48 protein-coding genes are annotated in these 57,671 nt (G+C 72.5%); 15 read left to right on the plus strand and 33 right to left on the minus strand.

The genetic code is table 11. The features are described 5' to 3' along the window. Nucleotides 1-242: 242 nt before the first annotated feature. The 8 genes from ACIRVH_RS30020 to rsmI all read right to left on the minus strand — a co-directional run bounded on the left by ACIRVH_RS30020 (nt 243) and on the right by rsmI (nt 10,021). On the minus strand, nt 243-2,030 hold the full coding sequence (locus ACIRVH_RS30020; RefSeq protein WP_403959456.1) for a PQQ-binding-like beta-propeller repeat protein: 1,788 nt from the start codon (nt 2,028-2,030) through the stop codon (nt 243-245). Between the two features lie 235 nt (nt 2,031-2,265). Beyond that, nucleotides 2,266-4,074 carry an ABC-F family ATP-binding cassette domain-containing protein gene (locus ACIRVH_RS30025; RefSeq protein ID WP_403959459.1) on the minus strand — a complete coding sequence of 603 codons (1,809 nt, stop codon included), beginning with the start codon at nt 4,072-4,074 and terminating at the stop codon, nt 2,266-2,268. Nucleotides 4,075-4,155: 81 nt separating this feature from the next. Then, on the minus strand, nt 4,156-5,055 hold the full coding sequence (locus ACIRVH_RS30030; RefSeq protein ID WP_403959462.1) for a 4-(cytidine 5'-diphospho)-2-C-methyl-D-erythritol kinase: 900 nt from the start codon (nt 5,053-5,055) through the stop codon (nt 4,156-4,158). Beyond that, nucleotides 5,052-5,921, minus strand: coding sequence for a 16S rRNA (adenine(1518)-N(6)/adenine(1519)-N(6))-dimethyltransferase RsmA (rsmA, locus tag ACIRVH_RS30035; protein ID WP_403959465.1), 870 nt, complete (start codon nt 5,919-5,921; stop codon nt 5,052-5,054). Before rsmA ends, ACIRVH_RS30030 begins: the two co-directional genes overlap by 4 nt. Nucleotides 5,922-5,989: 68 nt before the next feature. Beyond that, the gene (locus ACIRVH_RS30040; RefSeq protein ID WP_403959468.1) at nt 5,990-7,354 is read right to left on the minus strand and encodes a ubiquitin-like domain-containing protein; all 1,365 of its coding nucleotides are present in this window, start codon (nt 7,352-7,354) and stop codon (nt 5,990-5,992) included. A 114-nt stretch (nt 7,355-7,468) separates the two neighbouring features. Continuing rightward, nucleotides 7,469-8,347 carry a TatD family hydrolase gene (locus tag ACIRVH_RS30045; protein WP_403959471.1) on the minus strand — a complete coding sequence of 293 codons (879 nt, stop codon included), beginning with the start codon at nt 8,345-8,347 and terminating at the stop codon, nt 7,469-7,471. Between the two features lie 47 nt (nt 8,348-8,394). After that, nucleotides 8,395-8,808, minus strand: coding sequence for a hypothetical protein (locus ACIRVH_RS30050; RefSeq protein ID WP_403959474.1), 414 nt, complete (start codon nt 8,806-8,808; stop codon nt 8,395-8,397). Between the two features lie 364 nt (nt 8,809-9,172). After that, nucleotides 9,173-10,021 (minus strand): 16S rRNA (cytidine(1402)-2'-O)-methyltransferase, encoded by an 849-nt coding sequence (gene rsmI / locus ACIRVH_RS30055; RefSeq protein ID WP_403959477.1) that lies wholly within the window; start codon nt 10,019-10,021, stop codon nt 9,173-9,175. Nucleotides 10,022-10,126: 105 nt separating this feature from the next. On the opposite strand from rsmI, the gene ACIRVH_RS30060 reads away from it, so the two are divergent. Then, nucleotides 10,127-11,875: a dolichyl-phosphate-mannose--protein mannosyltransferase gene (locus ACIRVH_RS30060; protein WP_403959480.1), complete on the plus strand. Its 1,749-nt coding sequence runs from the start codon at nt 10,127-10,129 to the stop codon at nt 11,873-11,875. Between the two features lie 183 nt (nt 11,876-12,058). Here ACIRVH_RS30060 and ACIRVH_RS30065 read toward each other — a convergent pair whose 3' ends face one another. Next, entirely contained in the window at nt 12,059-13,156 is a 1,098-nt protein-coding gene (locus ACIRVH_RS30065) for a PP2C family protein-serine/threonine phosphatase (protein WP_403959770.1), read from the minus strand. A gap of 526 nt (nt 13,157-13,682) precedes the next feature. On the opposite strand from ACIRVH_RS30065, the gene ACIRVH_RS30070 reads away from it, so the two are divergent. Continuing rightward, complete coding sequence (locus tag ACIRVH_RS30070) at nt 13,683-15,242, plus strand: NB-ARC domain-containing protein (protein ID WP_403959483.1); 1,560 nt, start codon at nt 13,683-13,685, stop codon at nt 15,240-15,242. Next, the gene (locus ACIRVH_RS30075) at nt 15,239-15,805 is read left to right on the plus strand and encodes a tetratricopeptide repeat protein (protein WP_403959485.1); all 567 of its coding nucleotides are present in this window, start codon (nt 15,239-15,241) and stop codon (nt 15,803-15,805) included. Before ACIRVH_RS30070 ends, ACIRVH_RS30075 begins: the two co-directional genes overlap by 4 nt. Before the next feature lie 277 nt (nt 15,806-16,082). Here ACIRVH_RS30075 and ACIRVH_RS30080 read toward each other — a convergent pair whose 3' ends face one another. Further along, entirely contained in the window at nt 16,083-18,884 is a 2,802-nt protein-coding gene (locus ACIRVH_RS30080; RefSeq protein ID WP_403959487.1) for a SpoIIE family protein phosphatase, read from the minus strand. Nucleotides 18,885-19,082: 198 nt separating this feature from the next. Here ACIRVH_RS30080 and ACIRVH_RS30085 point away from each other — a divergent pair, with 198 nt between their 5' ends. Continuing rightward, entirely contained in the window at nt 19,083-20,747 is a 1,665-nt protein-coding gene (locus ACIRVH_RS30085) for a penicillin-binding transpeptidase domain-containing protein (protein WP_403959490.1), read from the plus strand. A 96-nt stretch (nt 20,748-20,843) separates the two neighbouring features. Then, nucleotides 20,844-22,508, plus strand: coding sequence for a penicillin-binding transpeptidase domain-containing protein (locus ACIRVH_RS30090; protein ID WP_403959493.1), 1,665 nt, complete (start codon nt 20,844-20,846; stop codon nt 22,506-22,508). A 41-nt stretch (nt 22,509-22,549) separates the two neighbouring features. Here ACIRVH_RS30090 and ACIRVH_RS30095 read toward each other — a convergent pair whose 3' ends face one another. Then, nucleotides 22,550-22,894: an SsgA family sporulation/cell division regulator gene (locus ACIRVH_RS30095; RefSeq protein ID WP_403959496.1), complete on the minus strand. Its 345-nt coding sequence runs from the start codon at nt 22,892-22,894 to the stop codon at nt 22,550-22,552. Nucleotides 22,895-23,043: 149 nt separating this feature from the next. Here ACIRVH_RS30095 and ACIRVH_RS30100 point away from each other — a divergent pair, with 149 nt between their 5' ends. The 7 genes from ACIRVH_RS30100 (at nt 23,044) to ACIRVH_RS30130 (ending at nt 28,517) form a co-directional block, all read left to right on the plus strand. Beyond that, entirely contained in the window at nt 23,044-24,087 is a 1,044-nt protein-coding gene (locus ACIRVH_RS30100; RefSeq protein WP_403959498.1) for an energy-coupling factor ABC transporter permease, read from the plus strand. A gap of 1 nt (nt 24,088) precedes the next feature. Further along, the gene (gene cbiQ, locus ACIRVH_RS30105) at nt 24,089-24,850 is read left to right on the plus strand and encodes a cobalt ECF transporter T component CbiQ (protein ID WP_403959500.1); all 762 of its coding nucleotides are present in this window, start codon (nt 24,089-24,091) and stop codon (nt 24,848-24,850) included. After that, nucleotides 24,838-25,599 carry an energy-coupling factor ABC transporter ATP-binding protein gene (locus ACIRVH_RS30110; protein ID WP_403959503.1) on the plus strand — a complete coding sequence of 254 codons (762 nt, stop codon included), beginning with the start codon at nt 24,838-24,840 and terminating at the stop codon, nt 25,597-25,599. Before cbiQ ends, ACIRVH_RS30110 begins: the two co-directional genes overlap by 13 nt. After that, a complete protein-coding gene (locus ACIRVH_RS30115) occupies nt 25,596-26,072 on the plus strand; it encodes a MarR family winged helix-turn-helix transcriptional regulator (RefSeq protein ID WP_386573270.1) in 477 nt (158 codons plus the stop codon). Before ACIRVH_RS30110 ends, ACIRVH_RS30115 begins: the two co-directional genes overlap by 4 nt. A 158-nt stretch (nt 26,073-26,230) precedes the next feature. Beyond that, nucleotides 26,231-26,635, plus strand: coding sequence for an organic hydroperoxide resistance protein (locus tag ACIRVH_RS30120; RefSeq protein ID WP_403959773.1), 405 nt, complete (start codon nt 26,231-26,233; stop codon nt 26,633-26,635). 79 nt (nt 26,636-26,714) lie between these two features. After that, nucleotides 26,715-27,269 (plus strand): hypothetical protein, encoded by a 555-nt coding sequence (locus ACIRVH_RS30125; RefSeq protein ID WP_403959506.1) that lies wholly within the window; start codon nt 26,715-26,717, stop codon nt 27,267-27,269. Between the two features lie 87 nt (nt 27,270-27,356). Then, the gene (locus tag ACIRVH_RS30130; RefSeq protein ID WP_403959776.1) at nt 27,357-28,517 is read left to right on the plus strand and encodes a serine hydrolase domain-containing protein; all 1,161 of its coding nucleotides are present in this window, start codon (nt 27,357-27,359) and stop codon (nt 28,515-28,517) included. Between the two features lie 46 nt (nt 28,518-28,563). Here the strand turns inward: ACIRVH_RS30130 and ACIRVH_RS30135 are convergent, their stop codons facing one another. The 3 genes from ACIRVH_RS30135 to ACIRVH_RS30145 form a co-directional block, all read right to left on the minus strand. Beyond that, nucleotides 28,564-28,839 (minus strand): DUF1876 domain-containing protein, encoded by a 276-nt coding sequence (locus ACIRVH_RS30135; RefSeq protein WP_403959508.1) that lies wholly within the window; start codon nt 28,837-28,839, stop codon nt 28,564-28,566. A gap of 90 nt (nt 28,840-28,929) precedes the next feature. After that, complete coding sequence (locus ACIRVH_RS30140; protein WP_403959511.1) at nt 28,930-29,820, minus strand: NAD(P)-dependent oxidoreductase; 891 nt, start codon at nt 29,818-29,820, stop codon at nt 28,930-28,932. 64 nt (nt 29,821-29,884) lie between these two features. Next, the gene (locus ACIRVH_RS30145) at nt 29,885-30,412 is read right to left on the minus strand and encodes an SRPBCC domain-containing protein (protein ID WP_403959513.1); all 528 of its coding nucleotides are present in this window, start codon (nt 30,410-30,412) and stop codon (nt 29,885-29,887) included. A 125-nt stretch (nt 30,413-30,537) separates the two neighbouring features. Between ACIRVH_RS30145 and ACIRVH_RS30150 the strand changes: the two genes are divergently transcribed. Further along, nucleotides 30,538-31,455, plus strand: a complete 918-nt coding sequence (locus tag ACIRVH_RS30150; RefSeq protein WP_403959515.1) for a LysR family transcriptional regulator — start codon at nt 30,538-30,540, stop codon at nt 31,453-31,455. Between the two features lie 3 nt (nt 31,456-31,458). Here ACIRVH_RS30150 and ACIRVH_RS30155 read toward each other — a convergent pair whose 3' ends face one another. The 13 genes from ACIRVH_RS30155 to ACIRVH_RS30215 form a co-directional block, all read right to left on the minus strand. After that, nucleotides 31,459-32,736: an NADase-type glycan-binding domain-containing protein gene (locus ACIRVH_RS30155; protein WP_403959517.1), complete on the minus strand. Its 1,278-nt coding sequence runs from the start codon at nt 32,734-32,736 to the stop codon at nt 31,459-31,461. 262 nt (nt 32,737-32,998) lie between these two features. Further along, nucleotides 32,999-33,562: a phage tail protein gene (locus tag ACIRVH_RS30160; protein ID WP_403959519.1), complete on the minus strand. Its 564-nt coding sequence runs from the start codon at nt 33,560-33,562 to the stop codon at nt 32,999-33,001. Beyond that, nucleotides 33,559-35,520 (minus strand): putative baseplate assembly protein, encoded by a 1,962-nt coding sequence (locus ACIRVH_RS30165; RefSeq protein ID WP_403959522.1) that lies wholly within the window; start codon nt 35,518-35,520, stop codon nt 33,559-33,561. Before ACIRVH_RS30165 ends, ACIRVH_RS30160 begins: the two co-directional genes overlap by 4 nt. Continuing rightward, on the minus strand, nt 35,520-35,942 hold the full coding sequence (locus ACIRVH_RS30170; protein ID WP_097254132.1) for a GPW/gp25 family protein: 423 nt from the start codon (nt 35,940-35,942) through the stop codon (nt 35,520-35,522). Before ACIRVH_RS30170 ends, ACIRVH_RS30165 begins: the two co-directional genes overlap by 1 nt. Next, nucleotides 35,942-36,259 (minus strand): PAAR domain-containing protein, encoded by a 318-nt coding sequence (locus ACIRVH_RS30175; protein WP_403959525.1) that lies wholly within the window; start codon nt 36,257-36,259, stop codon nt 35,942-35,944. Before ACIRVH_RS30175 ends, ACIRVH_RS30170 begins: the two co-directional genes overlap by 1 nt. 34 nt (nt 36,260-36,293) lie before the next feature. After that, nucleotides 36,294-38,123 carry a VgrG-related protein gene (locus ACIRVH_RS30180; RefSeq protein ID WP_403959528.1) on the minus strand — a complete coding sequence of 610 codons (1,830 nt, stop codon included), beginning with the start codon at nt 38,121-38,123 and terminating at the stop codon, nt 36,294-36,296. Continuing rightward, nucleotides 38,120-38,842: a LysM peptidoglycan-binding domain-containing protein gene (locus ACIRVH_RS30185; protein ID WP_403959531.1), complete on the minus strand. Its 723-nt coding sequence runs from the start codon at nt 38,840-38,842 to the stop codon at nt 38,120-38,122. Before ACIRVH_RS30185 ends, ACIRVH_RS30180 begins: the two co-directional genes overlap by 4 nt. A gap of 64 nt (nt 38,843-38,906) precedes the next feature. Beyond that, nucleotides 38,907-39,332, minus strand: a complete 426-nt coding sequence (locus ACIRVH_RS30190) for a phage tail protein (RefSeq protein ID WP_145876481.1) — start codon at nt 39,330-39,332, stop codon at nt 38,907-38,909. Nucleotides 39,333-39,365: 33 nt separating this feature from the next. After that, entirely contained in the window at nt 39,366-42,965 is a 3,600-nt protein-coding gene (locus ACIRVH_RS30195) for a hypothetical protein (protein ID WP_403959534.1), read from the minus strand. 4 nt (nt 42,966-42,969) lie between these two features. Next, nucleotides 42,970-43,128 carry a DUF6760 family protein gene (locus tag ACIRVH_RS30200; RefSeq protein ID WP_403959537.1) on the minus strand — a complete coding sequence of 53 codons (159 nt, stop codon included), beginning with the start codon at nt 43,126-43,128 and terminating at the stop codon, nt 42,970-42,972. Beyond that, nucleotides 43,125-43,619, minus strand: a complete 495-nt coding sequence (locus tag ACIRVH_RS30205; protein WP_403959540.1) for a hypothetical protein — start codon at nt 43,617-43,619, stop codon at nt 43,125-43,127. Before ACIRVH_RS30205 ends, ACIRVH_RS30200 begins: the two co-directional genes overlap by 4 nt. Continuing rightward, nucleotides 43,616-44,056, minus strand: a complete 441-nt coding sequence (locus tag ACIRVH_RS30210; RefSeq protein ID WP_403959543.1) for a phage tail protein — start codon at nt 44,054-44,056, stop codon at nt 43,616-43,618. The genes ACIRVH_RS30205 and ACIRVH_RS30210 overlap by 4 nt, the downstream gene beginning before the upstream one ends. 35 nt (nt 44,057-44,091) lie before the next feature. Next, complete coding sequence (locus tag ACIRVH_RS30215) at nt 44,092-45,651, minus strand: phage tail sheath family protein (protein ID WP_403959546.1); 1,560 nt, start codon at nt 45,649-45,651, stop codon at nt 44,092-44,094. Between the two features lie 250 nt (nt 45,652-45,901). On the opposite strand from ACIRVH_RS30215, the gene ACIRVH_RS30220 reads away from it, so the two are divergent. Next, nucleotides 45,902-47,461 carry a DUF4157 domain-containing protein gene (locus ACIRVH_RS30220; protein ID WP_403959549.1) on the plus strand — a complete coding sequence of 520 codons (1,560 nt, stop codon included), beginning with the start codon at nt 45,902-45,904 and terminating at the stop codon, nt 47,459-47,461. A 64-nt stretch (nt 47,462-47,525) separates the two neighbouring features. On the opposite strand, the gene ACIRVH_RS30225 is transcribed toward ACIRVH_RS30220, so the two are convergent. From ACIRVH_RS30225 to ACIRVH_RS30240, 4 genes are all read right to left on the minus strand, one after another. Further along, nucleotides 47,526-49,655 (minus strand): AAA family ATPase, encoded by a 2,130-nt coding sequence (locus ACIRVH_RS30225; protein ID WP_403959779.1) that lies wholly within the window; start codon nt 49,653-49,655, stop codon nt 47,526-47,528. Nucleotides 49,656-49,786: 131 nt separating this feature from the next. Next, nucleotides 49,787-50,494, minus strand: a complete 708-nt coding sequence (locus ACIRVH_RS30230; protein ID WP_403959552.1) for a DUF4255 domain-containing protein — start codon at nt 50,492-50,494, stop codon at nt 49,787-49,789. After that, a complete protein-coding gene (locus ACIRVH_RS30235; protein WP_403959555.1) occupies nt 50,491-53,655 on the minus strand; it encodes a hypothetical protein in 3,165 nt (1,054 codons plus the stop codon). The genes ACIRVH_RS30230 and ACIRVH_RS30235 overlap by 4 nt, the downstream gene beginning before the upstream one ends. A gap of 200 nt (nt 53,656-53,855) precedes the next feature. After that, entirely contained in the window at nt 53,856-54,548 is a 693-nt protein-coding gene (locus ACIRVH_RS30240) for a LuxR C-terminal-related transcriptional regulator (RefSeq protein WP_403959558.1), read from the minus strand. Between the two features lie 232 nt (nt 54,549-54,780). On the opposite strand from ACIRVH_RS30240, the gene ACIRVH_RS30245 reads away from it, so the two are divergent. Next, entirely contained in the window at nt 54,781-56,127 is a 1,347-nt protein-coding gene (locus tag ACIRVH_RS30245; protein WP_403959561.1) for a hydrolytic protein, read from the plus strand. Nucleotides 56,128-56,278: 151 nt separating this feature from the next. On the opposite strand, the gene ACIRVH_RS30250 is transcribed toward ACIRVH_RS30245, so the two are convergent. Further along, entirely contained in the window at nt 56,279-57,124 is an 846-nt protein-coding gene (locus ACIRVH_RS30250; protein ID WP_403959564.1) for an EamA family transporter, read from the minus strand. Then, a complete protein-coding gene (locus ACIRVH_RS30255; protein ID WP_403959567.1) occupies nt 57,121-57,636 on the minus strand; it encodes a YbaK/EbsC family protein in 516 nt (171 codons plus the stop codon). The genes ACIRVH_RS30250 and ACIRVH_RS30255 overlap by 4 nt, the downstream gene beginning before the upstream one ends. Nucleotides 57,637-57,671: the final 35 nt, after the last annotated feature.

Genomic DNA, 57,671 nt, shown 5'->3' on the forward strand with positions numbered 1-57,671 from the left:
GCGGGTAGCCGTAGCCGGGCTGCGGGGCCTGGGGCGGCTGGGGTGCCTGGGGATAGCCGTAGCCGGGCTGGGGCTGCGGCGGCTGAGGTGCCGGCGGCTGGGGCGGGCCGAAGCCCCCCTGCTGCGGGGGCTGGTTCGGCGGCTGGTTGGGGGGCGGAGGAGGCGGCTGGGTCATGACGGAGGTACCTCGGTGAAGCTGTCGGGGCCGGACGGCGGAAGGAGGACGGGAGACGGGCCGGGACTCACTTGCCGAAGGCCATCATCAGCTTCTCCTTCGAGTCGTCGTTGCCGGACAGCCGGGTGGAGGAGATGAAGAAACGCCCGTCGGCCCACTGGACGTCACCGTCGAAGAAGCCGTCCTCGATCTCCGCGGTGCCCGCCGGGTTCTGCAGCACCTTGGCCGGGGTGTGCGAGCCGCCGGAGGTCGGGATCGACACGATCTGGCCGCCCGCCTCGTACGACGGGTGCACGTACGCGATCAGCTTGCCGCCCTCGGTCCGCAGCGGGGACATCGACTCGTCCGCGGGGGACTTGACGCGCCACTTCTGCTTGCCGTTGGCCAGGCTGATGGCGACGATCTCGTTGGCGCCGCTCGTGGTGTCGGTGGGCAGGTAGAGCGTGTCGCCGTCGACGGCGACGCCCTGGCAGCCCTGCAGGTCGCGTTCGAGGATCGCCCAGCCGCAGTGCGGGGCGAACTTCTCGTTCACCTTGACCTCCGAGCGGAACTTGCCGTCCTTGGTGAAGGTGGAGATGTTCCAGGCCTTCTTGCTCTCGTTGGTCAGATAGACCACCAGCGGGTCGAGGGAGTACGTCCGCGCGACCGTCCAGCCCTTCTTGACCGGCTGCGTCCACTTCACCTTGCCGCTGGCCGGGTCGAGTTCCTGGATCTCGTCGTGCGCGTTGCCGCCGCCGGCGCCGCAGGAGGCCACCTGGACCAGCCGGCCCGTGCCGCCCGCGAACGCGGTCGGGAAGCAGTCCGTGCCGTACTTCTTCTTGTCGAACAGCTTGTGGCCGGTCTCGAGGTCGAACGCCGTGCCCGACTGCGAACGGCCCACCATCAGCGTCTTTCCGCTGATGGTCAGTTCGATGCTGATCGCGCTGTCGAACAGCGCGCCGTCGGCGACCTCGCCGCTCCAGCCCTTCTTGCCGGTGTTCAGGTCGATCTGCTGGATCTGGTTGCACTTGGCGCGGTCAGTGACGCCGCTCATGTACGCCACGACGATCTTGTCGTCGGCGGACTTCTCCGGGGTGACCGCGCAGATCTTCTGCGGGAAGGAGATCGGGTTCCAGGTCGGGTTGCCGTTGCCGACGTTGTAGGCGACGAGCTGCTTGTACGCCGCCTTCACCGCCGTCTTGCCGGTGATCCACATGCCGGGTGCGTCGGCGCCGGAACCGGGGGCGTCGGGTGCGGTCTTGTACCAGAGCACCGTCGCCTCGCCGGGCTTGCGGCCGTCGTTGAGGTTCTCCGGGTCCGCACCGCCGTTGCCGCTGCCGTCACCGGGGTTGACCGGGTCGCCGGAGGACTGCTTGCCGTCGTCGCTCTTGTGGGCGACCGGCTTCTTGTCGCCACCGTCCCCGCTCGTGACCGCGTAGACGGTGCCGCCGATGACGGCCAGCGCGGCCACCGCGGCACCGATGATCAGCGCCGTCCGCCCCTTGGACGACGGCTTCCCGCCGTAGGGGGCACCGGGCACGGTGCCGGGCGCGCCCGGGAACTGGGGCGGCTGCTGCGGATAGCCGTAGCCGGGCTGGGCGGCATAAGGCCCGGGCTGCGGGGGCTGGCCGTACGGGCCCGGCGCGCCGGCTCCGGGTGCGCCGGGGGCTCCGTACGGGCCGGGCTGGGCGTAGGGACCGGGCTGCTGCGGGTAGCCGTAGCCGGGCTGGGGCTGCGGAGGTTGAGGAGGCTGGGCCGGCGGCTGGGCCGCCGGAGGCGGCGGCGACTGCGGGGCTCCGAATCCGCCACCGTACGGCGGCTGGTCCTGCGGTGCTCCGAAGCCACCCTGCGGTGGCTGGTTGGGCGGCTGAGTCATCAGCGCTCTTCCCCCTCGTTCACTGATTTTTAGCCACGCCCTGAGGTTCGTTCACGGACCCAAGGTCGTACTCAGAAAGTTCTCAGACGGCTCTTTCTATCACCAAGGACTGACAGCAGACGGGGCCGTGCCCTCCCCTGTTCCCAAGGGAGAACCGGCCCGTGACGCCGTCGTTATGCGCCTTCACGCCCCCTTCACGCAGCGCACGCGCCCCCTGCCCGAGATGCGTGAGAGGTCAGGCGTCCTCCGCCAGTTCCAGCCAGCGCAGCTCCAGTTCCTCGCGCTCCGTGGCCAGATCGCGCAACTGGCCGTCCAGTTCGGCGACCTTCGCGAAGTCCGTGGCGTTCTCGGCGATCTGGGCGTGCAGCTTGGACTCCTTCTCGGAGACCTTGTCCAACTGGCGCTCGATCCGCTGGAGTTCCTTCTTGGCGGCGCGCTGGTCGGCGGCGCTCTTCTCCGACGTGTCCGGCTTGGGCGCCGTGGCGGCGGACTGTGCGGCGACCGCTTCCTCCATCCGCTGACGCCGCTCCAGGTACTCGTCGATGCCGCGCGGCAGCATCCGCAGGGCGCCGTCGCCGAGGAGGGCGAACACCCGGTCCGTGGTGCGCTCCACGAAGAACCGGTCGTGGGAGATGACGATCATCGAGCCGGGCCAGCCGTCGAGGACGTCCTCCAGCTGGGTGAGGGTCTCGATGTCGAGGTCGTTGGTGGGCTCGTCGAGGAAGAGGACGTTGGGCTCGTCCATGAGCAGGCGCAGCAGCTGCAGACGCCGGCGCTCACCACCGGACAGGTCGCCGACCGGCGTCCACTGCTTCTCCTTGCTGAAGCCGAACGTCTCGCACAGCTGGCCGGCGGTCAGCTCGCGCCCCTTGCCGAGGTCGACGCGCTCCCGGACCTGCTGCACGGCCTCCAGGACCCGCACTGCGGGGTCGAGTTCGGCGACCTCCTGGGAGAGGTAGGCGAGCTTGACGGTCTTCCCGACCGCGACCCGGCCGCCCGCCGGCTGCGTCTCGCCCTCGGTCCGCGCCGCCTCGGCCATGGCCCGCAGCAGGGAGGTCTTGCCGGAGCCGTTGACGCCGACGAGGCCGATGCGGTCGCCGGGGCCGAGCTGCCAGGTGACGTGCTTGAGCAGCACCTTGGGTCCGGCCTGCACGGTGACGTTCTCCAGATCGAAGACCGTCTTGCCGAGGCGGGAGGAGGCGAACTTCATCAGCTCGCTGCTGTCCCGGGGCGGCGGCACGTCCGCGATCAGCTCGTTGGCGGCCTCCACCCTGAAGCGCGGCTTGGAGGTACGCGCGGGCGCCCCGCGACGCAGCCAGGCCAGCTCCTTGCGGATGAGGTTCTGCCGCTTGGCCTCCTCGGTCGCGGCGATCCGCTCACGCTCCGCGCGCGCGAAGACGTAGTCGGAGTAGCCGCCCTCGTACTCGTAGACGTCGCCGCGCTGCACGTCCCACATGCGGGTGCAGACCTGGTCGAGGAACCAGCGGTCGTGCGTCACGCAGACCAGCGCCGAGCGGCGGCTTGGCAGGTGCCGGGCGAGCCAGGAGATGCCCTCGACGTCGAGATGGTTGGTGGGCTCGTCGAGGACGATCAGGTCCTGTTCCTCGATGAGCAGCTTGGCGAGCGCGATACGGCGCCGCTCACCACCGGAGAGCGGCCCGATGACGGTGTCGAGCCCCTTCGGGAAACCGGGCAGGTCGAGCCCGCCGAACAGCCCGGTGAGCACGTCCCTGACCTTGGCGTTGCCGGCCCACTCGTGGTCGGCCATGTCGCCGATGACCTCGTGGCGGACGGTGGCGGCGGGGTCGAGGGAGTCGTGCTGGGTGAGCACGCCGAGGCGCAGCCCGCCGGAGTGGGTGACGCGTCCGGTGTCCGCCTCCTCCAGCTTGGCGAGCATCCGGATGAGCGTGGTCTTGCCGTCGCCGTTGCGGCCCACCACACCGATCCGGTCGCCCTCGGACACACCGAGCGAGACGCCGTCCAGCAGGGCACGGGTCCCGTACACCTTGCTGACGTTCTCGACATTGACCAGGTTGACGGCCATTTCACTCCTGCCAGGGGGACGGATCGACCTTCCAGCGTAGTCGGCGGCGGCCGTGCCCCTTCCCGCCGCAGGTCAGCGCCCTCAGGCAGGCAGTACGGTCGCGCCGGACGCGGGTGCCGTCGCCGTGCGCACCGTGCGGCAGGTGCCGGAAGCCCGCAGGGCCTCGGCGACCTTCGACGCGGACTCCGCGTCGCGGGCGAGGAAGGCCGTCGTGGGGCCCGAACCGGAGACGAGCGCGGTGAGCGCGCCCGCGCCACGACCCGCGTCGAGGGTGTCGGCCAGCGCCGGGAAGAGGGAGAGCGCGGCGGGCTGCAGATCGTTGGAGACGGCGGCCGCGAGCGCTTCGGGGTCGCCCTTGGCGAGCGCGTCGAGCAGGTCGGCGGAGGCGGTCGGCTCGGGGATCGTACGGCCCTCGGCGAGACGGTCGAACTCACGGAAGACCGCCGGGGTGGACAGCCCGCGCTCGGCCATCGCGAACACCCAGTGGAAGGTGCCGCCGACCTCCAGGACGGTCAGCTGCTCACCGCGCCCGACACCGAGGGCCGCGCCCCCGACCAGGCTGAACGGCACGTCGCTGCCGAGATCGGCGCAGATGGCGAGCAGTTCGGCACGGGAGGCGCCGGCGCCCCAGAGCGTGTTGCACGCGACGAGCGCACCCGCTCCGTCCGCACTGCCGCCCGCCATGCCGCCCGCGACCGGGATGTCCTTGGCGATGTGGATGTGCACGGCCGGCTCGATGCCCCGGCGCTCGGCGAGCGCGACGGCCGCGCGCGCGGCGAGGTTGGTGCCGTCCAGGGGAACCTGGCTCGCGTCCGGCCCCTCGCAGGTGATGCGGAGCTCGTCCGCCGGCGTGACGGTGACCTCGTCGTACAGACCGACCGCGAGGAACACGTTGGCCAGGTCGTGGAACCCGTCGGGGCGGGCGGCACCCACCGCGAGCTGGACGTTGACCTTCGCCGGTACCCGTACCGTCACGCTCACTTGCCCGCCTCCTTGTGCTCGGCGATCCGGGCGAACTCCTCGACCGTCAGTGCCTCCCCGCGCGCCTGCGGCGAGATCCCGGCCGCGACCAGCGCCGCCTCGGCGGCCGGGGCGGACCCGGCCCATCCGGCGAGCGCCGCGCGCAGGGTCTTCCGCCGCTGCGCGAACGCCGCGTCGACGACCGCGAAGACCTCGCGCTTCGAGGCCGTCGTCTTGAGGGGCTCGGTCCGCCGGACGAGCGAGACGAGCCCGCTGTCGACGTTCGGCGCGGGCCAGAAGACGTTGCGCCCGATGGCCCCGGCCCGCTTCACGTCGGCGTACCAGTTGGCCTTCACGGACGGGACGCCGTACACCTTGGAGCCGGGCGCGGCGGCCAGCCGGTCGGCGACCTCGGACTGCACCATCACGAGCGTCCGCTCGATGCTCGGGAAGGTGTCGAGCATGTGCAGCAGCACCGGCACGGCCACGTTGTACGGCAGGTTCGCCACCAGGGCCGTCGGCGGCGGTCCTGGCAGTTCGGCGACGTGCATCGCGTCGGAGTGCACCAGCGCGAACCGCTCGGCGCGCTCCGGCATGCGCGCGGCGATGGTCGAGGGCAGCGCGCCGGCCAGCACGTCGTCGATCTCGACGGCGGTGACCCGGTCGGCGACCTCCAGCAGCGCGAGCGTGAGGGAGCCGAGCCCCGGGCCGACCTCGACGACCACGTCGTCGGGGCGGACCTCGGCGGTACGGACGATACGGCGGACCGTGTTGGCGTCGATCACGAAGTTCTGGCCGCGCTGCTTGGTGGGACGGACACCGAGCGCTGCCGCGAGCTCACGGATGTCGGCGGGGCCGAGGAGGGCGTCGGGGGTGGGGCTGCTCACGGGACAAGGGTACGGGGGTGTGGATGCGGTGGTTGCCAGGGCATCGGCCGACGGTGCTGCGACTCCGGCTACCTGTGCAGCCGAGCCCCGCAGTGCGGCCAAGGACTGGCGCCGGCGCGTACGTACAGCTTCTTCGCACGGAACGTCTGCTCCTCCACCGTCGCGTCCTGCGGACGCCCGCTGCCGCCGAGGCTGTGCCAGGTGTGTGTGTCGAACTGGTAGAGCCCGCCGTAGTTCCCCGACGGGTCCACCGCGTGCGGACGGCCGCCGGACTCGCACGCGGCCAGCCCGTGCCAGTTGAGGTGGTCGGTGCCCTGCACGGACTTCGGCCGGGGCTTGGTGCCCACCTTCACCAACTGCTCCAGCGGCCCCCGCACCACCTCGGACTTCTCCTTGCGCGGCTTCTCCTGGACGCCGTTGACGGTGCGCAGGAGGTAGGTGACCCGGCGCAGCCCGGGCTGTCCGGGCCGTTCGACGACCTCGGTGCCCTTGAAGAGGGACGAGTCCTCGGTCCGCTCGACCCCGAAGGGGATCTGCTCCTCGCGCACCTCCCTGATCCCGGTCACCCGCAGCACGGTCACCGTCTGCCCGTCGCGCGGGAAGCTGTCCGCCGGGACGGAGGTGGTGTCCTGGCCGTGCAGGGTGATGCCGGCCTCCTCGACGGCCTCGCGGACGGTGGCGGCGTTGGTGCGGATGGTGCGGGTGCGGCCGTCCGCCATGATCGTGACCGCGCGCTCGGTGCGCACGTCCAGCGCGAGCCCGGCACGCCCGATGCTCCGGGAACGCGAGGCCGACAGGTACGCGCCCTCCGCGCGCACCCCCAGCTCCCGGAGCGCCTCGTCCACCGTGTGGGCCGTCGTCCAGACCTCGCGCCGCCGGCCGTCCAGCGTGAGCCGTACGGGGCGCCCGTAGCGCACGGCGACCTCGTCACCGCTGGCGAGCGCCGCCCCGGGGGCGGGCGCGACCACGTCGTGGGCTCCCACGCGCACGCCCTCCTCGGCCAGCAGCTCCGACACGTCGTCGGCGAAGGTGTGCAGCGTGCGCGGTTCGCCGTCGACACTCAGCTCGATCGCCTTGTCCTTGGCGACGAAGGCGGTGGTGCCGCCGGCCAGGAAGGCGACGACCAGCGCCTGCGGCAGCAGACGGCGCATCGCGGACTCCGGGCGCTCGGCGGAGCGCGCCCTGCGCCGGCGCACCGCCCGCCCGACCGCCTCTTCGGGCTCGGCGGACTCCGGAATCACCGGTTCGGGAACGTGGGACACGCTCGCCGCCTGCCGCGGCAGCGGCAGCACCGGCTCGGTGACGAAGTACGCCTCGGCCTCGTAGGCGGGCCGGTAGGTGTCCTCGTACATCCCGTAGGGCAGCGTCTCCGCGGTGTGCACGGAGGCGTCATGGCCGTACGGGTCGTACGTCTCGTACTGCGGCTTGCTCACGCCGACACGCTCCAGAAGGCCAGAGGGGTCCGGATCGGGCCCCCAGAACCTAGCGGAGCGGATGTCACTGTCCAAAGCGACGCGACTACGTACTGTTGCGCGCCGAATCTGCGGTCAGTAGTCGAAGGCGCGTGCGGTGTTCGCGCCCAGGGCGGTCGCCAGGGTGTCCTCGTCGATACCGCGCACGGCGGCCATCGCGCGCACCGTGACCGGAACCAGATACGGGGCGTTGGGCCGTCCACGGTAGGGCGCCGGGGTCAGGAAGGGCGCGTCGGTCTCCACGAGGACCAGCTCCAGCGGGGCGACGGCGAGGGCGTCCCGGAGGTTCTGGGCGTTCTTGAAGGTGACGTTGCCGGCGAAGGACATGAAGTAGCCCTCGCGGGCGCAGATCTCGGCCATCTCGGCGTCGCCCGAGTAGCAGTGGAAGACGGTGCGCTCGGGGGCGCCCTCCTCCTTCAGGACGCGCAGGACGTCGGCGTGCGCGTCGCGGTCGTGGATGACGAGAGCCTTGCCGTGCCGCTTGGCGATCTCGATGTGGGCGCGGAAGGACCGCTCCTGGGCGGCCTTGCCCTCGGGCCCGGTGCGGAAGTGGTCCAGCCCCGTCTCGCCGACGCCCCTCACCTGGGGCAGACCGGCCAGCCGGTCGATCTCGGCGAGGGCGTCGTCCAGCGCGGCGTCACCGCCCGGCTGCCGGGCGCCCTGCCGGGACCAGCCGTCGGGGTCGCCGTGGACGATCCGCGGGGCCTCGTTGGGGTGCAGGGCGACGGTCGCGTGGACGCTCTCGTACGCGGCGGCCGTCTCGGCGGCCCACTGCGAGCCCTTGATGTCGCAGCCGACCTGGACGACCGTCGTCACCCCCACCGACGCGGCCTTCGCGAGGCCCTCCTCGACGGTGCCGGACTGCATGTCGAGGTGGGTGTGGGAGTCGGCGACGGGCACCCGGAGGGGCTCCGGGAGCGGCGGTGCCGCGTTCTTGTCGGCGTTCGAAGGCATGCCCCGATCCTACGAAAGGAGCATGCGTTCGAACGTCGGCGATGCGCTCAGCTCGCCCTGCGGTGGAACGGGTGCAGGAGATCGGACAGATGCCAGTGGTGGTGGTCCTTGGCCCGCGCGGCCGTCTCCGCCGCCTGCGGTGCCTCGGTCTGCGGCGCCTCGGCACGCGGTGCCTGGTGGTGCTGCGCCGCGCTGCGTACCGACGACACCTGCCCCGGCCGCATGATCCGTACGACGTGGCCGTCGCAGTTCTGGCACGTCGGCCGGCTCAGCGGGGACGGCACGACCTGCCCGTCGGCCACGTACATCACGAACTCGTGGCCGTCGGCGTCCGTGTGGTGCTCTATCTCGTACGACTGCTCCCAGCCGTGCCCGCATCGCATGCAGGCGAACGAGTACGACTCGTGAACGACGGCTGTGGCCGTACCGCGGAGGCCGGTCTGCCCTGCGATCTCGCTCATGCCAGCTCCTCTTGTTCCGCTGGACGAGGGACGGGTGCGTCCCTTCGACCAGTGGACGCCTTCACCAGAGCGAATGCAGCAGGCCTGTCGAGTGTTGGAGGCGATTTGGACGTCGCTTGCCAAATCGGCCCCGGGCAGGGGGTCTGGTCTTTGCTTTCGGCGCCAGCCCTTTGCCCTCGCATGGGGCGCATGCTCAACCGAGAACGCCCCTGCTCAGAGGGCTATTCAGTAGGCCGAGGGAAGCGCCCCGAAAGGGGCGCGGGGCCGTATCGACATGCGGCTCCGTCGCGTGGGCGCGACCAGCTACGGCATACCGTCAGCCCGCCACGAACCGAACCCCCACGGCGCTCCCCGGACAGCCGCCTCACCCGGCGGAGCGTTTCGCCGCAACGACCGCGTCGAAAACAACCCTCTTCTGCAGCCCGGCCTCCGCCGCCACCGCGGCGATGGCCTCCTTGCGCCGCTCCCCCGCCTCCTCGCGATCCCGCACCCGGCGAACCAGCTCCGCCGCGTCGAGTTCCTCGGGACCGGATTCAGGCGCACCCTCCACCACGACGGTGATCTCCCCGCGGACCCCCTCGGCGGCCCACCGCGCCAGCTCGTCCAGCGGCCCCCGCCGCACCTCCTCGTACGTCTTGGTCAGCTCACGGCAGACGGCGGCCCGCCGCTCCGCGCCGAAGACCTCGGCCATCGCGGCGAGGGTGTCGTCGAGCCGGTGCGGGGCCTCGAAGTAGACGAGCGTCCGCCGCTCTCCGGCGACCTCGCGCAGCCGGGACAGCCGCTCCCCCGCCTTGCGCGGCAGGAAGCCCTCGAAGCAGAACCGGTCGACGGGCAGCCCGGACAGGGCGAGGGCGGTGAGCACGGCGGACGGCCCCGGGACGGCGGTGACCCGGATGTCCTTCTCCACGGCGGCCGCGACCAGCCGGTATCCCGGGTCGGAGACCGACGGCATCCCCGCGTCCGTGACGAGCAGCACGCGCGCGCCGCCGAGCAGTTCCTCGACCAGCTCGGGGGTGCGGGCGGCCTCGTTGCCCTCGAAGTACGACACCACGCGGCCCTTGGGGGTCACGCCCAGCGCCTGGGTGAGCCGGCGCAGCCGCCGTGTGTCCTCGGCGGCGACGACGTCGGCGCCCGCCAGCTCCTCGGCCAGCCGGGGCGGCGCGTCCGCGATGTCACCGATGGGGGTACCTGCCAGGACAAGGGTTCCAGTCACGCCCCCATCCTCCCAGGGCCGGCGAGGAGGGGGGAAAGCGACCGCATCCCGACCGGTACCTCACATGCACGGGACTCACACAGAACGGTTCCCTACGATGGCGCGGTGACCAGTACCGCGTCCTCCACGGACCTCCGGCAGGGCCAGGCACCGCACGACCAGCGGCCGTCGTGGCAGCAGCGGCTGCGCCGATTCGGCTACACGCCCGCCAAGGACGCTCCCTCGGGCGACGTACGCGACCGGCTCGTGCCGCCGTACGCCGAGCCGAGTCCGCGCCTGTGGCAGGCGCTGGGCGTCCCACCGGTCCTGGCGGAACGGATCACCCGCTGGTCGGGCTGGGTCGGTCCGCTGCTGGTGACGCTGATGGCGGGCCTGATGCGGTTCTGGAACCTGGGCAGCCCGCGCGCGGTGATATTCGACGAGACCTACTACGCCAAGGACGCCTGGGCGCTCGTCCACCGCGGGTACGAGGTCAACTGGGACAAGAACGCCAACGACCTGGTGCTGCAGACCCACGGCCATCTCGCGATCCCCACGGACGCGGCGTACGTCGTGCACCCGCCGGTGGGCAAGTACGTCATCGGTCTGGGCGAGCTGATGTTCGGGTTCGACCCGTTCGGCTGGCGGTTCATGACGGCGCTGCTGGGGACGCTCTCCGTCCTGCTGCTGTGCCGGATCGGCCGCCGGATGTTCCGCTCGACGTTCCTCGGCTGTCTGGCGGGCGCGCTGATGGCGGTGGACGGCCTGCACTTCGTGATGAGCCGGACCTCGCTGCTCGACGGCGTGCTGATGTTCTTCGTCGTGGCCGCGTTCGGCTGCCTGGTGGTCGACAGGGACAGGTCACGGGAGAAACTCGCCGCCGCGCTGCCGGCCGGACCCGACGGCCGGGTACGCCCCGACGAGGACGTCGGCGACACCTTCCGCTTCGGCTGGCGGCCCTGGCGCTGGGGCGCCGGGCTGATGCTGGGCCTGGCCATCGGCACGAAGTGGAACGGCCTGTACGTCCTGGCCGCGTTCTTCGTGATGGCGGTCCTGTGGGACGCGGGCGCCCGCAAGACGGCCGGCGCCCGGCACCCGTTCATCGCGGCGCTCAAGTACGACACCGGCATCACGTTCCTCGCGACCTGGCCGGTGGCGCTCACCGTCTACCTGGTCTCCTGGACCGGCTGGATCCTCTCCCCGTCCAACGGCACCGGCGGCTACTTCCGCAACTGGGCGGCGACGGACGGCAGAGGCGGCACCTGGACCTTCCTGCCGGACTGGCTGCGCAGTCTGTGGCACTACGAGCACGAGGTGTACAAGTTCCACATCGGGCTGTCGTCCCCGCACACCTACCAGTCCAACCCGTGGAGCTGGATCGTGCTGGGCCGCCCGGTGTCGTACTTCTACGAGTCCCCCTCCCCCGGCGCCGACGGCTGCCCCGGCGACGCCGGCCAGAAGTGCGCCCGGGAGGTGCTGGCCATCGGCACGCCACTGCTGTGGTGGGCGGCCTGCTTCGCGCTCCTGTACGTGCTGTGGCGCTGGCTGCTGCGCCGCGACTGGCGGGCCGGCGCCATCGCCTGCGGGATCGCGGCCGGCTACCTGCCCTGGTTCATGTACCAGGAGCGGACGATCTTCCTCTTCTACGCGGTCGTCTTCCTGCCGTTCCTGTGCCTCGCGGTGGCCATGCTGATCGGCGCGATCATCGGCCCACCGGGCTCCACCGAGACCCGCCGCGTGATCGGCGCATCGGCAGCGGGCGTCCTGGTCCTGCTGATCGCGTGGAACTTCATCTACTTCTGGCCGCTGTACACGGGCCAGGCGATCCCGATCGACAGCTGGCGGTCGCGGATGTGGCTGGACACCTGGGTCTAGCTGCGTAGACCTTGCACGAGGGCACGGCCGGCGGCCGTGCCCTCGTGGTCGATGCTGGTCGTCATTGGCCGTCGCCGGCCGCCCTCGGACGGCCCGGAGACGGCCCGGCGAGATGAGTCGGCAGATTTGCATCCGTGCAGGGGGACGACCCTCGAGCTGCGGTTTCGCAGCCGACAACGACGGTCACTCCACGTCTGCCCCACCGGAAGGTGACTCTGGTAGGTCGGTGAGCCGGTCAGCCAGAATCATCGCCACATCGTCTGCCAAGTCGCCGTCAGTGTGGCGGATCAACGCCTGGTGCAGTTGCTCCAGGAAGTCCGGCGGGGTGGGGCCGACGCCCAGCCCCTCCATGGCCTCCGGCAGAGCGAAGAATTCGCTGTCGCGGTTGCGGGCCTCGATCACACCGTCGGTGTACAGCAGCAAACGGTCACCAGGGATGAACGCGTAGCTTTCAGGCTTCTCGGGGAGGCCGGCGATGAGGTCTTCGAGGCCAAGAGGCGGCGACGGCAAGCTCGGCATCAGCGGGGTAGCCCTGCCCTGGTGCAGCAGCAGCGGGGGCGGATGCCCACGGTTCACCAGCTGCACCACGGGTTCGTCCGACACCTGCGCGATGAGCGCCGTGGTGAACCCTTCCAGCAGAACCTCCTGACCATACGCACCCGGCACGGCGACCTCCCGTCGCAGCGCAGCCGCGCAGCGGTTCATGACCTCCGCCAGGTCCTCCTCATAGTGCACGGCTTCCCGGAACGCGCCCAGTGCCACCGCGACGGCTCGCACCGCGGACAGCCCCTTGCCCCGGACATCCCCGACGATCATCCGGACGCCGTACCGCGTCTGCACGGCCTCGTACAGATCACCGCCCACCCGTGCCCCGGTCCCGGCGGCAAGGCAAAGGCTGCCGACCCGCAGCGGGCCCAGGCGCGCGGGCACGGGCCGCAGCACGACCTCCTGGGCCGCCACGGCGATGCGGCGGACCCGGTCAAGCTCTTCCTGCCTGCGCTCCTGCATGGCGCGGCTCGTAATGAAGCCGGCCACGGAGACCAAGATCAGAGCCAGGAAGTTGCTGTAGACCTGCAGGGTGCCCCATGCCCCGTTGTAGGTCGCAGTGGTCACGCTGATCGCCAGCGCCAGGACCGCCGCCGCGGTGGTGCCCTTGGGCCCCAGCGTCACTGCCGCCAGCGCCGGCACCGCGGTGAGAAAGGGGCCGGTATAGATGAAGTGCGCAGGCGTGAGCTCGATGACCAGCACGGCCAGCGCGATCAGATAGGGCACACACTGCATCAGTGTGAAGAGGACCCGGTTATGACCGCCTGCTCCTGGCAGCGAGGGTGAACGCAAGAGCGACCCCATGCACCAAGGGTGCCTCGCTGTAACCCACGGCTCCACCCAGTCAGCCACCCTGGGCAGTACGAGGACTGGCCCAGCCCGTCTACAGCAGGCTAAGTCCGCTATCCGTGACCTGCAGGTTTGCCCCTGCGTGCCGCTGCTGGGGGATGCCTGGAGGAATCAGCGTCTGTTCCAGGTCTGCTCCGTGTCGCGAACAGCCGGTGGCCGGGGCGGGTGCGCGGGTACGGTCGGGGTGCTGGATCCGACCGTGTTCGAGGGGGTTTTGGTGGCGGGCGGGGAGGCGCGGTACGGCGCTGAGGGCGGGGATCACGTCGATTTCCGTGACGGTTTGTTCACCGGCCCGGTCACTGGCAGGAGCGACCACCATCACTACTACGGGGCCCGGAGGCCTGCGGCCGGGTGGCCGCATCAGGTGGGGGTGATCCCGCCGCGGGCGGGCTGTTTCCAGACCCGCGCGGAAGTGGTTCGGCTGCGTGAGGCGCTCACGGGTGGACGGGCTGCGGTCCTGGTGGGGCAGGACACGGTGCACGGTCAGGTGCTGGCCGGGATGGGCGGGGTGGGCAAGACCCAGCTGGCCGCGGACTACGCCCGTACGGCCTTGCAGGCCGGTGAGTTGGACGTGCTGGTGTGGATCACCGCGGGCAATGCGACCGCGGCCGCCTCCGGGTATGCGCAGGCTGCGGTGGAGATCCTGGGCGCCGATCCCGCGGACCGGGAGACGGCCGCCCGCGCCTTCCTGGCCTGGCTGGAACCCAAGGCAAACGCGACGCCGTGCCGGTGGCTGGTCGTCCTCGACGACGTTACCGACCCCACCGACCTGAACGGGTTGTGGCCGCCCGCCAGCCCGCACGGCCGGACCCTGGTCACCACCCGCCGCCAGGACGCCGCCCTGGCCGGCCATCTGATCAAGGTCGGACTGTTCACCGAGGCAGAATCCCTCGCCTACCTCACCGCCACACTCGGCGCACGTAAGCGCCACGAGCCAGGCGAACAGCTCGCCGCGCTCGCCCAGGACTTAGGGCACCTGCCGCTCGCGCTGTCGCAAGCCGCTGCCTACCTCATCGACGCCGGCATCAGAGCCGGTGCCTATCGGGGGATGCTGGCCGACCGTAGCGCCTCTCTCACTGATGCCGCCCCCGAGGTCCTGCCCGACGGCCAGACCCAGACCGCAGCGGCAGCCTGGTCACTGTCCGTCGACCGCGCCGACACCCTGCGCCCGGTGGGCCTGGCCCGCCCGATGCTCCAGCTCGCCGCGTTCCTCAGCCCCAACGGCATCCCCGAAACGATTCTGACCAGCGCCCCCGCCCTCGCCCACCTGACCCGGCACCGCAAGACTCCCGTGTCTGTCACTGCGGACGAGGCGGTCGGTGCAATGCGGGCGCTGGATCGGCTCAGCCTCATCGACCACACCCCCGCCACCCCCCACCAGGCCGTCCGTGTTCACCAGCTCATCCAGCGCGCCACCCGTGACACGCTCACCCCCGACCAGCACGACCACCTCGCCCGCACCACCGCCGACGCCCTCACCATCGCCTGGCCCGCCATCGAACGCGACACCGAACTCGCCCAGGCCCTGCGCGCCAATACCACCGCTCTCACCCGCACCGCCGAAGACGCCCTGTACCAGCCCGACGCGCATACGGTGCTGTACCTGGCCGGACGAAGCCTCGGCCAAGCCGGCCAGGTCACCGCCGCCACAGCACACTTCCAACGCCTGACCGAAACCACCGGCCACCGCCTCGGCCGCGACCACCCCGACACCCTGACCGCCCGCCACAACCTCGCCCACTGGCAGGGAGAGGCGGGAAACGCGGCCGGAGCCGCAGCCTCGCTCGAACAGCTGCTGGCCGACCGACTGCGGGTGCAGGGTGAAGACGACCCCGACACCCTGGCCACCCGCAACAGCCTCGCCCGGTGGCGGGGGGGGAGGCGGGAGATGCGGCCGGTGCCGCAGCCGCCTTCGAGCAGCTGCTGGCCGACCAGCTGCGGGTGCAGGGTGAAGACCACCCCGACACCTTGACCACCCGCAGCGACCTCGCCCACTGGCGGGGGGAGGCGGGAGACGCAGCCGGCGCCGCAGCCGCGTACGAGCAGCTGCTGGCCGACCGACTGCGGGTGCTGGGTGCAGACCACCCCGACACTCTGGCCACCCGCAGCCACCTCGCCCACCGGCGGGGGGAGGCGGGAGACGCAGCCGGCGCCGCAGCCGCGTACGAGCAGCTGCTGCCCGGCCAAGTTCGGGTGCAGGGCCCCGACCACCCCCACACCCTGACCACCCGCAACAACCTCGCCCACTTGCGAGGGGAGGCGGGAGACACGTCCGGCGCCACAGCCGCGTACGAGCAACTACTGGCCGACCAGCTGCGGGTGCTAGGTGCAGACCACCCCTACACCCTGACCACCCGCAGCCACCTCGCCTACCGGCGGGGGGAGGCGGGAGACACAGCCGGCGCCGCAGCCGCGTACGAGCAGCTACTGCCCGACCAAGTTCGAGTGCAGGGCCCCGACCACCCCGACACCCTGGCCGCCCGCAGCCAGCTCGCCTACTGGCGGGGAAAGGCGGGAGAGACACCCCAAGCCTGAAGGCTGGCAGGATCCGCCGCCGAGCCTGACGGGCTGGGCACATGGGTTGCGGGGTATTGGCGTACGCCTATGGTCCCGTCGCCCTCTATGGATGCCGCTCCTCATCGCCTTGCACTACGGCGGTTTTCAAGAGCGTTGCGGTATCACACTGAACCCAGTCCCTGACCTGCACCAATGCCACAAGCTGTCCACGGGATCGGTACGTTGGCCCACGGATGGCCTACGTGGGTGCAGCCGGGCAGTTGTCATTCACTGGCGGCGAGGAAGCAGCGCCGGCTCACAGGCCGGGATCATCGAACTGTTCGAGAAGGAAGTCGACCGGTGCGAGGCCCGCGGTGGCGGGCGTGCCGTCGTGGAGGAACTGTTCCGTCCAGATGACCTTGCCGCGGGTGGTGTACCGCGTTCCCCATCGCTGGGCGAACTGCGCCACCAGGAACAGTCCGCGTCCGCCTTCGTCGGTGGTCGCCGCCCGCCGCATGCGCGGCGAGGTGCCGCTTCCGTCCGACACCTCGCAGATCAGACAGCGTCCGTTGAGCAGCCGTACGCCGACCGGCGGCGAGCCGTACCGGATCGCGTTCGTGACCAACTCGCTGACGATCAGCTCCGTGGCGAATGCGGTCTCCTCCAGCCCCCACTCCAGCAGCGTCTCCCGGCAGCGCGCCCGCACCGAGGGAACCACCGCCGGGTCCGGCGGCACGTCCCACATGGCCACGTCCGAGCGTGGGAACCTCCGGGTACGTGCCGCCAGCAGCGCGATGTCGTCGGAGGTGTGTGACGGCTTCAACGAGTCGATCACCGCCTGACACGTCTCCTCCGGCGTGCGGCCCCCGGACCCGCCCAACGCCCGGCGCAGTCGCTCCATCCCGACGTCGATGTCGTGGTTACGGTCCTCCACGAGGCCGTCGGTGTACAGCACCAGTTGCGAACCCTCCGGCAGGGACAGCTCCACGGTCTCGAAGGGGTAGCCGCCCAGGCCGAGCGGCGCCGAGGCCGGCACGTCGGGACAGATGACCGTCCCGTCCGGGCGCACCAGCACCGGCTCCGGATGCCCCGCACGGGCCATCGTGCAGGCCTCCGTCACCGGGTCGTAGACCGCGTAGAGGCAGGTCGCTCCGGTCACGCCCTCCCCCTCGTGGCCTTCCCCGGCATCGCCCGTGTTCTCCTCGTTGTCCATGCGGACGACCAGGTCGTCCAGGTTCCCGAGCACCTCGTCCACGGGCAGGTCCAGGGTGGAGAAGTTGTGCACCGCGGTGCGCAGCCGGCCCATCGTCGCCGCCGCGTGCAACCCGTGACCGACGACATCACCCATCACCAGAGCCACGCGAGCGCCCGGAAGCGGGATGACGTCGAACCAGTCCCCGCCCACCCCCGCCTCCGCGGGCATGTAGCGCCAGGCCACCTCCAGAGCGTCCTGCTCCGGCTGCCGCCGCGGCAGCAGGCTGCGCTGCAGCGTCACCGCCATCGCGTGCTCCCGGGTGAACCGCCGGGCGTTGTCGATGGCCACCGCTGCCCGGGCGGCCAGTTCCTCCGCGAAGGTGAGATCCTCCGGCTCGAACGCCGGGGAATCCGCCGTCCGGTAGAAGTTCGCCACGCCCAGCGTTACGTTCCGTGCCTGCAGTGGCACGGCCACCAGGGAACGCAACCCGCTCTCCAGGGCCCTCATGGCGCGCTCCGGATCCTGTTCCCGCCAGCCCTGTGCCTGCCGCAGGTCCGCCTCGAGCGTCACCCGTCGATCCTGCAGCGCCCGCATCTGCGGCGTTCGGCGCGAGAACGAGATCATCTGGCCCCGCGGATACACCGGAATCATCCGCCGCTCGCCGCCGATCGCCGCCCTGCGCAGATGCCGCCAGCCCTCCGCCGTGGGCTCCCACCCCCGCAGCACCGCTTCGAGCAGGTCCACGGTCACGAGGTCGGCGAACTGCGGCACCGCCACGTCGGCCAGTTCCTGGGCCGTGCGCTCCACATCCAGCGTGGTCCCGATCCCCACCCCGGCCTGGTACAGCAGCTTCAGCCGCTCCCGCGCGACCTCGGCCCGCCCCGAGACCGCCGCCAGCTCCGTGGTGTCCCGCAGGGTCACCACACTGCCCTCCAGGTCGTCCTGCGGGTACGTGGACCGCTTGTTCACCGCCAGCAGCCGGTCCCCCACGAGACGGACCTCATCGGTGGCCGCCTCCGGCGACGACAGCAGAAGCGTGATCGGCTCCGGCAGTCCCAGCTCCCCCACCGGGCGCCCCCGCACGTCCGCCGGCAGTCCGAGCAGCCGTGTCGCCTCGTCGTTGGCCAGCAGCAGTCGTCCGTCGGCGTCGGTGATCAACACTCCTTCCCGCACCGCGTGCAGGACCGCGTCGTGGTGCCTGTACAGCTCCGCCAGCTCCACCGGGGCCATGCCGTACGTCTGCCGCCGCAGCCGCCGGGACACCAGCGTCGTTCCCGTCACGGCCAGCGCCAGCGCGGCCACGCCGCTGCCGAGGATGATCGGCAGCTCCGGCAGCCACAGCCCCGCCACGTTCCTGACGGTGATGCCGGCGGAGACCAGGCCGACCACCTTGCCGTGCGCGTCGGTCACCGGGACCACCGCCTGCACGTCCGTCCCCCTGCCTGCGGGCAGCGGCGGCCCGCCGGCCTGCTCGACGACGGTACGGCCTTTCAGAGCCGGTTCGATGGTGCCGACGAACTTCTTGCCGATCTCCCGCGGGTAGGGATACGTGTAACGAATCCCCTCCTTGTTCATGGCGATGACGAAGTCCACGCCCGCGCGCTTCCGCGCCTGCTCGGCCCGGGGCTGGAGCACCGCCGTCGGGTCCGGGCTCTGCAGCGCCTCGGCCACGCCGGGAGCACTCGCGAACGACTGCGCCGCGACGATCGACTCCCTGCGCCCCTGCTGCAGGGCGTCACTTGCCGCCTGGAGCGCCATGGCCACCACCGCGGCCACGACCAGCAGGACCACGATCAGGACCTGGAGGAGGAACACCTGACCGGCCGCACTGCGCAGGTCCAGCAGGGAGGAGCGACGTGCGCGCGGGCCCCCGACGGGCGGATGACGTTCCGGACCCCGAGGGCGCCCGGAAAATACTTCCATACACCCTTGATAACACCGCTGCACGGAATATCGACAATTCCGCATCGCTGCCGCACGCGACCCAGCAGCCCCTCCGGCAACGTCTCTGTTCGGACAACAATCGGCAACTCCCGCCACAGGCGCCCCGCTACCGCTTACAGTTCCTCTGCGACGTGTTTTTGAACGCGTTCAACGGGGAAAACGGGGAGGATTCGCGCGATGCGCAGGGGAGTCAGGGGTGCCGTCATAGGCGGCGTGTGTGTGGTCATGCTGGGCGGTGCCGGGTACGGCGCGTACAACTTCGTGTCCGCGCTGAACGGCGACGCGGGAACGGGCGGCGGCCCGGCCGTCGTGAAGAGCGGTCCGCCCAGCGGCACCGAGGTCAAGGAGACGGCCGCGAAGTTCTTCGCCGCCTGGGAGAAGGGGGACGCCTCGACCGCGGCGACCTACACGGACTATCCCGAGGCGGCGCGGGAGTTGCTGACGGCGTACGGGGGCGACGCACACATCACCAAGGTGCACATCACGCCCGGTACGGCCACCGGCACGACCGTTCCCTTCACGGTCGCGGCAACGGTGTCGTACGAAGGGAAGACCCGGCCGCTCAGCTACGAGAGCCGCTTGGACGTCGTGCGCGGGAAGACCTCGTACCGGCCGCTGGTCGACTGGCAGCCCTCCGTCGTGCATCCGCGGCTGCAGAAGGGGGACACGCTGATGACGGGCGAGTCCGCGTCCCCGCCGATCGAGGCCGTCGACCGGGACGGGAAGGTGCTCACGCCGGAGAAGTACCCGTCCCTCGGCCCGATCCTCGACGAGCTGCGCCAACGGTACGGCGACAAGGCGGGCGGCCGGGCCGGCGTGGAGCTGGTGATACGCCATGCGGGCGCCGGAGGAGGAGAAGCGGCGGAAACAGGAGAAACCGGGGGTGGCGCTGCCGACACCACCCTCCTGACCCTCACCAAGGGGCGGCCCGGCACGCTGCACACGACGCTCAGCGCGAGCGCGCAGGCGGCGGCAGAGACTGCTGTGGAGAAGTACGCCGATTCGTCCCTGGTGGCCGTCAAGCCGAGCACGGGCGAGATCCTGGCCGTCGCCAACCATCGCGACGACGGCTTCGACGCGGCCCTGCTGGGCGAGCGCCCGCCCGGCTCCACCATGAAGATCATCAGCGCGGCGGCTCTCATCGACAACGGCCTGACCACCGCGAACGGCCCGGCGCCCTGCCCGCCCTCCGCCGTCTCCGAGAGCCAGACCTTCCAGAACCTCAAGGGCCTCACCCCGGACGAGCACGCCACGCTCTCCGACAGCTTCGCGCGCTCCTGCAACACGGCGTTCGTGAAGTTCGCGAACGAGGTCGAGGTGGACACCCTCACCAAGGAGGCCCAGGAGCGGTTCGGACTGGGGCAGAACAACTGGCGGATCGGCGTCCCGTCCTTCGACGGCCGGGTCCCCGCCGCCGGCGGCCCCGACACCGCGGCCGCGCTGATCGGCCAGGGTCAGGTCCAGATGAGCCCGCTGAACATGGCCTCCGTGACGGCGACCGCGATGACCGGCACCTTCCGGCAGCCGGTGATCGTGCCGCTGGGCCTGGACCACCGCGAACCGGCACGCGCGCGCGGGCTGTCCCGGAGCACGGTCCAGCAGCTGCGCGGCATGATGAATCGCACAGCGACCAGTGGCACCGCAGCCGGGGTCATGTCCGGGCTCGGTGGGAGCATCGGTGCGAAGACCGGCTCGGCGGAGGCCGACGGGCAGGCGAAGTCGGACAGTTGGTTCACCGGGTACCGGGGCGACGTCGCCGCCGCGGCGATGGTCCAGGACGGCGGACACGGGATCGACGCGGCCGGTCCGATTGTCGCAAGCGTGCTACGGAATGCGGGCTGACATCACCCGCAGAGGCGGGGACCTTAGTGTGGGTGCCGTCGTTGGGGAGTGTGGGGGCTGCGGGGACCCTGGGGAAGGCGCGGAGGAACTGAGGAAGTGGGCAAGAGAAGGCGCGTCGCCGAGCGACGGAAGACCAACCCCGCCGTGCTCGGCGGGGTGATCGCCTTGGTCGTCGGCGGCGCCGGGTTCGGCGTCTACGCGCTCACCGACGGCGGTGCGGCGGCCGACGAGCGGACGTCCGCGTCCGACCACAAGGCCGTGAAGACCGGCCCGCTCACCGCCGCCGAGGTCCGCACCGCCTCCACCCGCTTCCTCACCGCCTGGCGGCAGGGCCGCACCACCGAGGCGGCGGCCGCCACCGACGACCCGTCCGCCGCCACCGCACTGCTCACCGGCTACACCAAGGACGCCCACCTGAAGGACGTCACGCTCACCGGCGGCACCGCCACCGGCGCCAAGGTGCCGTTCTCCGTCAAGGCGACGGTGTCGTACCAGAGCCTCAGCAAGCCCCTCGCGTACAACAGTTCACTCACCGTGGTGCGGCGGGCCCGCGACGGGAAGCCGCTGGTCGACTGGCACGCCTCGGTGGTGCACCCGGACCTGAAGGACGGCGACACGCTCGTCACCGGCGAGTCCGGCACCCCGCCGATCAAGGCGCTGGACCGGGACGGCGGGGAGGTGACGACCACCGAGTACCCGTCGCTGGGCACGGTCCTGGACGGGCTGCGGGAGAAGTACGGCAAGACGGCGGGCGGCAAGGCGGGCGTGGAGCTGCGCGTGGTGCGCGGCAAGGCGTCGGAGGCGGCCAAGCTGTCCGACAAGACGCTCGTGGAGCTGAGCAAGGGCACGCCGGGCACGGTGAGGACGACGCTGAGCCCGAAGCTCCAGGCTGCCGCCGAGAAGCAGGTCGGCAAGCGGGCGAAGGCCTCGGTGGTGGTCCTGCGGCCCTCGACGGGTGAGATCCTCGCGGTCGCCAACAGCGGGCACGGCTTCAACACCGCCTTCCAGGGCTCCCTGGCGCCCGGCTCCACGATGAAGATCGTGACGTCGACGATGCTGTTCGAGAAGAAGCTCGTCACGCCCGACGCGTCGCACCCCTGCCCCAAGACGTACAAGCTCGCCGGCTGGACGTTCCACAACGACGCCGACTCCGAGATCAAGAAGGGCACGTTCAAGCTGAGCTTCGGGGCCTCCTGCAACAACGCCTTCATCAATTTCGCGCCGAAGCTGTCCAACAGCGATCTGACGAAGGAGGCGCAGGAGGTCTACGGCCTCGGCCTGAACAACTGGGCCATCGGCGTTCCGTCGTTCGACGGCTCCGTCCCGGTGCAGAGCGGCGCGCAGATGGGCGCCTCGCTGATCGGGCAGGGCGGGGTGCGCATGAACCCGCTGAACATGGCGTCGGTGTCGGCGACGGTGGAGTCGGGCGTCTTCCGCCAGCCGTACCTGGTGGCCCCGACGGTGGACCACCGCACGCTGGCGAAGGCCTCGCGCACGATGTCGTCGAAGACGCAGGCGCAGCTGAAGGACGTCATGCAGTACACGGCGGCGTACGGCACGGCGGCCAAGGCGATGTCGGGCCTCGGCCCGAACTACGGAGCCAAGACGGGCTCCGCCGAGGTCGACGGCCAGAAGAAGCCGAACGGCTGGCTCACCGCGTACCGGGGCGACCTCGCCGCGGCGGGCGTGGTCCAGGCGGGCGGCCACGGCGGCGACACGGCCGGGCCGATCGTCGCGGCGCTGCTGAAGATGGGCGGCTGAGCGGGGCGGCTGAGGTCAGCGGCCGAGCGGTCCGGGAGGCCTCAGCGGCCGACGGGCTCGGCCGTGTACGTCCGGCGCAGGAACCGGAGCAGCGCCTTCGACTCGAACTGCACCACCTCCACGCCGTGCGCGGTGTGGAACTCCACGACGGCCTGGACGCGCCCGCAGGGCCACACGCGTACGTCGCCGCTCTCGGCCGGCGTCCGCAGTCCCCGTTCGAGCAGCGCACGCGAGAAGGTCCACTCGTGCGGTCCGGGCAGAGGCAGGCCGACCCGGACCGACCGCGGATCGCTGTCGGGGTCGTACCGCAGCACTACGGGTACGGCCCCCGGATCCTCCTCGTCCGTGACGATGTGGGCGCGCGCGTACTGCTCGACTACAGACATCGGACCGCCCTCTCACGTTCTGTGACCTACACGGAAGTCGTGCATCCGCTTTCCATCCAATGTGCCATACTTTTCGGTTCGCGCCCGGCGAGGAAGCGAGACCACGTCTCTCTTGCAAAAGGTTCGCAACAAGCCTCTAAAATCGTACGGTGCACGTACCTGACGGATTCATCGACGCCCCCACCTCCGCGGTCACCGGAGTGGTCGCCGCCGGCGCCCTCGCGGTGAGCCTGCGCGGCGCCCGCCGCGAACTCGACGAGCGGACGGCACCGCTGGCCGGCCTGGTGGCGGCGTTCATCTTCGCCGTGCAGATGCTGAACTTCCCGGTGGCGGCCGGCACCAGCGGCCATCTGCTGGGCGGTGCGCTAGCCGCGATCCTGGTCGGCCCGTACACGGGCGTGCTGTGTGTGTCGGTCGTGCTGCTGATGCAGGGCGTGCTGTTCGCGGACGGCGGGCTGACCGCGCTCGGCGTGAACATCACCGACATGGCGATCGTCACGACCGTGGTGTCGTACGCCGTCTTCCGCGCACTGCTCGCCGTGCTGCCCCGCAAGCGGCGCTCGGTCACCGTCGCCTCCTTCGTGGCCGCGCTGGTCTCCGTGCCGGCCGCCGCCGTCGCCTTCACGCTCATGTACGCGATCGGCGGGACCACGGACGTCGCCATCGGCAAGGTGGCGACCGCGATGATCGGTGTCCATGTGCTGATCGGGATCGGCGAGGCCGTGATCACGGCGCTCACGGTGAGCGCCGTCATAGCCGTACGCCCGGACCTGGTGCACGGCGCGCGCGGCCTGCAGCAGCGGCTCAAGCTGCGCGTGAACGGCACGCTGGTGGACGCTCCGTCGCCCACAGCCCCCGTCGCGGCGCGCACCTCCCGGCGCACCCTGTGGATCTCCGGACTGGCCGCGTCGCTGATGCTCGCCGGCTTCGTGAGCTTCTACGCCTCCGCCGACCCCGACGGCCTGGAGAAGGTCGCGCACGACCAGGGCATCGACAAGAGGACCGGGCAGCACGCGACGGCCGACTCCCCGCTCGCCGGCTACGGCGTCAAGGACGTCTCGGACGCCCGGCTGTCCGGCGGCCTCGCGGGCGTGATCGGCGTCGGTGTCACGATCGTCGCGGGCAGCACGGTGTTCTGGGCCGTACGCAGGCGCCGCGGCGCGGACGTCTCGCCCGTGAACACGGGCGTGTGACGTGGGAGCGGGACACGCGCACCGGCTCTACCGGCACGGGCACTCCCCCGTGCACGCCCTGCCGCCGCACACCAAACTGGCGGCCGCGTTCGCCTTCGTCGTGGTCGTGGTGTCCACCCCGCGCGAGGCGATGTGGGCGTTCGCGGCGTACGCCGTCCTGCTCGCGTACGTCGCGTACCGCGCGCGCGTGCCCGCCGGATTCCTGCTCGGGCGGCTGCTGATCGAGGTGCCGTTCGTGGCGTTCGCGGTCCTCATGCCGTTCGTGGCGGAGGGCGAGCGGGTGCATGTGCTGGGCCTCTCGCTCAGCGTGAACGGGCTGTGGGGCGCCTGGAACGTGCTCGCCAAGGGCACGCTCGGCGTCGCCGCCTCCGTGCTGCTGGCCGCCACCACCGAGCTGCGCGAACTGCTGCTCGGGCTGCAGCGGTTGAAGCTGCCGCCGCTGCTCGTGCAGATCGCCTCCTTCATGATCCGCTACGGCGACGTCATCACCGACGAGATGCGCCGGATGCGGATCGCCCGCGAGTCGCGCGGCTTCGAGGCGCGGGGCGTACGGCACTGGGGCGTGCTCGCCAAGTCCGCCGGCGCGCTGTTCATCCGCTCCTACGAGCGCGGGGAGCGCGTGCATCTGGCCATGGTGAGCCGGGGGTACGCCGGCTCGATGCCGGTCATCGACGAGGTGACCGCGTCCCGGGCGCAGTGGTCGTACGCTCTGGCACTCCCCTGCGCCGCCCTTGTCGTCTGTCTGCTGGGATGGGTCCTGTGAGTACTGCTTCCCTGGAGGTCTCCGGCCTCGCGTTCGCCTATCCCGACGGCCATCAGGCCCTGTTCGGCGTGGACTTCTCGATCGGGCGCGGCGAACGGGTCGCGCTGCTCGGCCCGAACGGCGCCGGCAAGACCACCCTCGTCCTGCACCTGAACGGCATCCTGGGCGGCGGCACCGGCGCGGTGACCGTGGCCGGGCTGCCCGTCGGCAGGCAGCACATGGCGGCGATCCGGCAGAAGGTCGGCATCGTCTTCCAGGACCCCGACGACCAGCTGTTCATGCCGACCGTGCGGGAGGACGTGGCCTTCGGACCGGCCGCCGCCGGGATCAGGGGGGCGGCGCTGGAGGAGCGGGTGCGCACGGCCCTGGAGCGGGTCGGCATGCAGGACTTCGCCGATCGGCCGCCGCACCACCTGTCCTTCGGCCAGCGCCGCCGGGTCGCCGTCGCGACCGTGCTCGCGATGGAGCCGGAGATCCTGGTCCTGGACGAGCCGTCCTCCAACCTCGACCCGGCCTCCCGGCGCGAACTCGCCGACATCCTGCGCTCCCTGGACGTGACGGTCCTCATGGTCACGCACGACCTGCCGTACGCCCTGGAGCTGTGCCCGCGCGCGCTGATCCTGAGCGACGGCGTGATCGCGGCGGACGGCCCGACCGGCGAGCTGCTCTCCGACGACGCCCTGATGCGGGCGCACCGTCTGGAGCTGCCGTTCGGCTTCGACCCGAAGTCCGTGACAATGGGCGCGTGACGCGTCAAGACGACCGAGACGACAAAGGGGCCGCCGGGTCGCTGCTGCTGGACGACCAGCTGTGCTTCGCGCTGTACGCCGCACAGCGCGCCGTGACCGCCGCCTACCGCCCGCTCCTCGACGACCTGGGGCTCACCTACCCGCAGTACCTCGTGCTGCTGGTCCTGTGGGAGCGCGGTGAGACCAGCGTGAAGGAGCTGGCGGGCGCCCTGCGCCTGGACTACGGCACCGTCTCGCCGCTGCTGAAGCGGCTGGAGGGGGCGGGTCTGGTGCACCGGGAGCGCGCGGCGGACGACGAGCGCTCGGTGCTCGTCGCGTGCACCGGGCGCGGGGAGCAGCTCAAGGAGCGCGCGGCTCGCGTGCCCGGCGCACTGCTCACGACCACAGGGCTCGAAACGCAGGAGATCACGCGGTTGCGCGAGGAGCTGTGGAAGCTCACCGAGCGCGCCGACGCGGCGGCCGACCGGCGCTGATCTCGCGTTACCCGCGGTTGCCACCCCCTGGCGACACAGACCGACCTACCGGCCGGTACCTTGTGCGCGATGTACTTGTGCGCCACTTGTTCTGGGGGAGGCCAGCCTTGACCGATGTCACCGCCGACGCCGCTGTCGACACCCGTCCGACAAAGATCATGTACGTCGCCGAGGCAACCGCCCACGGCGGCCGGGACGGCTATGTCACCAGTCAGGACGGCCAGATCGAGCTGAAGGTCGCGATGCCGCCGGCGCTGGGCGGAGACGGCAACGGCACCAACCCGGAGCAGTTGTTCGCGGCCGGCTACAGCTCCTGCTTCCACAACGCGCTGATCCTGGTCGGCAACCGCGCGGGCTTCGACCTGACCGGTTCCACGGTGGCCGCGAAGGTCGGCATCGGCCCGAACAACCACCACGGCTACGGCCTCGCGGTCGCCCTCAGCGTCTCTCTGCCGGTCCTGGACCGGGAGGTCGCGGAGAAGCTGGTGGACGCGGCGCACGAGGTGTGCCCGTACTCGAACGCGACGCGCGGGAACATCGACGTGGCGATTCTGCTGGGCTGAGCCCCCACGCCGGGTGACGGCACCCCGTCCCGGGTACAACGCCGGTGTCGCCCGTCCGGGCGGGGCGGGGGGGGGTGCCGTGCCCTGGTTCATGCCGCGCAGGGTGACCGTACGCGCGCGGGAGCGGAAGCTGGGCGCGTACGTCGAGTGCGAACGCACCACCCCGGAGCCGGTGCTGCTCTTCCTGCAGGTCACCAGCCCGCTCTGGTTGGTCATACCGGTCGTCGTGCTCATCCGCCTGTGCATGGGGTACTGGGACGAACGCACCGTCACGGGCGGCCTGTGCGCGCTGGCCGGACTGCTGCCGGTCGCCCTCGGCTTCCGTATCGGCTGGTACCGGGGCGTGCTCTACCGCTTCCACCGGGGCGTCGTGCTCCGGAAGTTCTGGACCTACCGCGCCTACACCTGGGCCGAGCTGACCACCGAGAAGCACGGGTACTGGACGGACGAGGGCGACAAGTTCGAGTACCGGGTCCGGCGCGAGGAACTGGAGCTGCGCACCCTCGACGGGTCTCGTGTCTACCGGTACGAGCGGAACCCGTCCGGGGTCGAGCAGCTCGTCCGGTCCGCACGCGAGCCGCAGGACGCCGTCCCGGCCGGGTACGAGGACGGGCCCGAGGGCGCCGGACCGTAGCGGATATCACCATCTGCCGAGGAATCCAAGGCCACACACCCGTGTTTCACTCATGGTCGCAAGCGAGTGGAGGGACCGGGCGTGGATGTGGACGTGAACGGCACGGTGGCCGAGGGCTTCGAGCCGGTCAGGGAGGCGTTCGCAGCGAACTTCGCGCTGCTCGGGGAGCGCGGTGCGGCCGTCGCCGTGTACCGGGACGGCCGGAAGGTCGTCGACCTCTGGGGCGGCACCAAGGACGTGGACGGTACGGCCCCCTGGGAGCACGGCACCGCGCAGATCGTGCGCTCGGCGACCAAGGGTGTCGCCGCGGCCGCCCTCCTGCTGCTGCACCAGCGCGGCGAACTGGACCTGGACGCCCCGGTCGGCACCTACTGGCCCGAGTACAAGGCGGCCGGCAAGGAACGCACGCTCGTCCGGCACCTGCTCGCACACCGCGCCGGCGTGCCCGTCCTGGACCGCCCGCTGACTCCCGAGGAAGCGACCGATCCCGACCTCGGGGCGGCGGCCGTCGCCGCGCAGGCGCCGGTGTGGGAGCCGGGCACGGACCACGGCTACCACGCGCAGACCTACAGCTGGCTCACCGGCGAGCTGGTCCGGCGGATCACCGGGCGGCCGGTGGGCACGTGGGTGGCGGACGAGATCGCCGCGCCGTCCGGCGCCGACCTGTGGCTCGGCCTGCCCGAGGCGGAGCAGGCCCGCGTGGGCCGCGTCGGACCCGTGGAGGCACCCCGGACGTCGGGCACGCTGAAGACCCGCCCGAAGCGGTCCGTGTCCGAGGCCTACGCCGACCCGGACTCCCTCACCCGGCGCGCCTTCGCCGCGATCACCCCGCTCCCGGACGAGAACGCACCCGCCTACCGCGCGGCCGCCCTGCCCGCCTCCAACGGCATCGCCACCGCCGACGGCCTGGCACGCTTCTACGGCTCCCTCATCGGCGAAGTGGACGGCGGCACCCGTCTGTTCACCCCCCGGACCATGGAACTGGCCCGCGCCGAGGAGTCCGCGGGAGCGGACCGGATCCTCGTCGTGGGCACCCGGTTCGGCCTCGGCTACATGCTGCACGGCAGCGCGTCACCGCTGCTCTCCCCCGGTTCCTTCGGCCACCCGGGCCGGGGCGGCGCCCTCGCGTTCGCCGACCCGGAGACGGGCGTCGCCTTCGGCTATGTCACCAACGGCTTCAGGAAGAGCGTGACGGCGGACCCGAGGGCGCAGGCGCTGGTGCGGGCGGTGCGTACGGCGCTCGCGTAGGGCACGTGCTCAGGGCGCGTGCGGCGCCGCACGCGCCCCTCGGGCGTCACACGTTGATCGGGTGCGAGGTCCGGCCGGACGCCGCGTCGATCTCCCCATGGGCCTTGGTCAGCAACTGCATGGCCAGTTCGTTGAGCGCGCGGGCGCCCGCTATCTCCTCGCCGACCCGTGGCTGGTTCGAGTCGATGCGGTGACGGCTCGCGCTCCCATGGGCCCGGACCTCGCTGCCGTCGGGCAAGCGCACCAGGGCGACGGCACGCGTGTGCGTGTCGTCTTCCCGGAATTCCAGCTCCACGTGCCAACCCACAGCGGTGTGCATCATGTCGACCACCTCCGGAGAACCACTGATACCAGGGTGCTCCCGCGCGCGCGGAACGTCACGCGGAGGCCCGGTCGCGGCCTTTGCACCGGCTCAGCCGGCCGGCTTCTCGTCGAAGCTGGCGAAGTAGGCGGCGGCCATGTCCTCGTCGGCGTGCCCCTGCGCGGCGGCACGGGCGAGCCGTTCGGCCGTCGCGGCGACGACGTCGAGCCGGACCCCACCCCGCTCGCCCGCCTGCACGATGAGCCGGGCGTCCTTCGCGGCGGTGGCCACGGCGAACGACGCCGGGGTCAGTTTCCCGTCGAGCACCAGAGTGGCCTTGGCCCGCAGGTACCCCATGTCGAGCGGCCCGCCCCGGATCAGTTCGAAGAAGTCCTGCGGGTCGACACCGAGGGCCTGGCAGAGTGCCAGCACCTCACCGGCCGCCGCTGTGGCCGTGAGAACCCAGCTGTTGGCGACCAGCTTCAGCCGGCTGGCGCTGCCCGCCGCCCCGTCCGCCCCGGTCCACACGGTCCTGGCGCCGACCGCGTCGAACACGGGCGTGACCGTCTCCCGGCCCTTCTCGGGCCCGGCGGCCAGCACGGTCAGCTGACCGGCCTCGGCGGGCTGGCGGGTGCCGAGGACGGGGGCGTCGTAGAACACCAGCTCGTGCTCGTCCGCGAAGGCGGCCAGGTCGGCGACCAGTTCGACCCCTGCGGTGGTGCACTGCGCCCACACCGTGCCCGGACGCAGCACTGGGGCGGCCTCGCCCATGACCTCCAGGACGGCGTTGCCGTCGTACAGCATGGTCAGCACGGCGGCGGCGCCCTCGACGGCCTCGGCGGGCGTCTCCGCGACCCGGATCCCGTTCGCGGCGAGCGGCTCGGCCTTCTCACGGGTGCGGTTCCACACCCGGACCTCGAATCCGGCGCGCGCGAGGTTGCGGGCCATGGCGGCGCCCATGATGCCGGTGCCCAGGACACTGACGGTCGGCTTGTCGGTCATTGACGGCTCCCTGTCGTACGGTTCCTGCCCTCGTGGTCCGCGATCATCTTCGTACGGACGACCCTCAGGACCGCTCCTTTCCGGCGGCGGCGCGGACCAGTCCGTCGAGCCAGGCCTGGTGGCCGTTGAGCATGGGGTTCGGGATCTGCCGGGCCGGCTCGGCGGCGGGCCGCCCGATCCGGGTCTCCTGGGTGAGGATCCGCACCCGGCCGCCGGGCAGGTCCTCCACCGGCCGGGCGTGGAGCACGTCCAGCCGCTCCTCGGGGCTGCCGTCCTGCTTCGCGGTCCAGGAGAGCCGGCCCGGAACGCCCTCGGCGGGCGCCTGGTGCTCGACGACGAGGGCGTCCAGGGGCGGGAAGCCGAAGGTGCCGAACCGGAAGGCCAGGCCGCCGCTCAGCTCGGGGCCACCGCCGTCGGGGAAGGAGATGCCGGCGACGTTGTCGTAGTACGACTCCCAGGCCGAAGTGTCGACCAGGTGCCGCCAGACGGCCCCGGCGGTCAGGCCCCGCACGACGACCTCGTTCGAGACGAAGTTGTCGCCGGTGCCGGGGAGATGGCGCTCGGGCCAGTCGATGGCGTTCTGCATGCTCATGGGAGGTTTCCTCACGAGTTGTATCGGATGTCCTCGACCGTAGGCCGCACGGCCATCGGGAATCCAATAGGAGCGCCGATATCCGCCATCGGTACTCCGATATGAGTCGGCGTTACGCTGACCGTATGGACACCCGGACGACGGCCACCGGCTCCGCGCCCGCCGACCTGAACCTGCTGCGCACGTTCCTGGCGGTGTACCGCGCCGGTTCCCTCACCGCGGCGGCGCCGCTGCTGAGCCTGTCCCAGCCGACCGTGACGGCTCAGATCCGCACGCTGGAGCAGCAGACGGGCCGGGTGCTGTTCACCCGGCTGCCCCGTGGGGTCGAGCCCACGCCGTACGCCCATGAGCTGGCCGGCGAGGTCGCGGGTCCGCTCGACGCGCTCGCCGCGCTGGAGGGCGGTGCGGGTCCGCTGACCGGGCACTCCGCGCCCGTCCATCTGGCGGGCCCCTCCGAGCTGTTGTGCGTACGGGTACTGCCGGCGCTCGCCCCGCTCATCGCGCGGGGCGTGCAGGTGCGGGTCGCGCAGGGGCTGACCGAGCCGCTGCTGGAGGAGATGCGGGCGGGCCGGCACGACCTGGTCGTCGCCACGCGCCGCCCCCGGGGCCGCGCGCTCCCCTCCGCACCGCTGGCCGACGAGGAGTACGTGCTCGTGGCCTCGCCGGTCTGGGCCGGCCGCCCCGCCGACGGCGACCCCTGCACGGCCCTGCGCGAGGTCCCGCTGGTCACCTACGCCGAGGACCTGCCCATCGCCCGCCGCTACTGGCGCACGGTCTTCGGCAGACAGCTCACCGCGCGCGCGGCGCTCACCGTCCCGAACCTGTACGCCGTCCTGGCGGCGGTCACCGCGGGCGCCGGGTACAGCGTGCTGCCCCGCTCCCTGTGCCAGGAGCACCTGGACACCGGCCGCCTGGCCCTCCTGCACGACCCGGAGGAGCCGCCGCTCAACACCCTGTTCCTGGTGCAGCGTCCGGGAGCGGAGGCCAATCCGGACGTGGTCCGCGTACGGGAGACGCTCCAGCGGGCGGCGCGCGCCTGGTAGTTGTCAGCTCCGCTGGAAGAACTCCACCTCCGCCACGGCCAGATGGCGGCCCCGGGTCAGACCGACGGGCGAGCGGAGCACCAGGCGTACCGTCTTCGCGTCGCTGATCCCGGTGGAGATCGTCTGGGGGCCCGGTTTGTCGCTGAGGGTGACCTCCTTGCGGTGCTTCTCGCCGTCCTGTGTCGTCACCTCCATGTCCAGCTGGAGTGCGCGTGCCTGGCGGGCGTACTCCTCCGGAGACGAGGACGCGCCGTTGGTGATGATCACGTCGACCAGCCGGAACGGCGTGCGGAAGGTGTAGGTCACCGAGGCGCCCGGCCCCGGCGCGCCCCAGTAGTGGTTGCTCAGCCCGTCCGTGGTGTCCGTCGCCGGATGCCCGCGCACCTCTGCGCTCGCCTTGACGTCGGCCGGGGTCACGGACCTGGCCTTGCCCAGTTTGTCCCGGGTGTCCTCGAACAGGGCGCGGCCGGCCGGCAGCAGCAGGAAGCCGCCCGCGCACAGCGCGAGCACCACGGCCAGGATCACGAAGAACCGGAACGCGCGGCCCGAGCCCGCGCGGGTCCGGCGGCGGAACGGCCATACCGTCCGCCACCACGGCAGCGGTGCGGGCTTTTCGGCGGGCGTCAGCTCGGCGGCGCAGCGTCGGCAGAACCGGCGTTCCGGCTGGTTGAGGGTCCTGCAGGCGGGGCAGGGCCGCCCCGTTCCTTCGTCCGGCGCGGCGACGGGGCGTACGACGGGGCGGGGGGCCACGGGCTTCGCGGGGCGTACGGGGCCGACGGGGTCCTGTGCCGGGGCGGGGGCCTGCGGCCTGCGGGGCGGGACGGTCGGCGCGGCCTCGCCTTCGCCTTCGGCCGGGTTGTTCCCACCCGCACCACCCGTGCGGATTTCATCGTCGGGTGCGGGTGGCCCCTGTGAGGCGTCCTCGCCGTCGGCGGCCACCGCGTCGTTCGTCGTAGCAGCGGCGGGGCCGCGGGCCGCGGTCGGTTCGTCCGCAGTGGCCTGGGACGGAGGAGTGGCCTGGGGCGGAGGGGTGATCCGGGGAGGAGGGGTGGTCCGGGTCTGGTCGGGGACGGTGACGGAGCCCTCGGTGTCCGGGGTGCTCGGCTCCCTCGCCTCGCCGCGGCCCCGGCCGGTCAGCCGGCCGCGCAACGACGAAGTGCGGGTGCGTCCGGCGGGCGTCGGCGCGTCCACCGGACGTGCGGCGGACGCCGGGGCGGGGGCTGGTGCGGACGGGGACTCCGGGGACGGGGCCGAGGGCTCCGGCGCCGCAGGCGTACCCACGGCCGACCGATCCCGCGCCGCAGGTGCGCTCGGGGCCGACCGATCCGGCGCCGCAGGCATACCCGAAGCCGACCGATCCGGCGTCACCGGCATACCCGAAGCCGACCGGTCCGGTGTCGCAGGTGTGCTCGGTGTGGGTGGCTCCTGTGCTGGGGGCGCGGGTGTGCTGGAGTCGGACCAGCCCAGGTAGGCGCCGCAGTTGCCGCAGAAGTCGTCCGTGGGGTCGTTGGACGCCCCGCACGCGGGACACGCGCGCATGACGTCACCTCCCTTCGTCGGCGGGCGGGGCGGGCAGGACCTCCACCCGGAAGGCCGTGTGCACCGGGCACATGGCCCGGACGATCTCGCGGACCCTGACCACGTCCACCCGCGCCTCGCGGGCCGGCCACACCCGGACCAGGATCTCGGCGCCCGGCTCGGGCGGTAGCTCGGCACCCGCGGTGCTCGACCACGTAGCGCCGCCGTCGCCGGTCACCTCGGCGTGCACGCCGAGCGCGAGGTGCAGGGCCTCGACCAGACCACGCCCGGTGCCACGCCACCGGTGCAGCTCCACCGCGCGGACGACCGCCTCACGGCGCAGTTCCACGGGCCACTGCGGGGCGTCCGCGACCCCCACCCACGACGCCAGCCAGGCCAGGAAGTCGGTCGGGGTCACCCGGGGGTCGAGATAGGCGGGCAGGTTGTCGAGGGTCGCGAACACCGGGGCGAGGACGGTGTCGAGACCGGCGGTGAAGCGTTGCGCGAAGTCGTCGTCGGCGTACAGGGCGGGCAGCTGCTCGCCGATCGGGTACCTGCTCGGCAGGCCGGGCACGGCGGCGCGGCTCATCCCCGCGCCTCCGGATCGACGGCCGTGACGACCACCTGGTGCTGGTAGGAGAAGACCAGCGCGCCCGGGGCCACGTCGATGCGGTCCGACGGGGCGCCGCGCCGACCGGTGATCGGGTCGGCGGGGAACAGCCTGATGTCCTCCACCAGCGCGTTCCCGGTGGCGCGCTGCAGGACGCCGAAGACGTCGCCGTACTGCACCGGCCGTCCGAACGGCCAACCCGTGCCGTCCGGGCCGCCGTTCAGCGGGTTGAGGTGCCGGAACAGCGCGTCGAGCGCCGCGTCGCGCACCCGGTCGGTGTCGCCCGGCGCCGCCGCGAGCCGGGCCACCACGGTGACGCCCTGGTACACCGGCGGCTCCACCGCGAGACGCGTGCCGATCAGGCGCCGCTCGTCGAGGCTCGTGGTGATCGCTTCGAGCACCTGGTCCGAGGGGATCAGCTGCTCGAAGCGGAGCCGGTCGTCACCCTCGTCGGCCACCGCGTCCGGCACCACGAGGACCCGTACCGCGCCCGGACCGTCCGCGGCGGGCAGACAGCGGACCCGGCGTACCGAGGGCGCGGCCTGGCGGCTGATGATCTCGTAGTCCTCGGCGGTCACCGCGCGCTCCTGCATCCGCAGCACCTCCGGCGCCCGCAGCTTGGCGTTGGCGACGGTCTCCCCGGCGACGCCGCCCCGGGCGGCCTCCCGGTTGGTGACCCGGGCGACGTACGGAACGGAGCTGCGCAGCAAGGAGATCGCGCCACGGGCGACGTTGCCCGCCGGGCCGCCGCCGGTGCGGTAGCGGGCCACCCGGATCTGGGCGCCCTTGGGCGGTACGGCACCGCACTGCCGCAGGGTGCCGTCCGGTTCGCGCAGCGCCGGGGGGAAGCCGAACTCCCCGGTGGTGGCGTCCACCCGGACGTGCGGGTCGGTGGGGCCGGAGCGGCCGAAGTGCTCCACCACCTCCCAGCGCTGCCACCCCTCGGCCGAGGACACCTCGACCACGGGGGGCTCGCCGTCGAGAAGGACCGGCGGGCGGCCGAGCCGGAACGTCTGCCCCGAGACCCCTTCCGAGGTGCCGAGCGGCACATCGGTCACGGTCTCCGCGTGCTCGACGGACATGGTGCCGCCCACGGTGAACACGGCCGCCTCGCGCACCGTCGGGGACTCCGAGTAGAACGGCTGGCCCGGCTCCGCCTCGGTCACCCGGCAGCGCAGCCAGCCGGCCCGGGTCCCGCCGATCACCGATGCCGTGTGCCCGGCCGGTACGTACACGATGACCTCGCCGGGCCGGTTCAGCCCGCCGGTGGTGTCGGTGCCGGTCTCGCACCGCTGCCAGCCGCCGCCGTCCCAGGCCTCCCACACGAGCGGGGGCTGGCGCGGGTCCACGCCGACGCCCTCCACGCGGCTGTCCAGGCGCACCGCGACGACGCAGCGCGGGACCGCCGTCGGCAGGCCGAACAGCACCGCGTCGCCCGGCTCCGGTGCCGCCTGGAAGCAGGGGATGTCGTGGCCCTCGGCGAGCACGGCCGTCCGGTCGGTCTGCTGACCCGACCGCGGTGCCGTCACGAGGCGTATCAACTCGCTGGGGACGATGCGCAGTTCGTCCGTGGTCGTGAACACCACGGCCTCGTCGGTCTCACCGCGCGCGGTGGTCACCTCGGTGCCCGCAGGCAGCGCGACCGTGTCGGGCTGCGGCGCCGAGAGCCAGAAGTCGACGTCGGCGTGGGCCGCGGTCGGCGGGAACAGACGGATGTCCAACAGGTCGAGGAACGCGGAGTAGTTCTTGTCCGGGACCCGGTTCAGCCGGTACAGCAGCTGGTCCACGAGGTAGGCGAACGTCTCGATGAGGGTGACGCCCGGGTCGGAGACGTTGTGGTCGGTCCACTCCGGGGCGCGCTGCTGCACGTACCGCTTCGCCTCGTCGACGAGTTGCTGGAACCGCCGGTCGTCCAGGTTCGGGGAGGGCAGGGCCATCAGTGAGCGCCCGCTTCCTCGGCCCCCTCCTCGGAGGGGATCGTGTAGAAGGGAAAGACCAGGTTGCGCCGGTCGTTGGTGGAACGCACCGTGTAGTGCACGTCGATGTAGAGGGTGCCGTCCTCGACCGCGTCGAAGGCGACCACCACGTCGTCCACCGCGATGCGCGGCTCCCACCGCTCCAGGGCCTCGCGCACCTGCTGCGCGATGCGCCCGGCGGTGGCGCCGTCACCGGGGGCGAAGACGTAGTCGTGGATGCCGCAGCCGAACTCGGGGCGCATGGGGCGCTCGCCGGGCGCGGTGCCGAGCACCAGGCGGATCGCCTCCTCGATCTCCCGCTCCCGTTCGACCATGGCGATCCCGCCGGTCGGCCCGACCCGTAGCGGGAACGCCCAGCCACGGCCGATGAACCGCTCGCTCATCACACACCGCCGATCAGGACGTTCGGGGCGCCGGTCACGATCATGGCGCCGCACGCCGTCTGATCACGCGCCTTGGCGGCGGGCAGCCCACCGATGAGGACGGTGCCCGTCGCGAGCCCGGCCGGGTTGGGCACGACCACGTTGGCTGGTCCCAGGGCGGCGTGCGGCGGTATCACGCAGGTGTGCAGGCTGCCCACGACGGCGGCGGGGCGGCCGCCGATCAGCACCGTCGCCACCGCCGTGGCGGCGCCGGGCGGCGGGGTGGCGATCACCCCGCCGTGGTTGGTGGGGTCGCCGGTACGGGCTGCGGCGGGCATGCGGCGCTCCTTTCGAAATCCCAGGGGACAGGGGTCAGTTGATCCGGATGAGCTTGGCCTTGAGGACGCCGAGGAGACCGCCGTCGACGGTGACGTTCGAGCTGCCGTTGACGCTCACCGTGCGGCCGCCGATCTTCACGCCGACCCTGCCGGCGATGTCCACGTTCCGGCCCGACACGCTCACGTTGCCCCGCCCCGCGTCCAGGGTGATGCCCTTCCTGTCGAGCTGGACGGAGGTGAGGGGTTGCCGGCTGCCCTTCCCCGCGTACACCTTCAGCTCGATCCGGTCCTGCCGGTCGTCGAGGAACACTTCGAGGCGCTCGTCGCCGGTCATCAGCCGCACCCCGGAGCGTCCCGGCGCCCGCGCGTCCAGCAGCTCCACCCGGTGCCCCGAACGCGACACGATGGAGCGGCGGTTGACCTTCCCGCTGGTCCTGTCGATCAGCGGGACGTCGTGCGGCGACGGCTGGTCCACGCCGTTGTAGAGCCCTCCGATGACGTACGGGCTGTCCAGCAAGCCCTGTTCGAAGCCCACCAGGACCTCGTCGTTGACCTCCGGGCTCACCACGCCACCGCCGCCCTTGCCGCCCCACTGCACGGTGCGCACCCAGTCGGTGACGTATGTGTCGTCCAGCCAGGGGAACTTCAGTTTCACCGCGCCGCGCTGGGAACCACCGGGTTCGCGTACGTCCGTCACCACGCCGATCGCCAGTCCCGGCATGCGCGGGCCGCGGGACGGCGCGTTGGCGCCGGTCACCAGGCCGGTGAGCGAACGGTCCGGGCTGGCGCTGACCCACACCGTCGTCCGGTACCCGCCCTGCGGTTCGAGGACGTGCTGCACCGCCGTCGCCGTGTACTTGCCGGAGAACGCCTGCCCGACGTTGCCGAGCGCCACGGGCTTGCCCGCCCGCAGCTTGGGGTTGCCCTCGGCCACCACCTCCAGCTCGCCGAAGCCCGCACTGACCTGGGCGGCCACCGCGTCGGCGACCGCGGTCGTCTCGGCCTGGGTGCGGTACGGGGTGTCGGTGACGGTCAGCTTCGACGACTTGCCGAGCCGGGCGGCGGACGCCGGGCTCAGGCCCGGCACCACCGTGTCGCTGTTCACCGACGGCTGCCGGGACACCAGCGGCCGCTTCGTGGTGACGTCCCAGCCGCGCACCTCCACCTGCTGCGCGCCGTCCGCGGCCGACAGCGAGGCCCGCAGCGCCAGCAGGTTCCGCCCGTACTCCAGCACCATCGGGTTCCGGGTGGCCGAAGTAGACGGCGCGGGCGCGCCGGACGCCTTCTCCGGCTTGGTGAACTGGAGCAGCCCCTTGTCGTCGACGCGCACGTGCGCGCCGCTCTCGGCCGCCAGGAACTGCAGGAAGTCCCAGTCGGACACGTTCGCCTGCGAGAGCTGCTGGTACGTGACGGGCGCGGCCTGCACGGTCCCGCAGGCCAGTCCGGCCCCGGCGGCCACCTTGCGGACGATCGCCGCCGCGGTCATGTTCCGGTACGCCACCACCTTCCGGCCGCGCTGGAGGCGGTGCGCCTTGGAGTAGGCGCGCACCACCGTGAACGAGCCCGTGCGGTCCCGGTCCACCTCCAGGGCCGTCACCTCGCCGTCGAACAGCCGCTCGCGCGCCTGTCCGCTCACAGTCATGACCGACACCCGTAGCGGGGTGCCGATGGTGATGCCGGTCGCCGTCAGGAACTCGTGGTCGGGGTCGCGGAAGGTGAGCACCGCCGCGTCCGGCAGGCCCACGTTCTCGTCCACCACACAACTCACCAGCTGGGCGGCCCAGATCGGCGGAAGTTCGCCGGGTGCCTCCACGATCGGGTCCGCCGCGAACGACCGGCCGCCCTGTTCCCCGGATGTGCTCACCGCTCCTCCTCACCGCCCGCGTCCCGCAGCGCCGGCACCACCAGTTCGGTGCCGGGTACGAGCGCCATCGGGTCGTCGATCTCGTTCGCCTCCGCGATGGCCCGCCAGGCCGTCGCGTCGCCGTACTCCCGCCAGGCCAGCAGGGCCAGGCTGTCGCCCGCCACGACGGTGTGCGTACTGCGGGCGGTGCGCGCGCCGGACGTCGGGTTCTGGCCCGGCGGGTCGACGCTCGCCTCCTCGATCGACAGTGCGCAGGTGGCCCGCAGCGGCTTGCCGTCCACGTCGAAGAGCGTGTAGGTGACCGACAGGCTGGAGAGCACCCCGTCGAACGAGGTCGTCCGCGCGGTGCCCCACTCGAACCGCACCCATGGACTGGCCGGCTTCTTGCGGCCCAGGCTGGCCGGAGTCGGCACGCACGCCTTCATCAGCTTCTCCACCGCCAGTTCCACGGAGTTGTCGTGGGTGGCGGTGGCGTCCAGGAACACCTCCAGGCTCAGCTCGCGCGGGCCGCTGCCGACGAACTCGGGCAGCGCCGACTGGCCCGCCATCCGGGACGGGGAGCGCCGCCACTCGGTGGTCTTGCGCAGTTCCAGGGTGGAGGGGTTGAACTGGAGGCTCAGCCGCGCGATCGTCCCGCCGGGCTTGGCGCCGACGGAGGCCGGGGGCTCCTTCAGCGTCAGCTGGGCCCTGGCCCGACTGGAGCGGGACGCTGGGGACATGCCGGGACTTCCTTTCCGGGACGAAGGGCGAAAACCTGGGAGCGGGACCGTCGTCGAGGGTGCGTCAGGAAGGGCGAAGCCCCTCGTGGGCGATCTCCAGGGTCTCCACCGCGGCCTGCGAGCTGTTGGGGTCGAAGGACGGGCCCTGCCAGCGCACCGGGACGATTCCGAACACCTGCCAGCTGATGATCCGGGTCAGGTCGGGCCGCAGCGCCACGATCTCGCCGTCCTTGGGCTCCACCCGCCGCAGCGTCTCGTCGAGCCAGCGGGCGATCTTCGCCGTGTCGGCGGTGACCGGCCGGGTGAGCGTGATGTTCGACCAGGTCACGCGGCCGGGAAGCTGCCAGGTGAAGTCGTTGTTGCCGCCCTCCGCGTAGCTCTCCATCTCGACCTCGGCGCCCATGCCGGAGCAGGTGTGGAACGCGCCCAGGTCGTTGCCGCCGATCGCGAGCCGGAAGAACACGCTCGTCGCGAAGATGTTGTCCGTCATTCGTCCGTCATCCGTCCGATCCGTTCCGTGCCCTCAGCGGCGTCCGTCGTAGGGACGGCCCGTACGTTCCCGGCCGCGCCGCAGCTCGGTGCGCAGCAGCCGGGCCATCGGGTCCAGCAGGCGGCGCGCCAGATCGTCCAGGTCGATGCCGGGGTCCTGCGGTGCCTCGGCGCGGTGGGGCGTGCGCTTGCCGGAGGCGGAGAACTTGGCGGACGTCGAGGACGCGGTGGACGTGCCGGACGGCTGCTGCTTGCCGCTCGCCGGCGCCGCCTTGGCCGGTCCGCCCCTGGACACGGACTTCCCGGCGCCGGAGACCTCGCGCTGGACGGGGGGTGCCGCCGGGCTGGTGCCGCCGCCCGCCGTCGATCGGGGGCCTGTCGCTACGTTCCTCGGCCGGACCACGGGAACGATCCCGTCCGGTGCCGGTGCCGGTACCGACGTGGCCGGCGGGCGGTCCGCGAGCGGCGGCGCCGGCGGGGCGGTCACCGGCAAGGGCCGCCCCGGTACGGCGGCGGCCCGGGCGAGCGCCCCGGATGTCTCCGTCCCCGGTGGTGCAGGCCGTACGACCGGGACGCGCTGGACGTTCCCCGGGGAACCGGTGCTTCGTACCCCCGAGTTGTCCGGCCCGTGCGCGGTCGCGGCTCGCTGTACCTGTGGCGTCGCCGGGGAACCGGTGCTTCGTACCCCCGAGTTGTCCGGCCCGTGCGCGGTCGCGGCTCGCTGTAGCTGAGGCGTCGCCGGGGTGCCTGCGGACGGGCTCGGGTTCCGGGACGGCCGCGCGGACGCCCCGGTGGGCGGCGCGGGCTCGCCCTGCGGGGCGGCCGGTGTGCCCGGCCAGCGCGCGGCCACCACGGGACGGCCGCCGGTGCGGGAGGCAGCGGGCTGCGCCACCCCTTCCGGAGCACGGGTGTTCACGGTGAGCGGGCGCGCGGAGAGCAACTGGAGGGTGCGGGGTGCCACGGGAGCGGTGTGCGCTCCGGAGCCGGTCGCGGTGAGAACGCGCGGGTCGGCCGCGCCGCGGGGCCGGTCGCCCGCGGTACCGAGGGAGCGGGGTGCGGACGGCGGGCCGGCGGGAGAGGTCCGGCTGCCTGCGGTGCGTTCGGCGCTTCCGGTGCCTTGGGTGCCTGCTTCGGCCAGGGCCCGGGCCACGACGACCGGGCCCGGGGTGCCGTGGTCCTGGGGCCGTTGGCCGCTCGGGACCGGTCCGCCGGAGGTCACACCGGAGCGTGCCGCATTCCCTGCCGGACCTGCCGGGCCTGCCGAGCTTGCCGTACCCGCTGCGCCTTCCGGCACTGCGGCCGGAGACGGCGTGACCAGCGGTGTGGCCGGCCCGTCTCCATGGCTCGTGGGGCGGGGTGCCGTGGTGCCTCCGGTGGTGGTCTGGTCCGCGAAGCTGCGCTGGACGTCGGCGGCCCCCAGCAACGGCGCGTCCGCTCCGCCCTCTCCCCGCCCGAGGGCTGAGGCCTCGCCGGGCGTCCGGTCGCGATCCGTCCCGGACGGTGCCGGAGCGGCTCCGGCTCCCCTGCCCTGGTGGGCCGGGGCGCGCTGGACGTCCGGGCCGGGTGCCGGGCGAGCGGCGCGGGCGCCGGACGCGGCGGAACCGGGCAGGTCGGCACTCGCCGGCAACGCGGGCAGCGGCGCGCCGAGACCACGTCGCACACGTGCGCCGCTCCGGGCCGGGCCGGGGGTACGGCCCGGCTCGTCGGTACCGCCGGGGGTGCCGTGGGCCGTCCCCTTTCCTCCGCTGTCGGCCGGGCGCGGGGCGCCGTGCTTCGTCCCGCTCGCACCGCCGTCAACTGGGCGCGGAGCGCCGTACTTCGTCCCACTCGCACCAGCGTCGGCCGAGCGCGAGGCACCCTGCTTCGTCCCGCTCGCACCGCTGTCAACTTGGCGCGGAGCGCCGTGCTTCGTCCCGCTCGCACCAGCGTCGGCCGAGCGCGAGGCACCCGGCCTCGTCCCGCTCGCGCCACCGTCAGCCGAGCGCGAGGCACCCTCCCTCGTCCCGCTCCCGCCGCCATCGGCCGAGCGCGAGGCACCCGGCCTCGTCCCGCTCGCGCCACCGTCAGCCGAGCGCGAGGCGCCGACTGCGCCGTCCGCTGTGCCCTCGGCGTGCCGCTGGACGACGGGAAGCGCCCGACCGGACACGGCTCCGGCGCCGGACGGGGGCTGTGGGGCGGGGGCGGCCTGCGCCGGCAGGGCGGCCGTGGCGGGCAGCTCGCTCAACGGGGCGCCGAGGGGCCCGCGGCTCGCCGTTCGGGTGGCGGCACGCTGTACGGGGGCGGTCGAGGGCACCCCCGCACCGGCCGGTTCGGTCGCGGCGGAGGTGGGGCCGGGTGCGTCAGGGGCGGTGTTGGCCGCGGTCGCCTGGGTGCCGGCAGGTCGCAGGGCGGGGATACGGCGCGCGGGTCCGGCCGGGCGCCGGGCGACGGTCAGCCGAGTGCCCACCGACCGGAGTCGGACGGCAGGGTGAGAAGTCTCGGCGACGGAGGCGCTGGAAGCCTCCGGCTGTCCGCCTCCCCGAGCGGACGGTGAACCTGTCGTCCGGGCGGCGGGGCCGGAGGGCGTACGGCTTCCTGAACCCGCCGCCGGCCGGGATGCGCTGCCGGAGTCCGGCGCGGCCGCGCCCGCCCGTGCCGCCGGGGCGGCCTCGTCGGACACGGAGCGGGCCATGCCCCCGCCGGCTGCTGCGCCCGGGAGCACCGCCACACGTCGTACCAGCGGAATCTCCCGAGCGGCCGGCGGGCGGCCGGTGTCGGCGGGGGACACGATCGGGGCCGTGCCCGGCGCCGCGGCACGTTGGACGGAGGGAGGTGACGAGGAGAGCACGGCCGGAGAATCCCCGGACGTGAGGCCACGGGGCCGCGGAGCGCTGCTCGAACGCCCCTCCCCCACCGCACTGTTGCCGCTGTTGCCGCCGGGACCCGCCACCACGGGCTCCGGGCCCGAACCCGCTTCCGCCGCTCCCGTACCGCCGGAGCCGCCGACGGTGGGCCGTACGGCGGAGTCGGAGGGCAGAGGGCCGGACGGGACCGCACCGGACGCGGTCGAAGCGGACGGCTCCGAGACGGACGGCGCGGGACCTGATGCCCGCGCCCCCGTACGCGCCCGGCGCTGGACCTGCGGTGTCCGGCTGTCCGGCGTCCGAGCCGTGCCGTCCGCAGTCCCGTCGCCCTGTGGCCCCTCCGCCCCGTCCGAGTGCAGTGCCCGAAGCAGCAGCGGTCCCCCGCTGGTGTGGGTGGGCTGCGCGGCAGCCGGGCGCGTGACACCTCGTACGAGGCCGGTCGGGGCCGTGGGCTGCAGGGCGTGCCCGAGGCCGTTGTCGAACGACGGGTTCTGCCAGGCGGCGAGGCCCGCGCGGAAGGTGAGGCCGTCGCTGACGCCGAGCGGAGCGCGGGAGAGGGTCAGTTCGGGCGCGGCGGTACGGCGCCAGCCGCCGTCCCAGTCGTGCGGCACGGACGGAATCGGCGCGGAGGGAACCGGCGCGGCGGAACCCGAGCCGCCGGGCGTGCTCGGGTCCGGGCGCTCGCCGGACGGACCTCCCGCCGGGGCGCCGGTGCGCCCCGCACGCCGCGGACGCTCCGCCGTGTCCGGTCCTCCGGCGGCCCGGCGGCGCAGCCTGTCCCGCCATGCCATGTGCTCAACCGCCTTCGTTCATGCGGGTGTTGATGCGGGCGATCTCGGCCGCCCACTGCCGGCGCTCGCCGTGGGTCAGGTCGAGGATCTCCTCGCGTTGCCAGTGGAAGTGGTAGGCGATGTACGCGATCTCCTCCCGGAGCCGGGGAAGGGCGTACGTCACGATTCCCCCAGGCGCCCACCCGAGAGGTCGACCTCGAAGCCGCCGTCGCAGTGCGGGCAGGTCACCGCCGCACGGGTGTGGCCCTCGCTGTTGACGCGGCGGTAGAAGTCCTGGAGGAAGGCGACGTCGGTGGCGTACATCCGTTCCACGATCCCGGCGTGCACGTCGGTGATGTTCCCGAGCCGGGTGATCACCTGGCTCAGCAGCACGACGCTCAGGTACGCCGGGTTCTCCTTGACCCGCAGATCGATCTGGGGCCGCAGCTCGTCCCGGGCGGTGGCCAGGCGCATCGAGCCGTGGCGATGCACCGTGCCCGCCTCGTCGACGTACCCGCGCGGCAGCTCGAACTCGAACTCGGTGCGCAGACCGTGGTCCTCCCGGGGCGCCGGAGCGGCGACCGGGGCGGCCGCCGCCTGATCCGGTGCCGCGGCGGGTGCCGTGGCCTGGAGTATCTCTTCCAGGCTGCCCGCCGTGACCGTACGACGCCTCATTCGACGACGATCTCCTCGAACACGATCGTGACGGACTCGGTGGCCGGGGACGACTCGCCCGCCCTCAGGGAGGGGCCCTCCCACCTGGAGGCCCAGCCCTGCAGCAGCTGGATGCGGCGGACCGTGCTGCCCTCGGAGTCCTTGATCTCGATGGTGAGGTTCTGCCGCGCGGAGTTCACGGCGCCCTTGTTCAGCGTCTCCTTGATCCACTTGGTGAACTCGCTGCTCTTGTCGAGTCCCCGGGTGATCGTGATCTCGCCGGCCTGCCGGGCGCCGGGCTGCTTACGGATGATCTGCTTGCCGTCCGCGCTGACCTGCTTGACCTCGACGACCTCCTCTTCGACGGTCAGTCCGCTGATCTCCTGGATCGACTCGACCAGGTAGCCGCCGAGCTGCACGCCGAAGACGTGGGTGGAAAGAGCATCGCCCGTTGCCATGACTGTCTGTCACCTTTTCCTTGCGGACCCGCGGGTCACTCGTCGATGAGGCTGGTGCTGTCGGAGAACTGGGCCAGCCGGAACACCACGAACTCGGCGGGCTTGACCGGCGCGACGCCGATCTCGCAGATGACCCGGCCCTGGTCGATGGACTCCTGCGGGTTGTTGTCGCGGTCGCACTTCACGTAGAAGGCCTCTTCGGCGGTACGGCCGAACAGCGCGCCCTGACGCCACTCCTCGCTGAGGAACGCCGTGACGTTGCGCCGGATGCTCGACCACAGCCGGTCGTCGTTCGGCTCGAAGACGACCCACTGGGTGCCCAGGAGGATCGACTCCTCCAGGTAGTTGAAGAGACGGCGCACGTTCAGGTAGCGCCAGGCCGGGTCGGAGGAGAGGGTGCGGGCACCCCAGATCCGGATGCCCCGGCCGGGGAAGGCCCGGATGCAGTTCACGCCGATCGGGTTCAGCAGATCCTGCTCGCCCTTGCTGAGCCGGAGCTCCAGGTCGACCGCGCCGCGGATCACTTCGTTGGCGGGCGCCTTGTGCACACCGCGCTCGGCGTCGCTGCGCGCCCACACACCGGCGACGTGGCCGCTCGGCGGGACGACGGTGTTGCGTCCGGCGGCCGGGTCGAAGACCCGCACCCACGGGTAGTAGAGGGTGGCGTACCGGGAGTCGTAGCCCGCCTCGTCGTTGCGCCAGGTGCGCACCTGCTGGGCGGTGAGCCCGGGCGGGGCGTCCAGGACGGCGACCCGGTCGCCCATCTGCTCGCAGTGCGAGATCACCGCGAGCTGCACGGTGCGCACGCCCTCGGCGTCGATGTCGCCGCGCTGGTAGGCGCTCATCAGGTCCGGCACCGCGACCATGGTGATCTCGTCGATGGTCTCCAGGCCGCCGAACCCGGTGCGGGCCCCGGCGTCACCGACGTACTCGGCCGGGTCGAGGCGGGACACCGCTCCGGAGCCGGCCACGGCCGGCGCGGCCGGGGCGTCGGCCAGCGCCACGGTCTGGTTGGCGGGCCTGCTCTGGGTGGCACCGCGCTGCTCGGTGACCTCGATCAGCTTGGAGGCGCGGACCTGGTTGACCAGGTACCCCTTGACGTTCTTGCGGGCGGAGGCCTCGTACGTCTCCGCCACCTGGTCGCCCTGGCGGACCAGGACCTTGAAGCGGTCCTCCGGCGGGTTCTCGCCGTCCGCGTCGGCGACCTCCAGCGACACCCCGGAGACGCCCGGCCTGGCCGCGACCAGGAAGCCGCCGAGCTCCGCCGGTTCCACGGCCTTGGTGTCCTGGCGCCTGGCGCCCTGGGCCGCCGGTGCGGAGGTGTCGTCGGCGGATCCGCCGATCCGCACGATGTACGCGGCGCCACCGCCGTTGGCGAAGTAGCCGTAGACCGCGTGCGGCAGGTAGGCGCCCTCGGTGAAGCCACCGAACAGCTGGGTGTACTGGTCCCAGCCGGTGACCAGCGTCGGCGCGTGGAACGGGCCGTTCTCGGCGAAGCCCACGAACGCGGCGACGGCGGTGCCGACCCCTTCGATCGGGCGGGCACCGGACTGCACCTCCTCCACGTACACGCCCGGGGTGAGGTACGTCGGCATGCTCGCTCCTTCGCGTCCTACGGGTCTGTCAGCTGTGTCCAGACCGAGTCTGCGCGGGCGGTCCGCCGGGGCGACAGGGACGCGGGGACCTGGCCAAGGGCAAGATCGCTGCCTTCGGCTGCCCACTCGGGCGGTCCGGCCGCCGCCCGGACTTGCCCTCGTTCTGCCCGTACGGACCTGGACGTCCCGGTCGCCCGGGCGGTCCACTGGGGGGCCGGAGCAGGGGTGCGGCCGACTAGGAGGCAGCGAATTGCGGACGTCCGGGGCGCACACAGAGCAGACCGAGAACCGGCAGGCCACGCGCGGCCCGGCCGCCGCCCGCCGGGAGACGTCCCCGGGCGGCGCCGCCACGCCGCCGCCACTCACCGCCGACGCGCTCCGGGTGGCGCAGCGCGGCGCGGGCAACGCCGCGGTCACCGCCATGATCGCCCGGCGCGCGTCCGCCCGGGAGCAGCCGGACGCCGGGGTGCACGAGGACCCTCACTCGAAGCATGAGCACGGCGCGGGACACGGCCGGGAAGCCGCGGCGCAGCCAAGCGCCGCCGACGCGGTGAACTCCGTGGTGCGGTCCGCCGGCAGCCGACTGCCCGCCTCGCTGCAGCGGGAGATGGAAGCCCGCTTCTCGGGCGAGGACTTCTCCGACGTCGCGGTCCACACCGGCGCCACTGCCCGGCGTTCCGCCGAGGCGGTCGGGGCCGAGGCGTACACCACCGGCACCCGTCACATCGTGTTCCGCGGCACGATCGACAAGAAGACCCTCGCGCACGAACTGGAGCACGTCCGCCAGCAGCGTGCGGGGGCTGTGGCCGGTACCGACGACGGCAGCGGCCTGAGCATCAGCGACCCCTCCGACCGGTTCGAGAGGTCCGCCGAACGCAAGGCCGAGCAGGTGATGCGGGGCGGAGCGGACGTCCAGCGCTCGGTCGCGGACCACACCGCCGACGCCGCGCACCGGACGGCCGTGGCGTCGGTCGAGGTGCAGCGCATGCCCCCCAAGAAGAAGTCGACGAAGAAGCAGACGGGGGGCAACCCACCCGCAGCGGCGCCCGCTGCCTCGAAGAGCACTTTTGATGAAATAAAGGAGTACTTCGAGGAGTGCAGCGAAGAGTTCAAGGCGATGAAACCGAACGAGAAGGAGCTCGTCCTCGAACAGATCGGAATCGTGCCCGACAGCGATCTCTACACGCTCGACGACGTGAAGAACGACGACTCGATGCTGAGCAGCCTCAGCGAGGCGATCGAGAATGAGAAACACGCCCCCGGTTTCTCGGGTCCGGGCGGCGGCAGCAGTGACTGGGCGGCGAGCGCGGTCACTTCGGCACATGCGGAGATGCGGGCGGACCATCCGCACTGGGGCGACAAGACAACCCTCCATCACAAGATCTCCCGGAGCGAGTTGGACGCTGTACTCGCCTCGGCCGAGAAGGACGGGGCGAACGCGAAACCGCTGTTCGAGTTCCTGGACGAGATACGGACGGTACTCAACTCGACCGCGGGGAACAAAAAGGCCCTGCACAACATGCCGGCCAACCTGGAAATGGGACCGGCGAGTGACACGAGGACAGGCGACCCGGGATCCGGAACCGACTTCAACTACACGCCTGCGGGCGCGATGACGCCACGGTCGAGCGAGCTGAAGGACGCACTGAGCTTGGCCACCGCTCCCACCGTCGACTGGGAGGCCGTTGCGGACAAGCTGAGGAAGGCGCAGGACCTTCACGAAAAAGAGTACGGAGGCGCGATACTCTCCCCGCCCGACCTCGAACGGTGGAAGAAAGTGGGCGCCAAGTGGAAGAAGGCCTCCGACTGAGGTCTTCCGTGCCGAGACCGGGGGGAAACGGTTCCGCCGTCCGCGGGCCGCGCCGCCCCCCGTCTCAGACGTCGGCGACGTCCGCCAGGTAAGGCCCGAACTCGCCCTCCAGAACCAGCCGTCCCAGCTTGCGGTACTCCTGCGCGACCGCCGTCACCAGCTGCCGCATGGTGAGCGGGCTGCCTGACTCGGCCGCGAGGTAGGCCGCGGTGACCGCGCAGGCGCGGATGGAGCCGCCGGCGAGTTCGAAGCGGTCGGCGCAGAAGGCGAGGTCCAGGTCCTCGGCGCGGGGCAGCCGGTCGCCCAGGCAGCGCTCCCACAGGGCGAGGCGCTGGCCGGAGTCGGGCACCGGGAAGTCGGCGACCACGTCCAGCCGTCGGGTGAACGCCTCGTCGAGGTTGGCCCGCAGGTTGGTGGTCAGCACCGCGATCCCGTCGAAGGACTCCATGCGCTGCAGCAGGTACGCCGACTCGATGTTGGCGTGCCGGTCGTGCGCGTCCTTCACCTGCGAGCGCTTGCCGAAGATCGCGTCGGCCTCGTCGAAGAGCAGCACGGCGTTGACCGCCGACGCCTCGGTGAAGATCCGTTCCAGGTTCTTCTCGGTCTCCCCCACGTACTTGTCCACCACTGTGGACAGGTCCACCACGTACAGGTCCATGCCCAGGTCGGCGGCGACGACCTCGGCGGACATGGTCTTGCCGGTGCCCGACTCCCCTGCGAACAGCGCGATCACGCCGCGTCCCCGGCCGCCGCCGGGCCGCATCCCCCACTGCCCGAGCACCTGCTCACGGTGGCGGGCGCGCAGCGCGAGTTCGCGCAGCCGCCGGTGAGTGGCCGGCGGCAGCACCAGGTCGTCCCAGCCGACGCCCGGCTCCACCCGGCGGGCGAGCCGCTCGAGCCCCGCGCCGTTCTGGGCCCGTACGGCCGTGCGCAGGTCGTCGGGGCGGACCGGACGCCCCGCGAGGGCGGCCGTGCGCACCGCCACGTCGGCGGCGCGGCGCAACTGCCCGGAGTCCAGGCGGTGCGCGGCGACCGCCTCGGCGAGCGCTTCCACGTCACCGGTCGCGAGGTCGTCACCCGAGATGTGGTCGGCCGCCCCTTCGAGGGCGTGCCTCCAGCGCGCGGCCTGCCGTTCGGGCGAAGGCGCCGGCACGGTCAGGGCGACGGGGGTGTCGGCCGCCCACTCCGGGGCCCAGCCGACCGTGCCGTGTGTGATCAGGGGGATCCCCCGCAGCGCCGCACACAACGCCCCCAGTGTGCCGGCCCGTTCGGTGGGTTCCCCGGGCAGCGCCTCCAGGGGGCCGAGGACGACTCCGGCGCCGGTGAGGCGGGCTTCGAGGGCGGCGATCCGGGCGAGTTCCGGTACGTCGGCCGAGCGGCGGGCGAGGGCCACCGCGTCCAGGACGAGCGGGTGCAGCCCGGCCGCGCGCAGGGCGGCGACGGCGAGACCCGCCGCATCGCCGCCCCGGCTGCGCAGATGGACGAGGCCGACGCCGGTGCCGGCCGCGGCCGCCGTGCGGTGGACGTCGGCCGCGTCGGCGGTCGGGTCCTCGCGGGCCTCGCCGAGCATCCCGGCGAGCCGGGCGTCGGGCCGAGCACTGCCCAGCAGATGCCCGGTGACCCGGTCAGAAACCGCCAACCCCCGTGACAGTGGCGGCCGTTCGGGCTCGGTGACCTCCACCAGACCGCCCGCGATCAGCGGGGCGCCCGGAGCGAGCCGGAACCGGGCGGACGCCGCCCCGGCGAGCCCGCACAGTTCCAGGGCGAGCCCGACCGTGGGGCGGCGTCGTGTCAGGTCGTCGTTGAGGTAGCCGTAGAGCCGCTCGAACCGTGCGTCGAGGTCGGGTGCCAGCGCGACCAGGAGCAGGTCCAGGTCGAGCGGGGACAGCCCGAACCGCCGGGCGAGGCCGTCGAGGACGGACCCGGCGGACGGCCGCCTCGGCTCGTGCGCGGGTACGTCGAGGCCGCCCGGCTCGTCCAGGATGCGGGCCGCCGCCTCGGGGGTGAGGTACTGGCCCCGGTACGGGTCGTCGGGGTCGGGGTCGCCGGCCCGGCGGGCGGCCACCGCGTGCCGCACGCGCTCCTCGATCACGCGAAGCCGCGTCCACAGGTGGTCCACGTCGGCGGAGACGGCATCGGCATCGGGGCGGACGTCGGTTCGGGCGGCCGCCGCAGGTTCGGCGGTGTGCTCCATGTCGTCCGGGACGGCCTCGGCGCCGAGTCGGACGGCGCTTCGGGCAGCCGCGTCGGCTTCGGTACCGGAGGGGCCGGCCGTCTCGGCTTCGTTTTCGGCTCGGGCGTCCGCGACATCTTCGGCGGTGTGTGTCACGGCTGGCGGTCCCCCCTGCGGCGGCGTCGGGCGGGGGCGGGCGGCCGTTCACGCGGGCCGGTGAAGCCCTCCGGGCCCGGATCGCCGACCTCCGTGTAGCGCAGCCTGCGCCCCGACGTCACTTCCTCGCCCTCGCGCCCGGCCGCGGAACGGACGACCAGGCCTTCGGTGACCGGTGGTGCGGCGGCCGTGGTCACGCCGGCGAGCGGTGCCCGTACCCGCACCGGGAGTGAGGCCTTCAGCTCCCCGCCGAGCGCCGACCACACGTCGGAGGCGGCCGGTGCGTCGAGCGCGGCCCCGGCGGTGTCCAGTCCCACGGTCAGGCCGAGTTCGGCGAGCGTGCCGGTGAGCAGCCGCGCGGGAAGCGTGTCGTTGGCCACCAGACAGGTGAGCACCTGCGAGAGCAGCCGGTGTTCGTCCTGCGGGCGGTTCGCCCACGCCGTGACCAGGTACGTCAGCTCGAACCAGCGCGGCGGGCTGCGCCTCGCCACGAGGTGCCCGTCCTCGTCGTACACCTCCCCGGCACCGCTTCCGCGCCGGGTGGCGTCCTCGCGGATGTGGTACAGGAAGACGCACACCGTCGGGGCGCTGCGGCGCGCCGCCCAGTCCCGGGTGGGGGCGTCGAAGACCACGTCGACGCCCGATGCCTCCAGGCCCGACTCGCCGAGCAGGCGGCGCAGCCCCTCGTCGACCTCGTGGATCACCGGCGGGTCACCTCGTCGGGCGGCTGCACGCTGCCGCTGACCACCAGGAAGTCGGTGGTCACCGGTGAGAACCCGGGGCCCTTGGCGGTGATGATGCGCGGTCCCGTCTGGTCCTTGGCGAGGATGAGCAGCTGGCCGATGAACGTGCCGTCCGGCTTCGGAACGGTCGGCGCCGCGGCCGCGGTGATCCCCGGCTTCCAGGTGAACCGCACCGGCACGCCCGGCGGGAAGTCCTTGCCGCGCACCGAGGTGACGAATCCGGGCTTGCCGATGTCGGGCACCGCGATGATGCGCGGCTGCAGGATGCGCAGCCGCTGCCGTGCGGTGTTGTCGCTCTTGTCGGCGTCCGTGCCGGTGGTGGTGAGGACGCCGGTGACACGGCCGGTCAGCGCCTTGTCGGGGCTGAGCACGACACGTACGACGGTGCTCGCGCCCGGCGTCAGGTCCGGCAGCGCGCACACCCAGGAGCGGTCGCAGCCCTCCGGCGGGCCGCTGTTCGGGATGCCCTTGGGCAGGCCGATGCGCAGCCGCAGACCGGTCGCCAGCGCGTTGCGGCCGTTGCGCACCGTGTACGTCACGACCACGCGCCCGCCGACGTAGCCGGGGTTCGGCTGGGCCGTGACGCGCACCCCGGGCCCGGCCTTGGGCTCCTGCGGCCTCGGCGGCACGGGGGGCGGCGGCGTCGGAGTGGGCGGCGTCGGGGTCGGCGTGGGGGTCGGGGGCGGCGTGGCCTCGCGCACCGGGACCACGGTCCGGCCCGCGTTGTCGCTGGGCCGCGGATCCAGGACGGTGCCGGTGACCGACCAGTCGACGGGCGCGTCGCCTGCGGTGACCCCGGTGAGGGTGACGTCCACCGGAACGGTCGTGCCGGGCGGCACCACGCCCACGTCGCACTGCAGGGAGGCGGCGTCGCAGGTGCCCCCGGACCAGGTGATCCGGGTGACGCGCACGCCGAGCGGCGGGGCGACGGTCAGCCGGGTGCCGGGGGAGGCGGCGGGGCCGTTGTTCACGACGTCGACGCGGACCGTGGTGGAGTCGCCGACGGTCACCTCCGGGACGGTGCCCGGCGCCTTGACGGCGAGGTCGACGGACTGCTGGACGCTGGGTTCCTTCTGCCGGCCCGGAAGCTCGGTCGTGAGCTTGGTGAGCCTGCCGGACGCGATGTCCAGGAGCTTGAGTTTCTCGGGGGTGTTGACCGGGCGGCCGGGGCGGGCGCTGATCACCAGCCCCTTGCCGTCGGCCGTCCAGGCGGCGTCCCGGGGCTGGAACGGGCCGGTGTTCTCCGGCAGTTCCCGGCGGCAGGCGCCGGGCAGGCCGCGGGCGGCGGTGGGCAGCAGCACCTGGCAGTCGTCGCCCGACAGCGACGTCAGGAGGATGCCGTTCTGCTCGTCGATCCGGCCGGCGCCGTTCTTGCGGTTGAAGGCGATGCCGAGACCGTCCGGGGAGAACGCCGGGCTGTCGTCGATGACCGCGCAGTCGCCCGGGCAGATCGTGGCGCTCAGGTCGCGCTGCCGGGACAGGTTGTCCACGGGCACGGTCCAGACGTGCTTGTTGCCGCCGCCACCGTTGATCTGCATGTTGCGGGTGAAGGCCAGGGTGGCGCCGTCGGAGGACCAGGTGGGCTGGGCGTCCTGGCCCTGGAGCTGCCCGGCCGGCGGGGTGATCTGGCCGATGATCGCGCCGGTGGCGACCTCCGCGATGAGGATGCGGCTGGGTCCGGCGGCCTGGCCGACACCGCCCGGCGAAGTCCGGGTGAAGGCGAGGTACTTGCCGTCCGGGGAGAACGTCGGGTCGGTGTCCCAGTCCTTCGCCCCGCGTCCCGCCAGCGGCAGGGGGGCGGCGTTGGAGCCGTCGGCGTCCGTCATCCAGATCCGCTCGATCCGCCGGCCGTCGGCGTTGTTCTCGAAACGGGTGACGACGATCCGGCGGCCGTCGGGCGTGTAGTTCTGCCGCTCGGTCCACGGGTCGTACCCGGCCGCGGGCCGGAACAGCGGGTCCTTGGCGGGATCGGTGTCGGTGTCGGCCGCCGGGTCCTCGTCGAGGATCGTCAGCCCCAGGTCCCGGGGGTCCGCCCCGTCCATCCGGATGTCCTGCAGGGTCACCACGTGCGGGGTGGCCGCCGAGGTGCGCTCCACGACCACGCCGCCGCCGTCGAGCGGCCCGAGCCAGGTGGGCGAGAGGACCTCGCGGTTCTCGTTGAGCTCCAGCTTGGGGACCTGGTCGGAGTGGGCGGTCGCCCGGAACACGTGGTCCCAGTCGCCCTCGCACTCACAGGTGATCTCCGGGCTCAGGAACAGCACTCCGTCCCCGTCGGGCAGCCACGCTGCCCCGTGGGCACGCCACTGTGCCCGCGCGCCCCCGAGGAGCGGCTCGTCACCGGTGCCCTCCGCGTTCGTCACCCGCAGCCGGGGCACGGACCGCCCGTCGACGGTGGTCGTGGCGGTGTACGCGATCCAGTTCCGGTTCTCGTCGTCGTTCACCGGGTTCCACGCCGGTTCGCCGGCCGTGCCGTTCGCCGGGTCGGTGACCCGGGTGGCGGTGCCGCCGTTCAGGGGCCGGACGTAGATCTGCTGCCCGGCCGCCGGGTCGCTGTCGCTGGAGTACGCCAGGCGCTGCCCGTCCGGGGACACCGTCGGGCACTCCTCGTCGGCGGGCGTGTCGGTCAGCCGGGTCAGGCCGGTGCCGTCGGTGCGCACCAGCCACAGGTCGCGCTGCGTCCCGCCGTCCGGGCCACCGGGTGCGGCCGCGTCGAACACCACGGCCCGGCCGTCCGGCGTCAGCCGGGGGTGTGCCGCGTCCATGCCCCTGGTGAGCCGGCGTACCGAACCGTCGGCGGACCGCAGGTAGATCTGCGGCTTCTTCTCGTCGCGGCGGCTGGCGAAGACCATCTGGTCGCCGAGGGCGGACGGCTGGACGTCGTTGTGGGCCGGGCCCGCGCCGAACAGCGGTGTGCTGGAGGTGGTGGTGGCGACCCGGCCGAGACTGCGGTGCCGGGTACCGGCGTACGCGACCCGGGTCGCCGCGGCGTCGGCCGACCTCGCCCGGGGTTCGGCGCTGCCCGGCCCCGCGGCCGCGGCCACCCCGAACAGCGGGACGAGCAGCAGCAACGCCGAGCCGAGTCTCCCCAGGCGGTACCGCCCGCCGGAGCCAGCGGTTTCCATCGCGGTCCCCTTCGCAGTGTGGTGCGGCATCCGGATGTGCCCCCGCCACCCTGCATCGGCCGTGCGCGGCGCGACAGGGCGGCGGGGCCGTACCCGGGGGAAGAGCGCGGTGCGCTTTCGGGCAGTGCCGGGTTCCCGGCCGTCGCCGGGCCGGCCGTCGGATCGGCCCTCGGCCCGGCCCGGCCCGACGGCGCCGTCCGTCAGATCAGCCCGTTGCGCAGCGCGTAACCGACCGCGTGGGCCCGGTTGCGCAGCTGCAGCCGGGTGATGATCTCGTGCAGGACGTTCTTGACGGTGCGTTCGGAGTACGCGGTCTTGCGGGCTATCTCCGAGGTGTCCAGGCCCTCCGACACCAGGCGCAGCATGTCCGCCTCGCGCGTCGTCAGGGTGGACAGGGACAGGCTCCCGTGGTCGAACGCCGAGCGCTGCAGGCTGCCGACGTGGGAGAGCAGCTTGCCGAGCAGGTCGCCGGGCAGCACTCCCTCGCCGTTGGCCAGCGCCAGGACCAGGCGGAGGAGCTGGTCCTGGTCGGCCTCGGCGCGGCGCAGCACCGCCGCCACGCCGCACTCGATGACCCGTTGCAGCCCGCCGGCCCCGAGGGTGCCGACCACGAGGCCCGTGTGCGTGGCGTTGTTGTGCCGCAGTCGGTTGAGCAGGGCGGCGACGTCGTCGTCGACGCTGTCCACGACCACCAGAGACACCTGGGCCCGGTCCGCGTCGGCCTCGTCCACCAGGTCGATCTCGGGGCGCTGGCGCAGCTGCTGGACGACGCCGATGCGCAGGACGGGATCGGCGGCGTAGAGGGCCACGGTCACCGGGTTCGGGCGAGCTGGGCGGGAGGTCCGGTGGGTCGAGTCGATCCGAGCGGCAGCATGTGACGTGGCGTCGGACATAACAGGGCCGTTCTCCTCAACACGGGACATGGTGTACCTGCTTCATGAGTTCGTGGGGGTAAGAAATGCAGCTCGAGGCGACCACGGGAGGGCGGCGCACGGGAGGCGGCGCGCCACATCAACGACCCGCTGTCACAAAGACGTTCGACTTGGCTTCCCGGGCATCGTGACTGCCCGGGTGTTGCCCTCGCGTTCCTCGCCGCGCTCCGGAGCGCTCTCCTACCGTGCTGGCGTGACGCCTTCCGCAGCCTCTTCCGGGCCCGGTGCGCCCGGCCTCGACATCCCGGCCGTGACAGTGACGCCGGGTGACATCGCCACCACCACTCTGACCGTGCGCAACGACAGCGACATCGTCGAGGCGTACAGCCTGGAGGTCGTCGGGGACTGCGCCCCCTGGACCACGGTGGAACCCGCGCGCGTCTCGCTGTACCCCGGCACCTCCGAGACGGTGACGCTCCGTCTGACGCCGCCGCGCTCCCCGGAGATCCGGGCCGGCGACAAGCCGCTCGGCGTGCGGGTGCTGCCGACCGAGCACCCCGAGTCGGTGCGGGTCCTCGAAACCACCGTGCACGTCGAGGAGTTCCACGAGCTGCAGACCGAGCTGGCCCCGCGCCGCCGGCGCGGCTGGCTGCGCGGCCGCTACCGGCTGGCCGTGCGCAACCAGGGCAACACCCCGGTGCAGGTGCGTTTCGCTCCCGGCCAGGCCGGCGAGGAGCTGGGGTTCGCCTTCACCCCGGCGGAGCCGAAGCTGGAGCCCGGTGAGTCGACCGAGGTCGCGCTGCGGGTCCGCACGGCCAAGCCGGTGTGGTTCGGCAATCCCGTGGTGTGGCCGTTCACCGTGGACACCGCCGAGACCGGGGACCGGGAGGAGGCGGAGACCAGACGGGACGAGCCCGCCGTACGGGCGCCGCTGGACGCGGAGTTCGTCCAGATACCCATCTTCCCGAAGTGGCTGCTCGCACTGCTCGCCGCGCTGCTCGCGCTGTTGCTCGCCTGGTTCGCGCTGGTCCGTCCGGCGGTGCGCAGCGCCGCCAAGGAAGCGGCCCACGAAGCGGTCCAGCCCCGTCCCACGACCGCCGGGGACCAGGGCGCCGGGGACTCTCCGGGCACCGGTGGGAACAACAAGCCCGGCGGCAAGGCATCGGGGGCACCGTCCGGAACCGGCGGTGACGGCGGCTCGGGTGACGGCGGTTCGGGCGGCGACGGCACTTCCGGCGACGGCCGGCAGAGCTCGGCGACCATCGACCTGAAGACGTCCGGCGGGCAGACGAGGACCGGTACCTACAAGGTGCCCAAGGACAGTGTCTTCGGGGTCACGGACATCGTCGTCGCCAACTTCCAGGGCGACGAAGGGGTGCTGACGATCACGTTCGGCGAGCGCAAGATCACCACGATCGCGCTGGAGACCTTCCGGAACCAGGACTACCACTGGGTGACCCCCATCAAGATCCCCGCGAACGACACCGTGACCATCAACGTGACGTGCGCGAAGCCCGGTACACCGGCCACCGGCCGTCAGGCACAGGGGTGCCACGAGGTCCTCAACGTCAGCGGAGTGCTCAGCCGTACCAGGGAATGAACCGGTCCTTCCGATTCCGGGCCATTGTCGATCGTTACCGACAGGTAATGTAAAGGGTTGGCTTTTGTTCCGGCCGGAAATCGGCAATCCAGGACCAAAAAGCACACCCTTACCGAAAGGAACAGGTCGCCGCGGCCTGTCGGGGCGCTCGCTACCCCGCGTGCAGCATCAGCCCGATCCCCACGACCAGCAGACCCGCCGCCGCGATCCGCGGTGCACCGAAGCGCTCCTTGAAGAACAGGGCGCCGATGGCGGCGCCCACGATGATCGAGGACTCGCGCAGCGCGGCGACGGGGGCGAGGGCGGCGCGGGTCTGGGCCCACAGGACGAGGGCGTACGCGGCGACGGACAGGGCGGCGCCGAGGAGGCCGAGGAAGGCGTACGGCCGTAGCTGCCGGACCGTGTCACCGCGTACGCGCGCGTACATGTACGCGGGCACGACGGCACCCTGAACGGCCATCAGCCAGGCGATGTAGCCGAGCGGCGCGTGCGAGGCGCGTACGCCCAGGCCGTCGATCACCGTGTACGCGGCGATGGTCAGACCGGTCGCCAGGGCGGCTCCGATCGCGGCCCAGTTGGGCCGGTGGCCGCGCAGCCCCCACAGGCTGACACCGGTGAGCCCGACGCACGACACGGCGATCCCGGCCGCCGCCCACGCGCCGGGCACCTCGTGCGCGAACACCGCCGCCAGCACGGTCACCACCAGCGGTGCGCTGCCGCGCGCGATCGGGTACGTCTGCCCGAAGTCGCCCAGCCGGAACGAGGTCATCAGCAACGCGTAGTAGGCGATGTGCACGCACGAGGAGGCGAGCAGGTACGGCCAGGCCGGCCCCGCCGGAAACGCCACGAACGGCGCCGCCGCGAGCCCGATGAACATGCCGCCGCCGGAGATCAGCGTGAACCCCACCAGTTTGTCGGTGATGCGGTGCGCGATGGCGTTCCAGCTGGCGTGGGTGACCGCGGCGAGCAGTACCGCCGCGGTGACCAGTGGCGTCACGCGGTCTGCTCGCGGACGTCCACCAGGTCGGCACCGGCGTGGGCCACGAGTGCCTTCGGCTCGATCGGGAAGACCGTGTGCGGTGTCCCGGCGGCCGCCCACACCACGTCGTGCGCGAGCAGCGAGCGGTCGGCGAGGACCCGGGTGCGGGTGCGGTGGCCGAACGGCGGTACGCCGCCGATGGCGTACCCCGTGGTCTCGCGTACGACGTCGGCGTCGGCCCGGGTGACCTTCCCGGCCCCCAGCACCTCCCGCACCCGCTCCACGTCCACCCGCGAGGCCCCGTCCATCAGCACCAGCACCGGTACCCCGTCCGCCGCGAAGACCAGCGACTTGCAGATCCGGCTCAGCTCGCACCCGATCGCCGCGGCGGCCTCGGCGGCGGTACGGGTGGCCTCCGGGAACCGGCGGGTGCGGGCGAGGAGTTCCGCCGGCCCGAGCGCGCGGAGGGCTTCGGCGAAACGGGGGTGGGCTCCGGACTCTTCGGCGTCAGTGGCGGCTGTCGTCGTCATGGTGGGCACGCTACGACATCGCCCGAGCCGCGCTC

Origin of the sequence: Streptomyces sp. NPDC101165, from assembly GCF_044768135.1 — a bacterium.
Classification (GTDB): Bacteria; Actinomycetota; Actinomycetes; order Streptomycetales; family Streptomycetaceae; genus Streptomyces.

Coding starts and splice junctions, on each gene's coding strand:
- ACIRVH_RS30020 (WP_403959456.1), bottom strand. CDS start 2,030: ATGACTCAGCCGCCCAACCAGCCACCGCAGGGTGGCTTCGGAGCACCG.
- ACIRVH_RS30025 (WP_403959459.1), bottom strand. CDS start 4,074: ATGGCCGTCAACCTGGTCAATGTCGAGAACGTCAGCAAGGTGTACGGG.
- ACIRVH_RS30045 (WP_403959471.1), bottom strand. CDS start 8,347: ATGCCTTCGAACGCCGACAAGAACGCGGCACCGCCGCTCCCGGAGCCC.
- ACIRVH_RS30050 (WP_403959474.1), bottom strand. CDS start 8,808: ATGAGCGAGATCGCAGGGCAGACCGGCCTCCGCGGTACGGCCACAGCC.
- ACIRVH_RS30065 (WP_403959770.1), bottom strand. CDS start 13,156: ATGCAGTGTGTGCCCTATCTGATCGCGCTGGCCGTGCTGGTCATCGAG.
- ACIRVH_RS30080 (WP_403959487.1), bottom strand. CDS start 18,884: ATGGAAGTATTTTCCGGGCGCCCTCGGGGTCCGGAACGTCATCCGCCC.
- ACIRVH_RS30085 (WP_403959490.1), top strand. CDS start 19,083: ATGCGCAGGGGAGTCAGGGGTGCCGTCATAGGCGGCGTGTGTGTGGTC.
- ACIRVH_RS30095 (WP_403959496.1), bottom strand. CDS start 22,894: ATGTCTGTAGTCGAGCAGTACGCGCGCGCCCACATCGTCACGGACGAG.
- ACIRVH_RS30110 (WP_403959503.1), top strand. CDS start 24,838: ATGGGTCCTGTGAGTACTGCTTCCCTGGAGGTCTCCGGCCTCGCGTTC.
- ACIRVH_RS30120 (WP_403959773.1), top strand. CDS start 26,231: ATGTACGTCGCCGAGGCAACCGCCCACGGCGGCCGGGACGGCTATGTC.
- ACIRVH_RS30135 (WP_403959508.1), bottom strand. CDS start 28,839: ATGATGCACACCGCTGTGGGTTGGCACGTGGAGCTGGAATTCCGGGAA.
- ACIRVH_RS30140 (WP_403959511.1), bottom strand. CDS start 29,820: ATGACCGACAAGCCGACCGTCAGTGTCCTGGGCACCGGCATCATGGGC.
- ACIRVH_RS30145 (WP_403959513.1), bottom strand. CDS start 30,412: ATGAGCATGCAGAACGCCATCGACTGGCCCGAGCGCCATCTCCCCGGC.
- ACIRVH_RS30150 (WP_403959515.1), top strand. CDS start 30,538: ATGGACACCCGGACGACGGCCACCGGCTCCGCGCCCGCCGACCTGAAC.
- ACIRVH_RS30160 (WP_403959519.1), bottom strand. CDS start 33,562: ATGAGCCGCGCCGCCGTGCCCGGCCTGCCGAGCAGGTACCCGATCGGC.
- ACIRVH_RS30165 (WP_403959522.1), bottom strand. CDS start 35,520: ATGGCCCTGCCCTCCCCGAACCTGGACGACCGGCGGTTCCAGCAACTC.
- ACIRVH_RS30170 (WP_097254132.1), bottom strand. CDS start 35,942: ATGAGCGAGCGGTTCATCGGCCGTGGCTGGGCGTTCCCGCTACGGGTC.
- ACIRVH_RS30175 (WP_403959525.1), bottom strand. CDS start 36,259: ATGCCCGCCGCAGCCCGTACCGGCGACCCCACCAACCACGGCGGGGTG.
- ACIRVH_RS30185 (WP_403959531.1), bottom strand. CDS start 38,842: ATGTCCCCAGCGTCCCGCTCCAGTCGGGCCAGGGCCCAGCTGACGCTG.
- ACIRVH_RS30190 (WP_145876481.1), bottom strand. CDS start 39,332: ATGACGGACAACATCTTCGCGACGAGCGTGTTCTTCCGGCTCGCGATC.
- ACIRVH_RS30195 (WP_403959534.1), bottom strand. CDS start 42,965: ATGGCATGGCGGGACAGGCTGCGCCGCCGGGCCGCCGGAGGACCGGAC.
- ACIRVH_RS30205 (WP_403959540.1), bottom strand. CDS start 43,619: ATGAGGCGTCGTACGGTCACGGCGGGCAGCCTGGAAGAGATACTCCAG.
- ACIRVH_RS30210 (WP_403959543.1), bottom strand. CDS start 44,056: ATGGCAACGGGCGATGCTCTTTCCACCCACGTCTTCGGCGTGCAGCTC.
- ACIRVH_RS30215 (WP_403959546.1), bottom strand. CDS start 45,651: ATGCCGACGTACCTCACCCCGGGCGTGTACGTGGAGGAGGTGCAGTCC.
- ACIRVH_RS30225 (WP_403959779.1), bottom strand. CDS start 49,655: ATGGAGCACACCGCCGAACCTGCGGCGGCCGCCCGAACCGACGTCCGC.
- ACIRVH_RS30235 (WP_403959555.1), bottom strand. CDS start 53,655: ATGGAAACCGCTGGCTCCGGCGGGCGGTACCGCCTGGGGAGACTCGGC.
- ACIRVH_RS30240 (WP_403959558.1), bottom strand. CDS start 54,548: ATGTCCGACGCCACGTCACATGCTGCCGCTCGGATCGACTCGACCCAC.
- ACIRVH_RS30255 (WP_403959567.1), bottom strand. CDS start 57,636: ATGACGACGACAGCCGCCACTGACGCCGAAGAGTCCGGAGCCCACCCC.